This window comes from Aestuariivita sp. (assembly GCF_049276915.1).
Classification (GTDB): domain Bacteria; phylum Pseudomonadota; class Alphaproteobacteria; order Rhodobacterales; family Rhodobacteraceae; genus Aestuariivita.
This window is the reverse complement of the sequence record NZ_JBASXK010000001.1, coordinates 1-42,770: the sequence shown is the minus strand read 5'-3', so window position 1 is coordinate 42,770 and position 42,770 is coordinate 1. Positions and strand designations below refer to the sequence as shown.

Genomic DNA, 42,770 nt, shown 5'->3' with positions numbered 1-42,770 from the left:
GGAGGAGGACCTTCTGGGGGAACCACAGGAGGAGGACCTTCTGGCGGACCGGGAGGCGGACCGGCAGGCGGGCCGGGAGGCGGGCCTTGTGGCGGGCCGGCAGGCGGGCCGCTTACCTTGTCATCATAGACAGCCACATAGTCGATCTGGCCGTCGAAATATTTGATGAAGTTGTCGGCTCTCTGTGTCTCATCGACGTTTTCGCGCGCACCGAAGGTAAAGCTGGTGCCATCATTGTCGCCGATATCCATGTTCACACCCGCGGATGTGGCCACCTGGAAATTCGTCGCTTGGGTCAGGTTGTCGACGACGAACTGGCCGCCTTCGGTTTCCGACCATTCATAGGTCACGCGCACCGTATCGCCGACTTCGGTGAATCCGGCACCTGTGGTTTCAACGATGGTGTTGCCGTTCGAGATATGGGTTACCTGAACCGCACCGTCCCGGACCACCTGAATTTCAAAGTATCCCTCATCCGCGCTGTTGAAGAACTCGCCGCGGTTAACAATCGACTGGAACGCGCCAAAGTTGTTATCAGCCTGGGTAAACTCGGTGATGATCGTGCCCTGGGACAGGTCAAAGGCGCTTTCTTCGGCGTCTGTTTCGCTGATCACGTCAAAGCGGTCAGGATTGCCACCCAGAACGAGTTGTCCATCTACCGCCCGAGCGCCTTCGACAAAGTTGCCGTCCTGCTCGAGACCATCATCCGTTCCGGTATCGCGATTTTCTGCACCGGTCTGGAAATCCCACAAACCAATCAAATTCGCCGCAAAGGGATCATCAAAATTATTCGCCATCGTACTCTCCTTAACAGCATACCCAAGATGCCAACCGCACAGGGCGGACCACATTCTCAATTCAACAAAGCTGCGACCATCAGACAGAGACTGAAATACGTCTCGTTCCGAACCTGAGATGTCAGAGGAAGAGGCAATCGGAATGGTTCAAGGCCTAGGCCCTGTCCGTCACGATTTCGCTCGGCGCGTTTGGCAGCGCTGCGAACAGATCTCCCTCGCATCTCATGATGCAAGCTCTGCGATGGTCGCCCCCGTGACCAACACACTCGCCCCCCAGTGGGCAACTACAGAGATACCGGCGAGATTGCGGCAGACAAAGCGAAATGTGCCGAAATCAAAGCGAGCAAGCGGCTGAAAGTCTTTCTTGTGTTCAAAATCCGGCGAAAACCGCGCGGCCCTGCGCCCGGGTTGTTTCGGCTTTTGCATCAATCTTTGGAAAAATTCGTTAAAATATGGAGGCTGATCGCATCATGTCAAAGATTGTATCGCTTAGAGAGACAATCGACGCGTCGAGGGGCTGTGCCCGAATGATGGCATTCTTGTGCCGTAACGTCATCGCGTTCGTTTTGCTTTTGGAACCAATCAGATCAGGTCTGCGGGACTATCCACGATATCCGCAATTTTCTTTGATTCGCAGCCCTTGGATGTCCTTTTTGCGCCGCAATCGCCCATAGGCTGTATCTCGCCAGAATCCGGCTGAGAGCACAGCCAAATTCAGCGCATCAGCTGTCTGTCTTGTCGGGCGTGGCGGCGGTGTCAGGCTTCTTGATGCCCCATGGTTCGATCCCGATACGCAGAGCCGCGCGACCGATCATATGCGCCCCGATCGGCGCGGTCAGCACAAGAAACAGGATGACCAGAACCACTTTGAAAATCACCGAGGGTTCCTGAAAATATACAGCAACCGCCGCCAGGATCAGACCTGATCCCAGCGTGCCCACCTTGGTCGAGGCATGCATGCGGATGAAGACATCGGGCATGCGAAAGATGCCGATCCCGGCCACAAGGGTGAAGGCACCGCCCAGAATGAGAAGCACACCCGCGATAAAGGCGCTCATGGTTTCTTCTCCTTCTGTTCGCTGCGCAGGCGCTGGCGTTCGGCAAACCGTGCCAGTGCGACCGTCGCCAGAAAGCCGACAAGCGCCAGGGCAAGGGCCACGTCCAGGAATGCCGCATCCCCCGAGCGGATCGCCGCAAGGCCGCAAAAGGCCACGATCGCCACGGTCATCATATCCAGGGCCACAACACGGTCCGGCAGGCTGGGCCCCAACACGAGGCGCAGAAAGGCGAACCCCACGGTCAGAAACACCATTACAAAGCCAAAGCTGACCCCGGCATCCAACAGCCACTCTCCGCTCATGATCCCTCCACCGCGTCTATGACCCACTTTTCCATGCCCTCTTTCAATTGCCGAACGACCGCGTCGGGGTCATCGGCGAACATGGCATGTAGGCTCAGTGTCTTGCGATCCTCGGACACATCCAGGGACAAGGTGCCCGGCGTCAGAGAAATCAGGTTGGTCACCAGCAGGATACCCGCATCGCTTTTGACATCCAGTGGCATTTCGATGATGGCCGGGCGCGCGCGGTGGGTGGGTGTGATGATATCCCAGAAAACCGCGACACTGGAGACGACCAGTTCGTAATGAAACATCACAACCAGCTTGATCCAGTACCAGACCCGCATGAAATAGCCCGACGGCCCCCCGGTGAGCGGCTGCAGCAACCACAGAACCACATAGCCCAGCACCATGCCCGACAGCAGGATGAGCCAGCTGAACTCACCAAAGAACAGCGCCCAGGTAAAGGCAAAGAGCAGATTGACGACAAAGGTGTTCATGCGCCACCTCCCAACACGGCACCGATATAGGGCGTCGGATCCAGCAGTTGCCCTGCCGCCGTTGTGGCAAAGACCACGAAGGCTTCGGGGAAGAAGCCGATCACCAGCGTCATCGCCGCCAGCCCCGCGATGGGCAGCAACAGCGCTGCGCGCGTGCGCCCGTCAAGCTGGCTGAGAACGGGGTCCATCCCCTCGGGATGCGCCTTCCAGAAGGCCTCGGCCCAGATCTTGGTCATGGAGTAGATCGTGAGCAACCCGACCAGCAGCGCCACACTGGCAATCAGCCAGGCCTGAACCTCAAGTGCGGCGGCCACCAGGATGTATTTCGCCCAGAACCCCGACAGCGGCGGAAAGCCTGCCAGTGAAAACGCCGGGATCAGGAACAGCACGGCCAAAAGCGGTGCCGATTTGTAAAGCCCGCCGATCTTTGACAGGTCCGTCGAGCCGGTGATCTTCTCGGCCACGCCGGCGATCAGGAACAGGTTGGCCTTCACGATGATATGGTGGACCAGATAGAACACCGCCCCCGCCAGCGCGAAAGGCGTCAGCAATGCCAGTCCCAGGATCATATAGCCGATCTGGCTGATGATGTGGAACGACAGGATCTTGCGCATGTCGTTTTGCGCGGCAGCACCCAGGACGCCGGTGACCATGGTGAAGGCTGCCACCCACAGCAGGATCGTATGGGTGAAGGCCACGTCTCCATCAAAGACCAGCGTGAACATGCGGATCAGCGCATAGACCCCGACCTTGGTCAGCAGGCCGGCAAAGACCGCCGAAACCGAAAACGCGGGCGTGTGATACGAGGCGGGAAGCCAGAAGAACAGCGGGAACAGCGCGGCCTTGACACCGAAAGCGATCATGAACATGACCGCCACCACCGTCACCAGCCCCTGATTTTCAAGGGTCGGCACGGTCAGTGCCAGATCCGCCATGTTGAGCGTGCCGGTCATGCCATAGACCAGACCGATGCCCGACAGGAACAGGATGGTCGAGACAAGGTTGAGCGTGACATATTTGATGCCGCCGTCGATCTGTTCCTTGCTGCCGCCCAGCACAAGCAGGCCAAAGGACGAGATCAGCATCACCTCGAACCAGACATAGAGGTTGAACAGATCCCCCGTGAGGAACGCTCCAGTCACGCCGCCGATCAGCACGTTGAACAGAGCGTGATAGCCCAGGTATTCCTTGCGCTCATCGATATCGGCCAGGGCATAGATCGACACCGCCAGAGCCGTGATCGCGGTGATCACCACCATCACCGCGCCCAGATAATCGGCAACCAGAGTGATGCCGAACGGTGCCTGCCAGCCGCCCATCTGACCGGCCAGCACGCCCTGTTGAAGAACCTGCGCCATCAACAGGCCCGACAGGATCAGCAAGGCCAGATTGCCAAACACGCTGATCCAGCGCCCGGCGGATGACTGGCGAAACAGGAAGGCCGCAACGGCCGTCAGGAACGGAAGCGCCAGAGGGGCGGCAAGATACCAGCTCATCGCTCGTCCTCCGCACGCGGTTCGGCCACGCGCATTTCATCCGAGTAAAGCGTGCCCAGCGTCGTGTAGGCGCGGAACATCAGCACAAGCGCAAAGGCAAAGAGACCAAAGCCGATCACGATCGCCGTCAGTACCAGCGCCTGTGGCAGCGCATTGGCGACCACACCCACCGGGGCCAGATCGCCCTCGGAGATCAACGGCGGCGCACCTTCCGTCAGGCGCCCGGCGACAAAGATCGTGAGGTTGGCGGCATTCGAGATCAGCACAAGGCCGAAGATGAAGCGCAGCACATTGCGCGCCAGCATCAGATAGACCGACGCGGCCACAAGCACGCCGATGGCGATCGCGAGGAGTGCTTCCATGAGCTCAGATCTCCTCTTCCATGGCGAACACGAGGGTCAGAACCGAGCCGAACACCACCAGATACACGCCAATATCAAACACTAGAACGGTCGAGAGCGGCAGGCCCTTTTCCGTGTCGGTCGCTCCAATGAAAAGCCACTGGCCGGTAAACAGCGCGTCTCCGAACAGCGCCGCAAAGATGCCCGCCAGAAGGGCGATGGCCAGGCCCACCATGGCGATGCTTTGGGGCTGCACGCGCAGCGCGCGGCGCGCGTCTTCGGTGCCGCAGGCGATGGCGAACAGCACGAACCCGGTCGAGCCGATCAAACCGCCGATGAAGCCGCCGCCTGGTTCATTATGGCCGCGCAGCAGCATGTAAGCCGAAAAAATCAGCAGCAGACCTGCCAGATACCGCGTGCCTGCCCGCAGGATAACCGAGTTCATTTGCCCTGCCCCTTTGTGCCTTGTCCCTTGGCCGTTGTGCGCAACAGCGCATAGGCCGAAAGTGCTGCGATGACGACAACGGCGATCTCGCCAAAGGTGTCAAGCGCGCGGAAGTCTACGAGGATCACGTTGACGATGTTGCGCCCGAAGGCCTCGGGCCAGCTTGTGATCTCGAAGTAAGTGGTCAGGCGGCGATCCAGCGGTGTGGCCAGCACGGCCAGCAGGGTCAGCGTGACCACGGTGCCGACACCCAGGGCCAGAAGCGCATCCATGGGCCGCCAGGATCGGCCGCCGGAATCCAGGGTTGGGAGGCGCAGCAGCGCCACGGCCACCAGAACCACCACCAGGGTTTCCACCAGCAACTGCGTGATGGCCACATCCGGTGCCGAAAAGACGATGAAGATCATCGCAACCGCGATACCGACAACCCCAAGAGCCGCCATGGCCGCAATCCGCGATGAGGTCACGGTCGCCACGATCGCCCCTCCGACGATAAGAAGGGTCAGCGCCACATTCTGCCAAGAGGCATCCGACAGTTCGGGCATGGCCACACCGACATTGCGCGCGATCATGGTGCCGCCAAGTCCGACAAGGACGGTGGCAAATGTGGTGAACATGTATTTGCGCAAGACTCCGGTCTGGATCACGCGGGTCTGCCAGGCTGCAAAGGCCTTGAACCCCTCAAGAAAGCGATCCCAGCCATTGTCGAACGAGGGGGTCGCATCATCCGCGCGCGCCAGCGCCGAGCGCAAGGGGCGATGGAGCACGTAAAACAGCACACCCCCCGCCACGGTCACGATCGACAGGATCAGCGGCATGTTTACCCCGGCCCAGAGCTTGAGTTCCTTGGCCTCGGACACATCGCCCAGCAGGCTTGCCACGGTGGGCGTGACCAGCGCGCGTTGCAGCAGATCGGGATAAATGCCGAAGACCGTACCCAGAACGGCCAGGATGACCGGGCCGGCCAGCATCTGCCAGGGGGCCTCGTGCGGGGTTTTGGGAAGGCTACCGGCGGCCTTGTTCCAGAACGGGCGCAGGGCGACGATGCCTGCCACGGCGAACATCAGCGCATTGGCCAGAAGGATAGCCAACACCACGGGCCAGGGTTCGGAGGCAACGCCAAGCGCACCGGCATATTTCAGCTCTTTTCCGATAAAGCCCAGGAAGGGCGGAAAGCCGGCCATGGACATCGCCGCAAGGGCAGCGGCGAACGCCGTGAAGGGCATCACCCGCCCCAAGCCGCCCAGAATGTCGGCCTCGCGGGTTCCGGTGGAATGGTCGATGCAGCCCACTACCATGAACAGCGCCGCCTTGTACAGCGAATGCACCACAAGGAAGGTGGCGAAAGCGGTCATCGCATAGCCGGACTCCTGGCCCAGAAACAGCGTCAGCGTGCCAAGCGCCATCAGCGTGGTATAGGCCAGCGCCTGTTTGAGGTCGGTCTGACGCAGGGCGAATATACTGGCCGAGACGGCTGTGACCGCACCAAAGATCGTCAGCGTCCACATCCAGAAATCGGTGCCCGACAACCCCGGATGCAGGCGCGCCATCAGATAGACCCCCGCCTTGACCATGGTGGCCGAATGCAGGAAGGCCGAGACCGGCGTGGGCGCGGCCATCGCATTGGGCAGCCAGAAATGGAACGGGAACTGCGCGGATTTGGTGAAGGTTCCGGCAAGGATCAGGATCAGGATCGGCACGTAAAGCGCATGTTCCTTGAGCATATCGCCCTGCGCCAGGATGACCGACATCTCGAAGCTGCCCGCGGTCATGCCCAGCAGGATGAAGCCCGCCAGCAGCGCAAGCGCCCCTGCTCCGGTGACAAACAAGGCCTGCAGCGCCGAGCGGCGCCCCTTCTTGGTTTCATGACCGAACCCGATCAGCAGATAGGAGGTGATTGTCGTCAGCTCCCAAAACACGAAAATCGCGATCAGGTTGTCGGCCAGCACCAGTCCCAGCATCGCCAGCATGAAGCTGAACAGGAACAGCGCAAAACGAGTAAACTGCGGATGGCCCGCAAGGTAGGTGTTGGAATAGAGAAACACCAATGTCCCGATGCCCGATATCAGCAGCGCAAAGGTCAGCGACAACCCGTCAAGCAGGAATGACAAGGAGATGCCCAGAGAGGGCACCCAGTCGATCACATATCTCAGAGTCTGCCCGTCGGCGATCTGGGGCGCGAAGGTCAGGAACCACGCAAACAGAAGGGCCGACAGGGCGATGGGCAAGACCCCGACAAGGCCGTTGCCGCGCCGCGCGTCATGATGATCGGTCGCTGCATTCACGTTCATTGTTCCCCGTCTTCAAGCTGTACCGGCGAGACAAACCCTTCGGGCTTTATCGCCAGAACCGAGCAGCTTACCCGGTTCAGGATCGTTTCTGCCGTATTCCCGATGAAGAAACCGGAAATACCTGTGCGCCCCAGCGTCCCCATGACCAGCGTGTCTATTCCTTCGCTGTCTACATGTTCCGGGATCACATCGGCGGCAATGCCTTTGATGTGCAAAACACGCATTGAATCGCCAAATTCTCGGAACCCGGCCATCAAATGGGCAAGGCGCTGACTGCTTTTGGTCTGTTCACCCGAGATTATGGACTGAATTTCGTCCGCTGGCATTTTGATGAAGCTGTGGCGCAGGGTCGATTCCTCGTGCACATGCCATGCGTTCAACACGTCCAGCTTGGCCCCCTCCTGCTGCGCCAGTGATGTGGCCAGTTCCATCACGCGGTGGTTGAGAGCATCGCGCGCGCGGTCCTGCGGATCGGGATCGACCGTGGCCATGATGCGCCCGGATTTCGCGCGCGCCTCACCGTTCAGGATCCAGACCGGGCACGGACATTTGCGCAGCAGATGCAGATCGGGCGCGCGCAGGAACGGGCGATCGGGACCTTGATCGGCACCTTTGAGAACCAGATCATGACCCTCGGTCAGAACCTGACGAATGGCCTGGATGAAGCTGGTGCCATTGAGCACGCGGGTTGACACCTCGACACCGCTCTCGCGCAGGGTGCGGGCAAAACCTTCGAGGCGCTGGGCGTGAAAGGCCATTACCGCGTCCTGGATATCGCGGGCGCGCCGGCCCGGTAGGACGGCGAACATCCCTTCAAGATCGTCCGGCGAGGCGTCGATGATATCAAGCAGCGTGAGGCGCGCGTCATTGGACTGGGCAAGCCACTTGGCGCGGTCCAACACGGAGTCGGACATGCTCGCCTCATCGGCGATCACCAGGATGTTCTTGAACAGTTTCAACTCGCGCCCCTCTTGCGATCCTTGTCGAGATAGGGCGCGGTTTTTGATTGATCCAATCGAAACTTCACCCTATTTCGATAGAAATTATCTATCACAAAGCACGTGTATCATGCCCACGCTTCAACAACTGCGCTATCTGACGGCTCTGGCGGACACGCTGCATTTCCGCCGCGCAGCCGAGGCCTGCAATGTCACGCAGCCCACATTGAGCGCGCAGCTCAAAGAGCTGGAAGCGAAACTGGGAGCCGAACTGGTCGAGCGCAGCCGCTCGCGGGTGATCATCACGCCGCTTGGGCGCGATGTGGTCGAGCGCGCGCGCCGCGCATTGCGCGAGGTCGAAGAGATTCACGCGCTCGCGATCCAGAGCCACAGTCATTTGCGCAGCACCATCAAGATCGGCGTGGTGCAATCACTTGGGTCCTATCTGCTGCCGCTGATCGTGCCGGGACTGCATGAGAGCCATCCCGATCTCAAACTATACATGCGGGAAGGTTTGCCGGATTTCCTGCTGCAGAGCCTGTCGGACGGGAATCTCGATCTGTTGTTCTTTCCGCTGCCCGTCAGCCAGTCGGATTTCGAAAGCCTGTCGATCTTTCGCGAACCCATCGAAGTGGTGCTGCCCCACGATCATCCCTATGCAGCCCAAGCCGAGATTTCGCCCGAGATGCTGAGAGGGGAAACCATTCTGTCGCTTGAACCCGGGCACAAGCTTTACGAGCAGGTGCGCCGGATCTGCGAGCAATATGGCGCGGCCCTGTCGCGCGATTACGAGGGGACGTCACTGGATACGCTGCGCCAGATGGTGGCGATGGGCATGGGGCTGTCGCTGATGCCGGCGCTTTATGTGAAATCAGAAGTGGCACATCAGGATATCGTTGTTGCGCGGCGCTTTCGCGGCTCGCCGCCCTCACGGACCATCGGAATGATCTGGCGCAAGGGTACGGCGCGCGAGCCCGAATTTCGCGAACTGGCCGCCATGATCTGCGCGATCCTGAAGGAACGGGCCCATGAGGTGATCGTTCTGGGATAAGGCGCGAGTCGCGTTCTATTTTCCCAGTTTCTGAAGCTTGCGCGTATGCGCAAGCATCGGATGCCGCACCAGAGCCGCGGCCAGCGGTTTGCGGAAATTCTTGGAACACTGGTTGAGCTGTTGCACCAGTCGACGTGCCACAGGGTCCAGATCTTCGCGGGTTACAGCGGGATCTTGCATGGCCATCTGCACCAACTGCGCGGCAACACCGGCCAGGTCCCGCGAGAGCAGCTCGTACTTGAACAGAAGGTCACATTTGCTCATCAGGTATTTCAGAACGGCGTCGGGGTTGGCCTTGGCGATTTTCAGCAGATAGCCGGATTTGCGCACAACATCGCGCGCGTCCATATCGACCTCGGCCTCATTCCCGCTCCGCCTGGCCTCTTTGTTGAGACGCCCGATCAGCTTGCTGTCGATGCTGTTCATTTCCGCCGTCAACTGGGTGCGGGAGGGTGCCGGGGCGCGCCCTGCGATCTGGTCCGCGGCCTCCATCTGCTCCTGCCAGTGTCTGACTTTTTCCTCCAGCTCAGGTCCTTGCATGATCTTGCCCTTGACGCAGAGCTTGACCGTGCCCTTCAGATCATCCCAGTTCTTGAGTACCTCGCGCACCTCTTGCATGGTGATCACTTCCTTGTGGGGGTCATGACTGTTCATCACGCCCCCATCCTGGAGGAATTTCTCGATCGCCTTGTTCTTGACGATCTTATAGCTGGTCACGTCATCCATGTTGATGCCATCAAGGCAGTAATAGACCGGCTTGCCCTGTTCCTTTGCGGCCCAGAGACCGGCTTTGCAGGCAATGCCGCCCATGAACTTGCTGTTGTGAACACCGGTGATGTCGGACACGGCAATTGGCACGTCGGGATCCCAATTGCTCTGTTTGGGCAATACCTGGCCTTCGGTATCCTTTGCCACCCGGGCAAAGGTCCCGCGTGGAATTTCGCTGGCAAAGGAGCGCAGAAAGCCGTCGGCAGCGAGGACGAACTCTTTGATATAGGCGTCCTTTTTGTCCTGAACCGGCGCGTATTTGGCGTCTTTGGCGAATTGTTCCTCGATCTTCCTGACGCCCTTGAGGATCACCTCAGGTATCTTGGTGTTGGGGTTTTCGATCAATTCGGCATAATCGGCGGGTTGAAGCGCCTCTTCCACCGCTTCCCAGATCTCCATCATGCGAACGGGCTGTGCGCCCTGATCGGTTTCATGTGCTGCAAGAACATAGGGGCCGCGGATGTTTTCAAATCCCCAGATCGTGCCGGGATTGGCTTTGAATTCCGCGATCAGTTCCGAGCTCTGGACATCTTCCCAGCGCGTGAGGGTCGAGGCCGAACCCGACCGTTCGAGTGCTTCAAAGACGCGTTGCGCCCCTTGGATCCTGTTTGTCTTGATGGCGTCCCAACCAGAGGCCTCGGGTGTTCCCAGTTTGGCGATATCTGGCAAATGTTCCTGGATGATGTGCTGGAGAGGCAGGACAAAGCCACTATAGGTGCGTGCCTCGCCGCGTTGCGCCTGCGCGGCCATGGTTGTGTCCACGCCGATGTCAATGAGGCTGGCGATCTCGTCAAAGCCGCTCTGGTTCCACAGGTTCGCGCAGGTCCGCGCACCCAGCCCACGGTTGGGCTGCCCCAGGCCGCGATGGCTGTCATTCCAAGTGTCGGTGTCGATCTTGCCCGCGATCAGCGCGAAAACCTTCGGGTCGCGGGTCTTGCCACGGTCGATATCCGTGGCGCTGGGATCAAGACCGGCCTTGTTCAGCAGATTGTCGAGCGCGCGCAGAGCAATGTTCTCTGTCTGCCTGCCCATATCGCGGAAAAAGTCACTGTTTTCGAGCACCTCGGCCGTTGCATCGCTGAGCAGACGGGCGGTGAAATCCGGGTTGTCCAGAAGCGCGGTCTGCCCGCCGGTTTCGGTCAGCATCATGGCGCAGATCTCGGCGCGCGACTGCGCTGTGGCATCGGGATTGGCGTATTCGCTCTGAACAGCGGTCCAATCCGCGTCCCAATAGGCCTCCCGCGCCCGTTCCAGGCTGAGGCGGGTTTCTGGCGACGGTGCCGGATCAGGATCAGGATCAGGATCAGGGGCTGGATCGGTCACAGGGATGAGTTCGGCGTTGAATGCGCTCAGGAACGCATTGGCCTGCTGGATGCTTGGTTCATCCGTGTCTTCCTGCGGCGGTGTGATGATGATTTGCGGGTTTGTGGCGGTGTCCGTCATCAGCGCGCGCCCCCTGCCGAGGTCAATCGGGCCTCAAGCTCATCGAGGGCCGTCCCAAGCGTGGTTGCGATACTTACGGGCACGTTCCAGGGATTGCGATCTATCACCTGGACCCGCGCAACCGCATCCAGCCATGCGCGCGTCTCGGATAGCGCCTTGAGCGCGGCTTGGTGGTTTTTCGGATCGGACGGCGCGCTGTCGTAATTCATCAGTGCCGCCACAAGCTTGACCCGCACTGGCGCAAGCAGCGTTTCCACCTCCTGCGCCACAGCCTGCACCTGAGGCGTGCCGGATTTTCGCAATCTGTCAGAAAACCCGCGCAATTGGTCATCCACGGTGTCTTTTGCCGTTTGCCACAGGCCCGACAACGTTGGGCCGGGCGTGTCGGGTGCCGCCTCAAGACGCAGACCCAGATAGTTCTCAAGAAAACTCAGCTGAACCTGCGTCAGCGAATCCGTCATTTGAAACCTCTTTTCGCCCTGTAGATGTCGGTCAAGAAACCGGCACCCAAAGCCAACAACAAGGTTTTGGGCACCTCATCACTGAAAGATATCACAGCGCCACTATCCGAGCAAACCGATCGAACATGACTGCCGTACAGCGATCAATGCAGTGGGTTTCCAATTCATTTCAGAGGCTTGCCGGTCAGATTTAATCTTTCCGGGTCTGCGCCAGACCAGAGTAAATCTGGTACCCAAGGCCGGACTCGAACCGGCACGTCCGTTAGGACGGGGGATTTTGAATCCCCTGCGTCTACCATTCCGCCACTTGGGCCCGTGAAAGGGTGAGCGCGTTATTGCAGGAGTGTGCAAAAGCGGCAAGAGGGATTTGCGGGTTTGGCGCGCGGTGATCGGCGTGGCGCATGGGGCACGCGGTGCTTTTGGGGTATTTCAGACCAGAAAGATGCAGACCTTCGCATCACCACAGGCTGAGTTGATCGCCCTTGCGGGGCGGAACGGCAAAGAGATCGCAGCGCAGCGGTGGTGCCTTTTGATGCAGGCCGCGTTTTCGGGCGTGGACGTGGAAACGCTGGGCGATGAGTTCGGCGTGTTTGCCCTCGCCGCGCATGCGATGGCCCCAGCGCGCATCATAGTCACGCCCGCCATGCATCTCGCGCAGGCGCGCCATGATCTTGCCGGCGCGGTCGGGACAGTGTTCAGCCAGCCAGGCCTGCCAGAGCGGTGAGACTTCGCGCGGCAAGCGCAGCATGACCCAGCTGGCAGAGCTGGCGCCGGCTTGTGCACCGGCCTGCAGAAGTGCTTCGATTTCAGGATCGGTCAGGCCCGGAATGATGGGCGAGGTCATCAGGCGCACCGGAATCCCTGCCCCGCTGAGCGCGCGGATCGTGGCGAGGCGGCGCCCGGGCGCTGGCAAACGCGGCTCCATCCTGCGGGAGAGTTCGGGATCAAGTGTCGTCAGCGAGATGCCGACACGGGCCAGCCCCTGGGCGGCCATGGGGGCCAGGATGTCGATGTCGCGCTCGATCAGCGCCCCCTTTGTCACGATCGCGACCGGATGGCGGAAAGCGGCCAGTACCTTGAGACAGTTACGGGTGATTTCATGCTGGGATTCGCAGGGCTGGTAGGGATCGGTGTTGGTGCCGATGGCGATTGGCGCCACGCGGTAGCCCTTGCGGGACAGTTCACGTTCGAGCACATCCGGGGCCGTGGGGCGCGCGATCAGCCGGGTTTCGAAGTCGAGACCCGGCGAGAGGCCAAGATAGGCATGGCTGGGGCGGGCAAAGCAATAGATGCAGCCATGCTCACAGCCGCGATAGGGATTGATCGAGCGATCAAAGGGCAGATCCGGCGAGCGGTTGTAGGTAATCAGGCTGCGCGGGTGTTCCAAGGAGATTTCGGTGCGAAAGACCGGGCGATCTTCGGGAATATCCCAGCCGTCTGCCTCCTCTGTGCGCGCAAGATCGAAGCGGCCCGCATCATTGCCGAGCGCGCCACGCCCGGGGCGACGCCTGGCGTCGATGCAGGCGCTGGAAATGGCTGGCGGATCGGAATCGTGCATGATGGACCCAAATAGAACAATTCAAGAACATATGCAATAAACCCATAATACTCATGAGCAATTTTCACTACCAAATCGCACCAAAGCGCGGTAATGGTCGGAAGCAGTGCCGACCATGTCGCAATTGTAGCAGTCTCATTCGGACCGTCGGGCAAGAACAGCACACAGTCGACAGATCCGATCCGCGCATCGGCACACCACAAAGGAACTTGTACATGTCTGACGAAGAAGACGACATCATCCTCTCCGAGCTTGATGATGAAGAACTTGTTTCACAGATGTTCGACGATCTTTACGATGGTCTGAAAGAAGAAATCGAAGAAGGCGTGAACATCCTGCTGAGCCGCGGATGGGCCCCCTATCGCATTCTGACCGAAGCACTGGTCGGCGGCATGAAGATCGTTGGCGACGATTTCCGCGACGGCATCCTGTTCGTGCCCGAGGTGCTGCTGGCGGCCAATGCCATGAAGGGCGGGATGTTCATTCTCAAGCCGCTTCTGGCGGAAACCGGGGCACCGCGTGTTGGCAAGATGGTGATCGGCACGGTGAAGGGTGACATCCACGACATCGGCAAGAACCTCGTCGGCATGATGATGGAAGGTGCGGGTTTCGAAGTGGTGGACCTGGGAATCAACAACCCGGTGGAAAACTATCTGGAAGCGCTGGAGCGTGAAGACGCCGACATTCTGGGCATGTCTGCCCTGCTGACCACCACCATGCCCTATATGAAGGTCGTGATCGACACATTGGTCGAAAAGGGAATCCGGGACGATTACATCGTTCTTGTCGGCGGCGCGCCTCTGAACGAGGAATTCGGCAAGGCCATTGGCGCGGACGCCTATTGCCGCGACGCGGCCGTGGCGGTCGAGACGGCCAAGGATTACGTGGGACGCAAACACAACCAGATGAGCGCATAAGCCAGCGTTCATCGGTGCGAGACAGGCCCCCGCTGAACCGGCGGGGGCTTTTTCGTCGAGTGACCAGACAAAACGGGATGAACAGCCATGATCCCAAGTGACGAGACACTGACGCAAAGCGGTCTGAGCGCAGGCGGAACCGGGTCAGTTCTGCTGATTGCCTGCGGGGCGCTGGCGCGCGAGATCCTGGCGCTGAAGTCACGAAATGGCTGGGGTCATATGGATCTGACCTGCTTGCCCGCGATCCTTCACAATCATCCCGAACGCATCACCAAAGCGGTTGAAGATTCCATTCTAAAGCACCGGGATCATTATGAAAGTATCTTTGTGATCTATGCCGATTGTGGCACAGGGGGCCAGCTTGAGGCGGCCTGCGCGCGACTTGGGGTCGAGATGGTCGCGGGGCCGCATTGCTACAGCTTTTTCGAGGGCAATGCGGCTTTTGGTGCGCATGAGGACGAGATCACCGCCTTCTACCTCACCGATTTTCTGGCGCGTCAGTTCGAGGCCTTTGTCTGGAAACCGCTGGGATTGGATCGTCACCCTGAATTGCTCGACACTTATTTCGGGCATTATACCAAGCTGGTTTATCAGGCACAGATCGATGATCCCAAGCTGATCGAACTGGCCCGCTCGCATGCAGAACGGATGGGGCTGGCCTTTGAGTATCGCCCCACCGGCTATGGAGATCTGGAAACCACGCTGGCGGGCTGGGCGCGACAAAGCGCGCCATGACGGTTTAGCCCTTTGCGGCCGCTGCCACCTCGCGGATGCGTTCGATCATTGCGGTCAGGCCATTGGAGCGTTGCGCCGACAGGTGATCGTTCAACCCGATGCGTCCCATTTCGGCGCGCGCATCGACCTGAAGCACTTCTGCCAGGGTCAGTCCGTTGTAAAGCTTGCGCAACACGGCAATCAGGCCGTTGACGATCATCGCATCGCTTTCACCGTCAAACTGCAGGCGTCCGTCGCTGATGGTCGGGTGCAGCCAGACCTGACTGGCACAGCCGTTCACCTTGGTTGCGGGCACTTTGAGCGCGTCGTCCAGAGGCTCCATCGCCTTTCCCTGCTCGATCACAAAGCGATAGCGATCTTCCCAGTCCTCAAGGAATTCAAAATCCTCGACAATTTCTTCAAAGGCTGGCGTGGCCATGTCGCTGTCCTTTCGTCTGTCGCCAGTGACCTATGTCGGGGACAGAGCGCTGTCCAGTGTCCTCTTGGCGCTTTTCAAGCGCTCTGGGATACGTTAACCCGGTATCCAAATCTGAGCCGGGGCCGAGTAACATGATCAAGACCGTGATCGCCGCAAAACCTATTGTCGCGCTAACACTGACAGTTTTTCTTCTGGCAGGCTGCAGCACCCGATTGAACCCGTTCAACTGGTTCGGGGGCAGCGAGGAAGTTATCGATGTGGGGACCGGCGAGATCAACCCGCTGCTTCCCCAGGATAGTGGTGGTGGCATGTTCGACCGTCCCGAAGACGTGTACCCTGGCGTTCCGATCGACCAGATCACCGAGTTGCGGATTGATCGCACGCGTTCGGGTGCGATCATCCTGGTACAGGGGCTGGCCTCTCGGCAGGGCCCGTATGAGGTGCAGCTGACCCCGGCAAACCCAGACAACGAGCCTGTGGATGGCGTGCTGACCTATACGTTCGAGATCATCTATCCCTCGTTCAACACACCTGTCGGTCCCGAGGCAACGCGCCGTGTCACTGCCGCGAGCGCCATCAGCAACGAACAGCTTGCGGGCCTGAGCAGGGTGCGTGTCGTCGGGGCGCGCAATGCGTTGGAAACCAGCCGCCGGTAAAGGTGCCTCAGAGTTCGATGACCTTGACGGTTTGACCCTTGGCAGCAAGGGCCACGCGGCCTTCGCACAGGCGCAACGCGTCCGCTCCAAAGACTTCGCGCCGCCATCCGACCAGTGCGGGAACATCGCGCATACCCGCAGCGATCGCATCCAGATCGGAACTTGATGCGATCAACTTGGCGGCAACACCCGAAGATTCGGTCTTGGCTTTGAGCAGAACGCGTAGAAGTTCGGCAAGAGCAGGGTTCACCTGAACCTTGCCGCGCCCCTGATCGGCGACAGGCAGATCTTCCTGCGGGCATGCAAGCCCCTTTTCGACCGCCTCGACGATGCCATCCGCAATCGGCCCTTTGCGCGCTTCACGCAGCAACAGGCGCAATTGGCCCAGATCAGCATGGGTTTTCGGCTTGATCGTGGCCAGTTCAACCAGCGCATCATCCTTGAAGACGCGGTTGCGGGGAATATTGCGCGATTGCGCATAGGATTCCCGAAAGGCCGCCAGTTCGCGCACAATCGCCAGGAACCGTGGAGAGTTCGAACGGGTCTTGACGCGCCGCCATGACTCGTTCGGGTGGCTGTCATAGGTCTCGGGATTGGTCAGGATTTCCAGTTCTTCCTCGACCCAATGGGCCCGGTCCGAACCTTTCAGTTCGGCTGCAAGATACTCATAGATGTCACGCAAATGGGTGACATCGGCCAGTGCATAGGTCTTTTGCGCATCGCTCAGGGGACGGCGGGACCAGTCGGTAAATCGCGAGGATTTATCAAGCGGCTTGTGCACGATCTTTCGCACCAGCGTTTCATAGCCCACCTGCTCGCCAAAACCGCAGACCATGGCAGCAACCTGCGTGTCAAACAGAGGCTTGGGGAAGACGCCCGCGTCGAAATAGAAGATCTCAAGATCCTGGCGCGCCGCGTGGAACACCTTGACCACGTTTTCATTGCGAAACAATTCGTACAGCGGCTCGAGCGACAGTCCATCGACCAGCGGATCCAGCAACACGGCGGCATCCGCATCGTCAGACGGATAGGCCAATTGCACGAGGCACAGCTTGGAGTAATAGGTGCGCTCCCGCAAAAACTCGGTATCCAACGTGACATAGGGAAATTCGCGTGCTCGCTCGCAAAACTCGGCGAGTGCTTGTGTCGTTGTCAGTGTCTTCATTGGGCTCTTGTCTTTTTGTTCTTATGCGCTGTCAGCCCGGACCAAGCCGGACATCTGCCCCACCTGAAATCAGCTTAGGTGATATTCCAGAATTTGCACATCAAAATGCGTCTACTGGCTCTGCACACTGTTCGCAAGACCTCCCGAGGCGCTGGTCTCATCCAGCAGGACAGGCCTGCGATCCCCATCCGCAAAGCGGCGCAGCACCATCGGGTAAAGGCGATGCTCCAGTTTCAGAACCCGTGCGGCAAGGCTTTCGGCGTTGTCCTGCGGGTCAATCGCAAGACGCGCCTGCCCGAGTATCGGGCCGTCATCAAGGGCTGCGGTCACTTCATGGACCGAACACCCATGTTCAGCATCCCCAGCTGCAAGCGCGCGGGCATGGGTTTGCAGGCCCTTGTATTTGGGCAGCAACGAGGGATGTATGTTCAGCATCCGACCTTGCCACTGGCTGACAAAGCCTGCGGTCAGAACGCGCATGAAGCCGGCCAGACAGAGGATATCGGGCGCAGCGGCGCGCAACGGCTCCATCAGGGCGGCCTCAAAGGCGGGTCGGTCGCCCTTGAACGGACGGTGATCCACGGCGGCCACCGGAATACCCAAGTCCGCCGCCCGCTTCAGACCCGCGGCACCCGGATCATTCGACATCACCAGACAGGGGCGCGCAGGATGATCGCCTGTCATGCTGTCGACAAGCGCCAGCATATTCGAGCCGCCCCCGGAGATCAGTATGGCGACCCGTTTGCTCACAAGAGCTTCCCGGAATACTGCACCCCGTCGCCTGCCACGACATGGCCCAGCATGATGACCTCTTCGCCCGCAGCCGTGAACAGATCCCGCGCCGCATCGGCCCGATCGGCGGGAACCGCGACGACCATGCCGATACCCGCATTGAAGGTCTTGAGGAGTTCTGATTGCGCCAGACCGCCCTGCCCGGCAATCCAGGCAAACACCGCAGGCAAGCTCCAGGCATCCAGATCGATCTGCGCGCCCAGACCTTTGGGCAGCATGCGCGGCACGTTTTCGGTCAGACCACCGCCAGTGATATGGGCAAGCCCCTTCACATGACCCGCGCGCAGCGCCTCGAGGGCGGCGCGGACATACAGGCGCGTGGGCGTCAGCAAGACCTGACCCAAAGGCGTATCAGCTTGCCAGGGACAGGGGGCCTCCCATCCAAGGCCAGAAAGCTCGACCACACGGCGCACCAGTGAATAGCCGTTCGAATGCACCCCGTCAGAGGCGAGCCCCAGAAGGACATCCCCTTGGAATATGTCGCGCGGCAAATCGCTTCCCCGCTCAAGCGCACCAACGGCAAAGCCTGCCAGATCGAAATCACCATCCGGGTACATGCCGGGCATTTCGGCGGTCTCACCTCCGATCAGAGCACAGCCTGAGGCACGGCAGCCTGCCGCGATGCCCTCAACGATCCGTGCCGCCTGATCGACCGAAAGCTTGCCCGTGGCAAAGTAGTCCAGAAAGAATAGAGGCTCGGCACCCTGACAGATCAGGTCATTGACGCACATCGCCACCAGATCAATGCCAACGTGGTCTACATGGCCGGTATCTATGGCGATCCGCAACTTGGTTCCCACACCATCGGTGGCGGCAACCAGGATCGGATCACGATACCCGGCGGCCTTGAGATCGAACAATCCGCCAAACCCGCCAAGACCCGACATCACGCCGGATCGGGTCGTCGATTTGGCGGCAGGTTTGATGCGATCGACCAGAGCATTCCCGGCATCGATATCCACCCCCGCCTCGGCATAGGTCAGGCCATTCTTTCCATCGCTCATAAGCGGGATCCTCTCAGACTGCATCTGAAGGGCGGGTTAGACGATCTAACCGGTGCACGCAACGGGAAGGCTTGACGTGACAGCCTTTCGTGATACGCACAACTTCGGCGGGCCTGTAGCTCAATTGGTTAGAGCAGAGCGCTCATAACGCTTTGGTTGGGGGTTCAAGTCCCTCCGGGCCTACCAAATCGCCACGTCAGGCCAAGCTTGTTTGATCCTGCAAACCGAAGTTTGTGCATGCAAATTTCACGCCAGAGAGCGGCGGGCAACTTGTGTCCATCTGAGTTTGGCGACAGCAGACTTCTGCGGTGTTCAAGCGGGCAGCAGGCGCAGTCTGTTCGGCAGTAAAGCAAACAGCCCCAGCGGAATGTGACGCTGAGGGATCGGATCACACAGCCGCCTTCAGCGCGCGATCACGATATCCGCCTGCAGCCCGCCCAAACGGTCCGAGTGTCCAAGGCGCAATACCCCACCATGCGCGCGCGCGATGTCCGAGGCGATTGCAAGCCCAAGCCCGACGCCAGAACCCTGATTCTGATTACGCGCGGGATCCAGTCGGGCAAACGGCTTGACGGCTTCGCTGCGTTTGTCCTCGGCAATTCCGGGGCCATCGTCCTCGACACGGAAGCGCAGGGATTTTTCTGTCATCGCCATGGACACTTCGGCGTGTTTGCCATAGCGCACCGCATTGCCGATCAGGTTTTCCAAGGCCCGCCGTATCGGCACCACGCGCAGGGTGACATCCCCTTCGCCCTCGACCACATGCAGGCTGACGGCCTTTCCCGCGCGCCTGGCATCTTCGACCACACCGCGCAGCAGTTCGCCCGGATCGACCAGTTCCGGCTCGCCCTCGGCGGCACCTTTGGCAAAGTTCAGGAATTCATCCAGCAGCCGTTGCATGTCATCCACATCCCGCAAAAGCGGTTCGGCGTCTGCCTCATCCAATAGGCTCAGCCCCAGTTTCAGCCGCGTCAGGGGCGTGCGAAGATCATGGCTTACCCCGCTCAGCATCATGGTGCGCTGTTCGATCTGACGCTCGATACGGGCCCGCATGTCCAGAAACGCATGGCCCGCTGTGCGCACCTCAAGTGCACCGCGCGGGTTGTAGGGCACGTTACGCCCGCGCCCAAAGGCCTGTGCCGCATCTGCGAGGCGCGTGATGGGACGCAGCTGATTGCGCAGATAAATATAGGCGATCACCGTCATCAAAGCGCCGAAAAACACCATGGTGACCAAAAGCTGGTGCGGGTTGGAGGCGGACACGCGCCAACGCTCGAATGCGATGCTCAGCGGGCCAAGCGGAGTATTGGCAAACACCTCTACCCGATCATTGTCCGGCAACAGCACAGCCGAGATCGCCGGTTCATCGTCACGCATCGTCCGGATCACCACCCGGCCTGAAAAATCATACCAGCGGATCAGATCCTCTGCGGGTGGGTCCTCGAACTTGACCTTCAGTTCCAGTGTTTCGGTAAAGGGTGCCATCTGCGCCAGCGCCTCGTCGCGGCTCGCGGCAGTTTGGGTTGCCCCCAGCACCAGGTCGAGTTCGCGCAGCACAGTTTGCGTCATCTGGGTCGTGACATCTTCGAAATGACGCTGGATAAAGGCAATCGACACGACAAGTTGCAAGAACACAACCGGCAGGATCAGGATCAGCGCGGCCCGACCGTAAAGCCCTCGAGGCAGATAGTTTTTGAGCCAGCCAAATGACATGGCGTACAGCTTATCTGCCCGCGACACCAAGAGGAAGAGCATGCAAAACCCGCCCGACGATTTTGACCCCGAGATCGGGATCGCACACAGCCTGTCGCCGGGACTGCGCCGGATCGTGGCTCCGAACCCGTCCCCGATGACCTATCGCGGCACCAACACCTATCTTCTGGGCGAAAGCGATCTGGCGGTGATCGATCCCGGCCCGCAGTCCGAGGTGCATCTTGAGGCCATCCTCAAGGCGCTGACACCGGGTCAGCAGATCACCCATATCTTCGTCACCCATACCCATATCGATCACTCCCCCCTTGCCCGCCCGCTGGCGCAACGCACAGGCGCGCCGGTTCTGGCCTTTGGCGATGCCTACGCCGGGCGCAGTGCGGTCATGCAAGAGCTGGCGATGAACGGGTTGGCGGGTGGCGGCGAAGGCGTGGACACCGCGTTCATCCCCGACCAGAGGCTGAGCGATGGCCAGATCATCCGCGCAAGCGATTGGGAACTGGAGGTCATTCACACCCCCGGTCATATCGGCAACCATATCGCGCTGGCCTGGGGCGATATCTGCTTTACCGCCGATCATGTGATGGGCTGGGCCAGCTCTCTGGTCTCACCCCCCGATGGGGATCTGAGCGATTTCATGGCCTCCTGCGCGCGTCTGCAAGCGCGCGACTGGCGCATCTTTCACGCCGGTCACGGAGGCCCGATCGAAGACCCCGCAGGCCGGCTTGAATGGCTTGTCACCCACCGGCGTGCCCGCGAAGCCGCCATTCTGGATGCCCTCAGCGATGCCCCGCACACAGCGCGCGCCCTCGCCGAGCGGATCTATACCGAAACGCCCCCCGCCCTGATCGGTGCTGCCGAGCGTAACGTCTTTGCCCATCTCGTTGATCTATATGGACAAAACCGCGCCAAACCCCAAGGGCCCCTGTCCTCGCAAGCCACATTCAAGGCGCTGTAGAAGCTGTCGTTCCCCCGCAACCCGCCCAATCGAAAAAAATCCACGCATTTGGCCATGATCGCTATGGACCTGACAAAAAGACGTTGCTATATCGCCCAGACCGTTCCGGCGTAGCTCAGCGGTAGAGCAGTTGACTGTTAATCAATTGGTCGTAGGTTCGATCCCTACCGCCGGAGCCAAAAATTCCCAATTACTTTAATGACTTACCTCGTGTAGTAGGCGGGGTGCCTACGGGCATTTTTTCATCGTGTCAGCACCATGTCAGCGAGGCGCTTATTTCTCGCGGCGTTCCTGAAGTAATTTCTTCAGCATTTCAATTTCACGCTCTGATCGGCTGTCCATGTCGCTTCCCCCGCGGTTGTTGCCTGACGGGACGATTACACAAACGCAGGGGAATTTCAAATGTTCCGCCGATAGTGCGGCATCAATGAACCCTCCGCAATGGTGGCAGCGGCGGCAAGCCCTCGAGCCGTAGGCCGTCGCCGACCTGCGTTGCTTCCATTGATCTCGCGAAGGCTTTGATCCGAGCCGCGCCCATTTCGTTCAGGGCGTGGGCCAACCGCTCGATCAGCTGGTGTTTCCGCACCATGCTGGCGCAGGTGCTGGGATCACACGACGGCATCACCAGATCCTCAGGGCTGGCGCAGGGGGTGGCGAAGAACCCGGCAGGATCCGTGTCCAACATGTGCGCTGCGCCGTCGATACCCAGCTGCATGGTGCGTTCACCGGTCGGTCCGGCCAGCATGGCGATCACGAAATCCTCGCCCTCTGGCTGCGTGTGTGGCCGGAATTCCCAGTCGTCATGGCCGATCCGGACCAGCAGCCCGCCGCTGCCGCTGTTGCAGAGCGCATGCGACAACTCATGTGTGGCGATGCCCATCATTTGCGTGTGATCCCCTGCTTGGCTTCTTTCCGGCGGATCAGCAGTGCCTCGCGCTGCAGATCGAAGTCGCGCAAGACGGCATCGACCAGGGCCGGGCCACGCTCTGCCAGCAGCGCCGCGCGCGGCTGCGCGCCCGTCACCTGGACAGGGCGGCCTGCCTGCTTTGACGCCATGCGCGCGACATTCCCCATGAGGCACGTCTCGACATGCTCCGCAATCTGCGCGGCTGTATCGACCGCGCGGCGGGCATTCAGGCCGCGTTCGCTCAAGCCAGCCAACGCCCGCAGCATCATCTCGACGCGCATGCGCCCGAGGTCAGATGCGTCCGACGCTTCCCGCTCGAACGCGCTTGCCAGAAGATCGACCTGGCCTTTGGTGATGGTGCTCATTATTCCAACTCCTCTGCGATGATCCGGCGAATGGTTTGCGCGCCGATCACGCCCCTCAGTTCGTGCGCGTTAAGGCTCTTGCGCAGCGTTTCGTGGACATTGCTCAGGACATTCGTCGCCTCGCGGGCTGCATCTTCAGCAGCGTTCGTTGCGATCTTCTCGACCGCATCGATCCTGGTTTTGATCGGGGGCACGACGATGTCGGGTAATTGATTGACCGCGTTCCGGATCGCAGCGTTGAGCTGCTTTTCGGTCACGCCCTGAGCCAGCTTGGCATGCACCGCTTTGATCCCAGCGACCTCTTCGGACAGCTCTTCCAATGCGGGGCGGTGATCCACGTCGTGTGCACCAGCGTTCAGGCCTCTGACCAGCGCCGCCAACACATCGATGCGATCATGCATTTGCTTGAGTTGATCATCCATTTTCGCGGGCCCGTTCATGCTTTGCTTTTGCGATCTTCGCCTGCGCAGAGGCGCGCTTGCTGGTGACGTCAAATCGGTGCGCTGCCCGGCGAAGCACGCCCTGCTTGCTGGCCTCCATGGGCAGCTTAGCGAAGCTGCTCAGCTGCTCTGCCATCCGCTTCGAGTAGGCCACCGCCCATGCGGCGCGACGCCGGTTTGTCAGCGCGGCCTGGGTCTTGATCCGGCGCAGGCACGTCTGCCCGGCGTCAGTCAGGTCGGCGCTGAGGCTTCCCGAGAAACATGAAGGCCGAATGGCCGGAATCGGCATCGCGATGCCGGAAGACCAGGAAGAGCTCGCGCTTGGGCCGTCGGGAATGGCGGAACGATTTGAGGCAATCAACAAGGAAATCGAAGACGCAATGGGGGTAGAAGTATATGTTCAAAACGACATTACCGCTGCCGCCGCCGGCGAAAGCATGTTCGGAGCGGCGAAATCGCTCGACGATTACCTCTTCTTCTACATAGGCGCCCGGTTGCACCATCGTTTGGTCCTGAACCATCAGATTTTCCAGAGTCGGCAACCGGAGAGTCATCCTGTCGGCCTTCTCGACCTTCAAAGCCGGTTGGGGGAGCAAGGGATCGCATCAGAAGTTCTTTGGCAACGTGGGGCCGAATGGCCCGATTTCGGATCGGCGAAGAGGGATTGGCTGGCCGAATGTCTGGAGGTCCTCAATAAGGCCCTCGCCTCAGCATCCCAGTTCTTACCGATCGGAACCGTCATCGTCTCATCCTATGCGCCTTCGGATATCTGCAAAGAGATCGCTGCCGCTCTCGAGAAATCAAATCTTGGGATAGAGGCAAGGCCGGGTGAGTTGGGCATTTCCCCGAAGGCCTTGGGTGCCGCAAGCCTGCCGTTCAGCTCCAAATTCACGGTGGATTCATAGGATGCTACCGAATTTGGATCGCGCCATTTTTCGGGCGTCCTATTCTGTTCCCCAAGACACGCCCATTCTTTCCTCGGTGGTAAGCGGGCGTGTCGCAGGCCACTCCGTCAGGATATCCAACCTGGAAGATGCGGGACAGGTTGTGAATGTGCCTTCGCGCCCCGGCATCGGTGCGCAAGAAGGCGACCCTGCCGCGTAATGCAATGGCTGCCCCGGCGCTGGTACCGAACGCAAGGACACGAACGGCCCATGAAATGGCGGCGTTCCTGCATTCCGGGCGCATGATTTTCGGGGCACTTGCGGCAGCAAGGCTAAAATGACTTGTGTCGCGTTGCCCTTAAATCGGCTCTGCCTCACTTTGTGTGGCGCAACTATCCTGAAACTGGAAAATTCAGGAGTGATAGTTGTGAGTTCGAAGAAGCACTGGTCGCCTGGAGGCGAGGTTTCGGTTCAAAGCGTCGAGCGAAGTGATTCCGGCGGGTGGATTGTATCGGGCAGTCTGACGCCAAACGGGATCTGCCCAGACTGTGGATTGCATTCACGCCGACGTCACGGTTGGTGGCGTCGGCGGCTGCAGGATTATCCCGCGCATGGAGACGAGGTTACGGTTGATCTCGCGGTTTGCCGTTGGCGATGTGAGGCACCCGCTTGCCCACGCCGGACTTTCTCAGACCAGATCGCCTCGATTGCGCGTCCGTTTGCACGTCGCACCGCACGTGTCGGGGAGATTGTCAGCCATCTTGGGCATGCGACCGGCGGACGGCCTGCCGAGCGGTTGTTGCATCGTTTGGGCCTTGGGGTCAGCGATGACACGGTGCTCAGGCAGCTGAAGAAGTGTGCTCAAGGCACGGCCGAGGCGCCGACGGTCATCGGGATCGACGACTGGAGCTGGCGGAAGTCGCAAACCTACGGCACGATCATTGTGTATCTGGAGCGTCGCGTGGTCATCGATGTTCTCGAGGATCGAGATGTTGTCACCTGCACCAACTAGCTGAAGCGACACCCCGAGGTGGCAGTGATCAGCAGAGATCGGTGCGGTCTGTACGCCCAGGCTGCACGGCAAGGGGCACCGCAGGCGAAGCAGGTCGCTGACCGGTTCCATATCGTGCAAAACCTGCGGCAGGCCATCGAGGAGCAAATGAACCTTCACGGCCGTGCGACCGGCAGGGCGCTGCTGTCCGACGCCGACAACATCACCGCAGCCGGCAGCATTCTGAAGTCCCGCCTTGCGCACAGGACGTCTCGGGAAGAGATTTTCACCATCATCCACGCACTCCGAAATCAGGGGCTTTCCTGCAGCGAGATCGGGCGGCGAACAGGGTTCCCGCGTCGCAGCATCGCAAAATGGCTGCAGTTCGAGACACCACCGGACCGCAGGCGGGCAGCTTTGAAGCGGACTTCGCCGTGGTACTTTGAAGAGTTCCTGCGCCGAAGTTGGAAGGACGGCATTCGAACTGGAAGCGCCCTGTTCCATCTGATCCGAGAGCGTGGTTACAAGGGGAGTCAGACGCATTTGCAGCGGCTGCTGGCGGGCTGGCGCAAAGCCGAAAAGCAAACGAAGGGCCCCACCGTGGAGCACCAGGTTCTGGAGCCAGTCCGGGACCCGGAAACGGGGCACGCGATTTCCCCAGTCATCGCGGCCGCGCTGTGCATCAAACCCCGCGGCAAGCTCACCTCGGATCAGGCGCGTAAAGTCGACGCTCTCAAGACCGGCTCTCCCGCCTTCGCAACGATGCGCTGTCTCGCCATGCGGTTCAACGGTATCCTGCGTAGCCACGAAGCAGACCCGCTCCCAGCATGGATCGACGACGCGATCGAAACCGACCTGGCGCCCATCGTGCGCTTTGCCCGCACTTTGAACCGGGACTTCGATGCGGTCAAAAACGCCATCGAGATGCCCTGGAGCAACGGCCAAGCAGAAGGTCAGATCAATCGCCTGAAGACCCTCAAGCGCGCCATGTACGGCCGAGCCGGTCCAGAATTGTTGCGGGCGAGAATGCTACCATTCCGCCACACAGATTGAGGCAGAGCCCCGTGAAGGTAGACCATGCGACGCTCAATCGTTGGGTCACCAAGTACTCCCCATTGATCGCCGCAAATGCGCGTCGTAGAAGGGCTCCCGCAGATCGTTCCTGGCGCATGTACGAAACATACATCCGGGTGAAGGGTGAGTGGGTCTATCTCTACCGGGCCGTCGACAAGTTCGGTAAGACGCTAGACTTCATGCTCGCGAAGCGGCGCAACAAACCGGCGGCGACCAAGTTCTTTGTCCGGGCGCTCGAGGTCAACGGCCTGCCCCGCAAGATCGTTATCGACCGCAGCGGGGCCAACACTGCCGGGATGAACGCGGTCAACCGAATGCTGAAGTCCTTCGGCTGCCCGATCCCGATCGAGTTGGTTCGGATCAAGTACCTCAATAACATGGTCGAGCAGGACCACCGTACGATCAGGAAGCGCGTTCGACCAATGCTGGGCTTCAAGTCCTTCGACTCCGCTTCGGCAACGCTCGAAGGGATCGAAGTCGCGAACATGATCCGCAAGGGTCAGATGACGTCCGGACTCTGCCCGTTTGCCCAATTCGCTTCGCTGGCCGCATAAGTCAGTGTTTCCGGTGGCCTCCCGCATGCGACGCACCTCGTCGCGTTGTGCCGGGGGCAACTCAAGGCCAGGTTTTGAATGGTCATGAGATAATGGATTGACACAATGACTGTCAGACTGCTTTATTGAATAATCATTCAACGAATTCTTTGAGCTGGATGTTTTCGAAGGGTCAGAAACGTCCGAATCCGAAAGTTGGTGTGCCGCTCGTTGAAGGGTCTGGCTTGTACCGCAGGACAGTGCAATTCGATGCAACCGCTTATAGGGAGACCAAAATGGACGTACTTGACCAACTCGGGGCCGTGCGCGAAGGCAAGATGAGCCGCCGGGCATTCAACAGTTCTCTCTTCGCCGCCGGGGTAAGCACCGTCATGATGCCGGTCCTGCCGCGCAAGGCGATGGCCGCGCCAGAAGACCACGCGACGTGGTTCACCTGGGGCGGGTTCGATATCCCGGATTACTTCGATGAATATGTCGCCATGCACGGCGAATTGCCCAACTTCGCCACCTATGGCTCGACAGAGGAAGCGTTCAACAAGCTGCGGTCGGGATTCGTGGCCGATCTGGTGCTGCCCTGCCTGTCGGACGTGCCGCGCTGGTCCAGCTCCGGCCTGTTCCAGCCGATCGATACGTCACGGCTGTCGAACTGGTCCGACCAGATCACCGAACTGGGCGATGTGGAGTACAACAAGGCCGATGGCGGGCTGTGGATGGTGCCGTGGGAATGGGGGCAAACTTCCATTGCCTACCGCACGGACCTGTTCGACCTGGAGGGCGAGGAAAGCTGGGACATGCTTTGGGACGAACGCTATGCCGGCCGGCTGGGCATGCTGGGCGGCGGCGGCGATGTCTGGTGGTGCGCCGCGATCAAAGCCGGCGTGCCCTTCGAAGAGATCCACACCGACGAGGCATTCGAGAAAATCTCGGCGGTGCTCCGCGCCCAACGCCCGCTGATCCGCACCTATACCGATGACACGACCTCGCTCGATACCGCATTGGCAGCGGGCGAACTGATCGCGACGCTGGCCTGGAACTCGACGGCGGTGAACCTGTCCGCTGCCGGGGTGCCGGTACGTTTCGCGCAACCCAAGGAAGGTGCGCTGACCTGGGTCTGCGGCCTGATGCTGCATGCGCAAGCGCCGAAAATCGACAGCGCCTATGACGTGATCAATTCGATGCTGAGCGAAGCGGCCACCGTGGCGCTGATGCGCGGATCCGGCTATGGCGGGCCGAACCGCAAGGCGCTCGATCAGTTCTCGGACGAGGAACTGGCCGCCCTGGGCCTGACCCGCAACCCGCAGGAGCTGCTGCAGGCCGGGCATTTCGGCATTCCCCAGACAGCGGAATGGGATCAGCGCATGACCTCGACCTGGGAACAGATCAAGCTGGGCTTTTAGGCCATGGCCGCCGGGGCAGCAAGCGCGCGGGGGCAGGCATGACCGCCACGGATACCAGTGCGCGCCCGCTGGCCCGGCCCGGTGCGCTCGCGCGGTTTTTGCACCGTCACGAAGGCTGGCGCGGGCACATGTTGCTGGCACCCGCGATGATCCTGATGGCGGCGGCGATCCTGTTTCCGCTGGGCGTGACGCTGACCATGAGCACGTGGTCCCTGTCCGGCTACGACGTGGACCAGACGCCCGGCCTGGGCAATTACGCCGCCATGGTGGAAAACCCGATGTTCCGCGTCCTGATCTTGCGGACGCTGACGATTTCGCTGACCTGTACGTTCTTCACCGTGATCCTGGTCTATCCGATGGCCTATTTCGTGGCCTTCCACACCAACCGCAACAAGGCGCTCTGGCTGATCGTGCTGACCCTGCCGTTCTGGACGAGCTATCTTTTGCGCGTCTTTGCCTGGCGCGTGGTGCTGGGCTACGAAGGCGTGATCAATTCAGGGCTGATGTCGCTGGGGGTGATCTCCGAACCCATCGCGGCACTGCTTTACAGCCAGACAGCGGTGACCATCGTGCTTGCGCATTCCTGGGCCGCCTTCGCGATCCTGCCGATCTATGTGAGCCTGGAAAAGATCAACCGCACCTACCTGGAGGCTGCCGCCGATCTGGGCGATGGCCCGGCGCGCCGCTTCTGGCGCATCACCTTTCCGTTGTCGCTTCCCGGCGTGGTGGCGGCCTTCATATTGATGTTCGTGCCCACGATGGGCGAATACATCACGCCGATCCTCGTTGGCGGGCCCGACAGCATGATGGTCGGAAACCTGGTGCAATCCATGTTCGGCCCGATGAACAACTGGCCCGCCGGGGCCGCGCTGGCGGTGGTGATGATGATCACCATCGCCTTTGCGGGGGGTGTGTTCGTGCTTCTCAACAAACTGGTCCAGAGGTAGGCGATGGCGCGATACACAGGCTTTTATCGTCCCAACCGGCCCCTGGCCGTCTATGCGGCTGTGTTTGCTGTGCTGCTTTACCTGCCGATCCTGTTCATCCCGATCTTTTCGTTCAATTCGGGCGTCTATGTCCGGTTCCCGCTCGAAGAGTTCACGTTCTACTGGTACTGGGATCTGTTTCAGCGCGAACCCCTGATGCGCGCATTCTGGAACAGCATCAAGGTGGCGGCGGTCGTCAGCGTTCTGTCCACGATCATCGCCATCCCGGCGGCACTGGCCATCGCCCGATACCGGATGCCGGGCAAGGCACCGGCGGTCAGTTTCATCATGCTGCCGCTGGTGCTTCCCGGCCTGATCATGGGCGTGGCGCTTCTGACCCTGCTCAACCGGATGGGGGTGACGCTGTCGCTTGTCACCGTGGCCATCGGACATATGGTGATCTGCCTGCCCTACGCGATCTCGGTCCTGTTGCCGCGCTTCATCGGCTTCAACCGGTCGCTGGAAGAGGCCTCTGCCGATCTGGGTGAACCGCCCTTGCGCACCTTCCTGCGGGTGACACTGCCCTGCAACTTTCCGGGCATCCTGGCCTGTCTTCTGATGACCTTCACCATTTCGTTCGACGAGTTCTTCATGGCGTTTTTCCTCAGCGGGGCGCAGTCCACACTGCCCATGTATATCTGGGGACAGCTGCGGTTTCCGCAGGATTTCCCGTCGCTTCTGGCGCTGGCGACGCTGATCTTGCTGTTCAGCTTCGTTCTGGTGTTCGCAGCCCTCCGGCTGAGCCGGATCGGGCAGCCGGTCACAGTGGAAACGGGGGAAACGGGCCGATGATCTCGATCCGCAAGGTATCCAAGTCCTTCGGCACGGTTCGCGCCGTACAGGACGTGTCGCTCGAAATCGGCGCGGGCGAATTCTTTTCCCTGCTGGGCGCCTCCGGATCGGGCAAGACCACGCTGTTGCGGATGATCGCCGGGTTCGAAGCGGTGAGCGACGGCACGATCCTGATCGACGGTCAGGAAATGCAGGATGCGCCGCCGCATCTGCGCCCGATCAACATGGTGTTCCAGAACTACGCGATCTTTCCGCATCTGAACGTTCACGACAACATCGCCTACGGCCTTGCGCGCCAGAAACTCCCCCGGGCCGAATTGACTCGGCGGGTCGAGGCGATGCTCGAGATGATCGCCCTGCCCGGCTACGGCGCGCGCCGGGCCAGCCAGTTGTCCGGCGGACAGATGCAGCGCGTGGCGTTGGCCCGGGCGCTGATCATGCAGCCCAAGGTTCTCTTGCTCGACGAACCGCTCGGCGCTCTCGACAAGCAGTTGCGCGAACAGATGCAGCTGGAACTTCGCGGGTTGCAGCAACGGCTTGGCATCACCTTCATCCTCGTGACCCACGATCAGGAAGAAGCCCTGACCCTGTCCGACAGGGTGGCCGTGATGGCCAACGGCGCGGTGATCCAAGTCGACACCCCGTCGGGGCTGTATGACCGCCCGCACAGCCGCCAGGTCGCGTCTTTCGTGGGCACGATGAATTTCTTTGACGCCCGCATGCGCAACCACGGCGATGACCTGATCGCCGATGTCGACGGGCTCGGGGCCCAGCCACTGAACGGTCAGGCCATGGGGCGGTCCGACGGGCAAAAGGTGCTGGTGGCGATCCGGCCCGAGGCTATCGTGGTCTCGTCCGTCCCGCCTCCGGCAGGTCAGCCCTCGGTGGAAGGCACGGTGCGGGCGCGCCAGTATCTGGGCGGGCGGCAGATCCTGCATGTCGGCCTGACCGGACGCACGGAGCCTGTCGCGGTTGCCACATTCGCCCGGCGCGGCGTTGATGCCTGGGACCAGAGCGAAGGCCGCCCGGTCTGGTTGACCTGGGGGGATGACGCGCTCACCCTCCTCACACCGGACTGAACCGATGGACGCAACTGGAATACCCATGACCCGAAACGACACCGCCGCACCCCGAACCTCCCGTGCCACGGCCAAGGCCGAGCGGCGGCAATCCCTGATTGACGCCACGATCTCCTCCATCGCTCTGTACGGCCTCTCGGGCACGACCCTGGGCCGCGTGACAGAGATCGCGGGAACCTCGGTCGGGCTGGCGAATTTCTACTTCGACAGCAAGGAGGCGCTGTTCGAAGCGGTGCTGCAACAGCTTGCCGATGCCGAGCGCGCGCTGTGGCAACAGCAAAATTCCAATACCGCCCTGACACCGACAGAGCGGCTGGTCGCGCTGGCCGACGCGCGGTTCGATGCCCGCTGCTGTGACCGCCGGTCGCTTGCGGTGTGGTTCGCCTTCTGGGGCGATGCCGGCGCGCGGGAAATCTACCGCCGGGTGGTCGAGGACCGGGATGAAGAGCGGCTGCAAGCCACCGTCGCCATCATCGAGGCGCTGAATGCGCAAGGTGCAAGCGCGGGCGCTGGCCGAACCGGCAGGGACCCGCGCCAGATCGCACTGGGGCTGGAGGCGCTCTATGACGGGCTCTGGCTCAACCACCTGCTTTACCCCAGCGATTTCCGGCGGCTGCAATGCCGCGCCACGGCGCGCGATCATCTGGCGGCCCTTTTTTTCGACCCTGACGCCGGGGATCGGCCCAACGACCGAACGACACCCCAAGACACACCGCAGAAAGGGACCTGAGCCATGGCTCGCGAACCTCGCTATGATATCCTGTTCGAACCTGTCCGCATCGGGCCGGTGACAACCCGCAACCGGTTCTATCAGGTGCCCCATTGCACCGGCATGGGCTGGGTCCGGCCGCGCACGCTGGCCGAAATGCGGGGGGTCAAGGCCGAAGGCGGCTGGGGGGTGGTCAATACCGAATACTGTTCGATCCATCCCGCTTCGGACGATCAGTTGCATATCTCTGCCACCCTTTGGGAAGATACCGATATCCGCAACCACCGGCTGATGACCGACAAGGTCCACGCCCACGGCGCGCTTGCCGGGGCGGAACTGTGGTTCGGCGGGTCGCGCACCGCCAATATCGCCACCCGGCTGGTATCGATGGATGTGGCCAGCCGGCCCAATGGCGTCGGCCACCCGTTCCAATCCCGCGCGATGGACAAGGAGGATATCCGCAATCTGCGCCGCTGGCACCGCAACGCCGCGTTGCGCGCCAGGGCCGCCGAATTCGATCTGGTCTATGTCTATGCCACGCACGGCTATCTTCTGGCCAATTTCCTCAACCCCGAGACCAACACCCGCAGCGACGAATACGGCGGCAGCCTTGAAAACCGCACCCGCCTTGTGCGCGAGTTGATCGAAGAGACCAAGGAGGCCGTGGGCGATCGGTGCGGCGTTGTCGTCCGTTTTGCCGCCGATGCCGAGGCTGACGAGGACGGCAAGCCGATCTTTGGCGAACGGCAGGAGATGTTCGCCATGATGGCCGAGATGCCGGACCTGTGGGACATTAACATCGCGGACTATTCGCTTGAAATGGGGCCATCGCGATTTATCAAGGAAGGCGCGCTCGAACCCTACATGGCCTGGGTCCGGTCGGTCACGACCAAGCCCATAGTGACCGTCGGTCGCTTTACCTCGCCCGATACGATGGTGCGCTGGGTGAAATCGGGGCTGACCGATCTGATCGGGGCCGCGCGCCCCTCCATCGCCGATCCGTTCCTGCCCAAAAAGATCGAGGAAGGCCGCCCCGAGGACATCCGCGAATGCATCGGCTGCAACATCTGCTATTCCGGCGACAGCCTCTCGGTGCCGATCCGCTGCACCCAAAACCCTACCCTGGGCGAAGAATGGCGGCAAGGCTGGCATCCTGAGCGGGCGACGCCGCGGGGCAGTGATACACAGGTGCTGATCGTCGGTGCCGGGCCTGCCGGGCTGGAGGCCGCGCGCACGCTGGGCCTGCGCGGTTACCGCGTGGCGCTGGCGGAGGCCACCCGCGACCTGGGCGGTCGCGTGACCCGCGAAGCCGCCCTGCCGGGCATGCGCGAATACATCCGCGTGCGCGACTACCGCGAAGGCCAGATCGCCAAGATGCCCAATGTTGAGGTGTTTCGCGAAAGCCGTCTTGCGCCCGAAGATATCCTTGAATTCGGCGCCGATCATGTCTGCATCGCCACCGGTGCGCGCTGGCGGCGGGATCTGTTCACCGGCAAACGGTTCGAACCCATTGCCGAGGACGCCACCCCGGTTCTGACGCCCGATGACATCATGGACGGCACGCTGCCCACAGGGCCTGCGGTGATCTATGACGCCGATGGCTACTACATGGGCAGCGTGATGGCAGACAGGCTGCGCGAGGCGGGGATCGAGGTGACGCTGGTGACCCCCCATGACCGCGTGTCGCCCTGGGCCGAAAACACCGGCGAAGGCTGGCGCATTCCGGGCCATCTGATCGCGCAGGGCGTGCGGCTGGTCACGGCGCAGGAACTGACGTGGTTCGACGGGGCCAAGGTGACGCTCTCTTGCGCCCATAGCGGAGCTGAAACGACGCTTGCCGCCGAATGTCTGGTCGTGGTGGGCCAGCGCGCGCCGGTGGACGATCTCTATACCGCCCTGCGCTACGCCCCTGACGGGACGCATGCGGACCTGCCCTTCACCCTGACCCGGATCGGCGATTGCGAGGCCCCGGCGATCATCGCGGCAGCCACTTACGCCGGGCACCGCTATGCGCAGGATCTGGACCGCGCTGTCGATATCGACCTGCCGCTGCGCCATGACAAGGTGGATGTCGGCACGATGGACGAACCCGTGGGCATGGTGCGGGCGGCGGAATGAGTGTCGTGGTGCAGCGCAATATCATGATCGGAGCAGGACTGACCTTCGTCTTGGCCCTCGCCATTGCGCTCGCCGCGCTGGCGGACGACGTCACCTTGTCCCGGACGGCTGCGGCCACGCCCGATTATGCCTCTTGCAGCAGTTGCACCGCCCGCCATCAGAACCGCCACCCGCAGGCCCTGAATCTGCCGGGCACCGCCGCACAGGAGACGTCGCCATGACAGCCCGCACCCCGGCCAATCCGGTCACCGCCGCAGAACTGGACGCGGCCCTTGCGGATGTGCTGGCCGCCCCGCGCGCGGCGGGGGGCATTCGCATGCTCTGCGCCCGCCCCAAACCCAACAAGCGGGACTTTCCGGACCGGTTGACCCTGTCGCGCGACGGCGGCGTGACGGGCGATTTCGAAATGTCGCGCCCCTGGCTCGAACTGCCGGACGGCGGCCCGGATCCGCGTATCCAGGTCTCGGTCATGTCCGCCCGCGTGCTCGATCTGGTCTGGCGCGAGCGCGATTACATCGCCCATCCGGGCGATAACATCGTGGTGGATATGAACCTGACCGAAGAAAACCTGCCCACCGGCACGCTGCTGCAGGCGGGCACGGCGGTGTTGCGCGTCAGCGATGTCCCGAACGAGGGCTGCGCCAAGTGGAAGGTCCGCTGCGGCCGCGCCGCCTATGACTGGACCAGCCCGCCGGACCGGGCGCATCTGCGCCTGCGGGGCCTGTTCTGTTCCATCGAACAGGATGGCGTGGTGACTTTGGGCGACGCGCTGCGCCGTCTTTAATAATGGCCGCCTCTGACAACGAAAGGGTACCCAGATGAAGACCTACCGCGATATCGCCGCCGCCTTGGCCCTGCCCCGGGGCGCGCTGATCGATGGCGACTGGCTGGAGCCGGGGGCGGATACTTTCGCCTCGCTCGATCCGTTCACCGGGGCCGAAATCGCCCGCCTGCCCGCCTGTGGCCTGCCCGAGGTAGACCGCGCCGTGGCCGCCGCCCGGCGGTCGTTCGAGGCGGGCGTCTGGTCCGGTCTGCACCCGGCCGAACGCAAGGGCATCCTGTGCCGCCTTGCCGACCTGATCCTGCACCACGCCGAGGAACTGGCGGTGCTGGAGGCGCTCGATGCAGGCAAGCCGGTGGCCGATTGTCTGGGGATCGACGTGCCCGAAACCGCCAAGGCGATCCGCTGGCACGCCGAAGCGCAGGACAAGCTCTACGACCAGATCGCCCCCAGCGCGCCCAATGCGGTGGGCCTGATCGTGCGCGAACCCGTGGGCGTCGTCGCCGCTGTGCTGCCGTGGAATTTTCCGCTGATGATGCTGGCATGGAAGCTCGGTCCGGCGTTGGCCACCGGCAATTCGCTGGTCGTCAAGCCTGCGGAAAACACCAGCCTTTCCACCCTCCGGGTGGCCGAACTGGCGCTGGAAGCCGGGGTGCCGCCCGGCGTGTTCAGCGTGGTGACGGGGCTTGGCGGCGTGACCGGCGAAGCGCTGGCGCGGCATATGGATGTGGATGCGATTACCTTCACCGGATCGACCGCCGTGGGCCGCCGCATCCTTGAGGCCGCCGCCCAGACCAACCTCAAGGAAGTGTGCCTTGAAATGGGCGGCAAGAGTGCGGCTGTGGTGCTGTCGGATGCCGATCAGATCGAGCGGATTGCGGCCATTCAGGCCAATGCCATCTTCTGGAACATGGGCGAAAACTGCACCGCCAACAGCCGGATCATCGTCCACAAGGACCGCCATGACGATCTGGTCGCCGCCCTGGCGGCGCAAACGGCGGACTGGGCCCTGGGCGATCAGTTGGACGAAGGCACCCGCCTTGGCCCGCTGGTCAGCGACACGCATTTCAAGAAGGTCACCGGTCTGGTGGACCGTGGTAAGGCACAGGGCGCCCGCGTCGTCACTGGCGGGCAGGGGGCGGGCGGGCTGCTGTTCCAGCCCACGATCTTTGCCGATGTCTCGGCGGAGATGGATATCTTTCAACAGGAAATCTTCGGCCCCGTGGTGAGCGTCACCAAGGCCGACAGCGATGAAGAGGCGGTGGCCCTAGCCAACCAGTCCGACTACGGCCTGGCCGCCACGCTCTATACCCGCGACATCGGCAAGGCGCATCGCTATGCCCGCAAGCTGCGGGCCGGGACCGTGGGCGTGAACGCCTATTCCGAAGGCGAGATCTCGACCCCCTTCGGCGGCTTCAAGGCTTCGGGCTTTGGCGGGCGCGACAACGGCATCCACGCGCATGACCAGTACACCGAACTCAAGACGATCTGGATCGACCTCGACGGCTGAGGGGCCGCGAGGGCCCACCAGCCGGAATATCACCCCAATAACCCCCGGAGGATGACATGACACGCACCGCACTGACCCTGACTGCCCTCGCTGCGAGCGCCCTGCTGGTCGCTGTCCCCGCACAGGCCGAACGCATGTTCGTGACTGAACAGATGTTTCAGGACACCCATGTCGGTAGCTGCATCGTCTACACCGGCCCATCTGAAGGGCGGCAATGCTACGGCGCCGATGGAACGACGACCTATGACGATGTGGAATATGGCCAGGATACTGGCACTTATACCTTCATCGGCAACCGGATGTGCGTGACATACACCGAAAGCCCCGAGGAAAGCTGCGCCCCCTGGGCCCGCGACGGCGACGTGTACACCGATGGCGAATATAGCTGGACCATCGAATAGGCGACCCGCCCGCCAACGGGCCACACCGGTCCGCACTCGTACCCGGAGCGCCCATGACCCAGACCTCCACACCCGGCCCGCTTGCCGCCTGCCGGATTGACCCTGACGCAGCGCTGATCCCGCTCGATCTGGCGCCCGAGGATTTCCAGTCTGCCCTGCCCAGGCAGCACTATCACCTGATCTTCGAGGACGCGGCGATCGGCCTTGCCGTGGGCATCTGGGACACCACGACGATGCAGGAAGCCTTCGGCCCCTATCCGGGGGACGAATACATCACCGTTCTGGACGGCACCTTTGCCATCACCGACGGCCAGGGCGGGGCCGTGACAGGCAGGGCGGGTCAGGGCGCCACCTTTCGCAGCGGCATCCCGGTCAGCTGGAGACAGGAGGGCTACCTGCGCAAGGTATACCTGACCCTGCTGGCCCCCGAGAGCGAGCCACCTGCGCTGGCCTCTGCCGAAGGCGGGGTCCGAGTCATGGATCCGGGCCACCAGCCCGAGGGCCGCGAAGTGATCTTCTTCAATGATGCCGGATCCATGACGGTCACCGCCTGCCGCCACGACGCGGCCAATCTGCCACCGCAGCCCGCCGGGGCGCACGAGCTGTACCGGGTGTTTAGTGGCCGGATCAGCCTGATCACGGACAGCGGCACCGCCGAGGATTTCGGCCCCGATACGCATTTCTTCCTACCCGCAGGCACCGTTTGCGAGCGCAGGATCGCACCCGGCACAGTGGCCTGGCATGTGCATGTCGTCCCGCATCCCGCAGCCTGAAACAGGAGAACCGCCCCCGTGACGCTTCCCTCTCATGCCCGCATTGTCATCGTCGGCGGTGGCGTCATCGGCTGTTCCATCGCCTATCACTTGGGCAAGCTGGGCGTCCGTGACGTGGTTTTGCTGGAGCGCGACAAGCTTACTTCGGGAACCACATGGCATGCAGCGGGGCTGATCGCCTCGGGGGGCATGTCCACCGAAACGCTGATCTGGATCGAGCAATACACCCGCCAGCTTTACCTTGATCTTCCCGCCGAAACTGGCCTGTCCACGGGCTTTCGCCAATGCGGGCACATCCATCTGGCCTGTGATCCCGATCGCCGCGAAGTACTGCGCCGTGACGCCAATTTCGTCCGCACCCAAGGGGTCGAACGGTTCGAACTGTCACCCGCCGAGATCAGGGACAAGTTTCCCCTGATTGAAACGGCGGGCATCCTGTCGGGCTTCTGGACGCCCACCGATGGCCGCGCCAACCCGGTGGATGCCACCATGGCGCTGGCCGCAGGCGCGCGGGCGCGGGGCGCCTGGATCGTCGAGGGCGCGCCCGTGACCGATTTCGTCCGTAAGGGCAGCCGCGTCACCGGCGTCGTTACCCCGCAGGGCACTATCATGGTCGGACAGGTGGTGATCGCCACCGGCATGTGGTCGCGCCAGCTTGGGGCCCAACTTGGCATCCGGGTACCGCTTCAGGCCGCCGAACACTATTACCTTCTGACCGAACCGCTGGCGGGCGCGCATCCCGATATGCCCGTTGTCGAGGATCCCTCAACCTTTACCTATGTCCGCGAGGAAGGCGGCGGCCTGCTCTTTGGCCTGTTCGAACCCGAAGGGGCCACCTGGAACCTGAACGCCATCCCCCAGGACGCGAGCTTTTCCACCCTGCCGCCTGACTGGGACCGGATGACACCCTTCCTGGAGGCTGCGTTCGAACGTTACCCGGTAATGAAAACCGCCGGGATCAAGACCTTCTTCTGCGGCCCGGAAAGCTTTACCCCCGACGGGTCCTACCTGCTGGGCGCGGCGCCCGAGGTGGACGGCGTGTTTCTGGCGACCGGCCTCAATTCGCTGGGTATTTTGTCGGCTGGCGGCGTCGGCCTGCTGGCCGCCGAACTGCTGACTACGGGTGCCGCGTCGCAGGATATCACGGGCCTTGATATCGCCCGCACGCGGCCCCATCAGGCGACGCGGGCGTTTCTGGGCGCGCGTATCCCGAAATCGCTGGGCTATACCTTTACCTACGCCCCGCTGCCGCATTGGCACCACAAGACGGCGCGCGGCATGCGGCGGCTGGCCCTGCACGATCGATACGCCGCCATGGGGGCCTATTTCAACGAACTGTCGGGCTGGGAGATGCCCTACTGGTTTTCCCCCGACGCGCCGCCGCCAGCGGTCGATGATGCCTCTCATGCCCGCCAGCCGTGGCACGAACTTTCGGCACGCGAACACCATGCTACACGCACCGCAGCCGGGATTTTCGACAAGAGCTTCATGGGCAAGTTTCTGGTGCAGGGCCGGGACGCCCTGACCGTGCTGAACCGGGTGAGTGCGGCCAATATCGATGTGGCCGTGGGGCTGAACGTCTATACCCAATGGCTGAACCATCAGGGCGGGATCATCAGCGACCTGACGATCACCCGCACTGGCGAGGCGGAGTTCCTTCTGGTAACGGGCGATATCCTGCAATCGACGACCATCGCATGGCTTCGCCGCCAGACCCGGGCAGACGAGGACTGTACCGTCGCCGACCTGACCTCGGCCTACACGATCCTGTCGCTGCAAGGCCCCCGGTCGCGCGACATTCTGGCAGCCATGACGGGGGCGGACCTGTCCACCGCCAAGGTACCGTTCCGCGCCAGTTGCATGCTGGATATCGGCCCGGTGCCCGTGCGGGCGATCCGCGTCACCTATATGGGCGAACTGGGGTATGAGCTGTATATCCCGACGGAGTATTCCCACGCGGCCCACGATGCCCTGCTGGACGGCATGCGCGCGGCGGGGGTGGAACCGGTGCATTGCGGGATGATGGCGCTGGAGTCTCTGCGGCTGGAAAAGGGCTACCGCGATTTTGCTGTGGATATCGACAACACAGACACGCCGTTGCAAGCGGGTCTGGGTTTCGCGGTGAACTTCAGCAAAGCCGATTTCATTGGCCGCGACGCGCTTCTGGCGCAAAAGGCTGCGGGGCCGTTGACCCGTCGCATCGTGCAATTCCTGCTGGCGGACCCCGGCCCACTCCTCTTCGGCAACGAGCCCATCCTGTGCGACGGGCGCGATGTGGGGTACATCCGGGCGGGGGCCTTCGGGCCCACGCTGGGTGCTTCTGTCGGGCTTGGCGTGGTCGAGCATCCGGGCGGCGTCACCGCCGAGATGCTGCGCGCGCACCGCTGGGAGATCGAGGTGTGCGACGCGCGTATCCCGGCCACCCCGTCGCTGGCCCCCCTCTATGACCCGAAGAGTGAAAATGTCCGCCAGTAGCCCCCGCTCGCATGTCATCGTCATCGGCTCAGGGATGGCGGGCCTCGGGGCTGCCCGCGTGTTGCACGATGCGGGCCTGCGCGTCACCGTGATCGAGGCTCGCGACCGGATCGGCGGGCGCACCCACACCAGCCATCTCTGGCCCGACCTGCCGATGGACATGGGCGCAAGCTGGATCCACGGCACCAAGGGCAATCCGGTGACCGCGCTGGCAAAGGCGCAGGGCCTGACGATCACCCCCACCTCGTACAAGCGGGCCATCAGCTTTGATCAGGACGGTCATCCCTTCGATTTCGGCAAGGCCGTCAAGCGGGCGCTGACGCTGGTGGACGCCGCGCGCAAGCGGTTCTACGACGCCGATGCGGACCTGTCGGTGCAAGCCGCCGTCGAGGCCAGCCCCGCTTGGCAGGCCATCCCCCCCCGGGACCGCGCCGCCCTGCGTCTGGCGATCAACACCCGGATCGAGCACGAGTACTCCGGCGACTGGAGCCTGCTGTCGGCGTGGAATTTCGATCAAGACAAGGATTTCCCGGGCAAGGAGGCCGTAGTGACCCCCGGCTTTGGCGCGATCCTGTCCGATCTGGCCAAGGGGCTGGACCTGCATCTGGGCGAACCCGTCACCGCCATCGCCCCCGCAGGTGCGGGCGTTTCGGTCACCACGGCCAGGGGCACCCACACCGCCGATGCCGCCATCGTCACGCTGCCGCTGGGCGTTCTGCAATCGGGACAGGTCCGGTTTGACGAGGCTTTGGGCAAGCGGCGTCAGCGCGCCATCGACGCGCTGGGCATGGGATTGCTGAACAAATGCGTGCTGCGCTTTGACCGGGTCTTCTGGCCGCAGGACGTGGACTGGATCGACTACGTGAACCCGGTCGAAACCCTTTGGGGGGACTGGACGAGCTACCTGCGTGCCACAGGCCAACCGTTGCTTGCCGCCTTCAACGCCGCCCGCATGGCCGAAACCGTCGAGGCATGGGACGATGCCACAACCGCAGCCTCGGCGCTGGAAGCTTTGCGTGCGATGTACGGCGGCTCGGTTCCTGATCCGGTGGGCTATCAGATCACCCGCTGGAGGCGGGATCCCTTCGCCCTTGGTTCGTATTCGTTCAAGGCGGTGGGCAGCAGCCGCAAGGACCACAAAGCGCTGTTTGGTCCGGATTGGGATGGCCGACTCTGGTTTGCGGGCGAGGCCACCTCGACCAATTACCCGGCAACAGTTCACGGTGCCCTGATGACGGGTAGGCAGGTAGCAGACGCAATGCTTCTATCCGCAATTCGGGACCAACCATGAGAGGCGCTCTATCATTGAAGGGACTGTTGCGTTGTCCTTAAATCGGGAGTGGACAAAACATGGGGGTCATGCGACGCGTTTCTTGTTTGCGACGGTCAGCCGACCTTCGAGAACTGCGGCCCTTGTGGCGAGTGCCTGTCGCGTTGCCCTTAAATTCGGCACACGGCGCGTTGGGCGGGAGTGGGCAAAACTTGGTGGTCGTCGTGGTAGGGTAAGATTTCTGAACAAGGCGGGACCCACCATGGATGTGAGCATTTTTGTCGAGACGACGTTTGACGATGGAGAAACCAAGAGGCGCAATATCGGTCGACTTCGCCGTGCTCCGGACGAGTTTGGTTCCGAGAATTTGGGCCTTCTCCTCGACGAAGCAAAGACCTTGTTGAGGCGCTTGCAGGAAGCGATTGTGCAAGATCAGGTCGGTGAAGCAATAGAGGCTCACCGGAAATGCGATGGCTGTGCCAAACACCGCGCGATTCATGATGATCGAGGCCGTATTCTCGACACTCTTTTCGGGCGAATTCGGGTGAAGTGGCCAAGGCTTCGGCGCTGCTTGTGCCAACCGGCGGGGGTCGCGAAATCTGGGCCGCAATCACCACGTGCCGGGCTGTTCTCTGACCGAACGACTCCAGAACTTCGGCGCCTGCAGGCTGAATTGGGGGCCAGGCACTCCTTTCGGGAAGCCGCTCGATTGATCGAAATGTTCCTGCCCTGTTCGGCTCAGTCGAACACGACCGTTCGAAATCGCTTGGGTCGCATCGCCGACGAGCTAGGCCACGACGACGCAAGCCCAGGAGACACGGATACAATCGCGCCGCGCTCACCACTAACCGTTTTCCTGGATGGTGCGCACATACGATGTCGGCCTGAATACCAGAAACGCCACCTGGAAGTCGTGGTCGGTAAGGTTGAAAGCCTCAATATGAGCCGGCGGTTTGGCCTCGTGCAGCAAGCCGCCAGTTCTCCTGCAAAGCAACTCCGACATGACCTGATTGCGCAGGGCTGGGACGGTCAGAGCAAAGTGACCGTGATCTCAGATGGCGAACCTGCACTGCCAAATTTGGTAAGGCGTGCCGTTCGAGGTCGCGTCACCCACATATTGGACTGGTGGCATATCTCGATGCGGGTCAAGCACATTGAAAATGCGGTGCGGGGACTTCTTCAATTGAAGGGATTTTCAGGGTTGCCGCTACTCTTCGAACGACCTGCCGATACACTGCGTTGGTACCTTTGGCACGGCAAAGTGATGACCGCCGCGACAATCCTCAAAGTTCTTCAGATCGATTGCGATCGTCTGCACGCCGAAACCCGAGAATTACGAGAAGCGGCCAAGCGCGTCAGAGCGCGGTGCCAGGACCTGTATTCCTACCTTGCGAACAACTTCGACGCGCTCGTAGACTACGGCCATCGACACCGGAATGGCCTCGCAGTTTCGTCGTCTCGGGCGGAAGGCTGTGTTGATG

40 protein-coding genes, 3 tRNA genes and 3 pseudogenes are annotated in these 42,770 nt (G+C 61.6%); 24 read left to right on the top strand and 22 right to left on the bottom strand.

All coding sequences use genetic code 11. The features are described from left to right. The 9 genes and pseudogenes from WAO69_RS00230 to WAO69_RS00190 all read right to left on the bottom strand — a co-directional run. Positions 1 to 797, bottom strand: a pseudogene (locus tag WAO69_RS00230) (hypothetical protein); the annotation flags it as partial. A 722-nt stretch (positions 798 to 1,519) separates the two neighbouring features. Further along, on the bottom strand, positions 1,520 to 1,855 hold the full coding sequence (mnhG, locus tag WAO69_RS00225) for a monovalent cation/H(+) antiporter subunit G (RefSeq protein WP_422175522.1): 336 nt from the start codon (positions 1,853 to 1,855) through the stop codon (positions 1,520 to 1,522). Further along, positions 1,852 to 2,157: a monovalent cation/H+ antiporter complex subunit F gene (locus WAO69_RS00220; protein WP_422175520.1), complete on the bottom strand. Its 306-nt coding sequence runs from the start codon at positions 2,155 to 2,157 to the stop codon at positions 1,852 to 1,854. The genes mnhG and WAO69_RS00220 overlap by 4 nt, the downstream gene beginning before the upstream one ends. Then, entirely contained in the window at positions 2,154 to 2,636 is a 483-nt protein-coding gene (locus WAO69_RS00215; RefSeq protein WP_422175518.1) for a Na+/H+ antiporter subunit E, read from the bottom strand. The genes WAO69_RS00220 and WAO69_RS00215 overlap by 4 nt, the downstream gene beginning before the upstream one ends. Next, entirely contained in the window at positions 2,633 to 4,132 is a 1,500-nt protein-coding gene (locus WAO69_RS00210) for a Na+/H+ antiporter subunit D (RefSeq protein WP_422175516.1), read from the bottom strand. Before WAO69_RS00210 ends, WAO69_RS00215 begins: the two co-directional genes overlap by 4 nt. After that, positions 4,129 to 4,494 carry a Na+/H+ antiporter subunit C gene (locus tag WAO69_RS00205; protein ID WP_422175514.1) on the bottom strand — a complete coding sequence of 122 codons (366 nt, stop codon included), beginning with the start codon at positions 4,492 to 4,494 and terminating at the stop codon, positions 4,129 to 4,131. Before WAO69_RS00205 ends, WAO69_RS00210 begins: the two co-directional genes overlap by 4 nt. Positions 4,495 to 4,498: 4 nt before the next feature. Continuing rightward, entirely contained in the window at positions 4,499 to 4,918 is a 420-nt protein-coding gene (locus WAO69_RS00200) for a Na+/H+ antiporter subunit B (RefSeq protein WP_422175512.1), read from the bottom strand. Beyond that, complete coding sequence (locus WAO69_RS00195) at positions 4,915 to 7,209, bottom strand: putative monovalent cation/H+ antiporter subunit A (protein ID WP_422175510.1); 2,295 nt, start codon at positions 7,207 to 7,209, stop codon at positions 4,915 to 4,917. Before WAO69_RS00195 ends, WAO69_RS00200 begins: the two co-directional genes overlap by 4 nt. Beyond that, the gene (locus WAO69_RS00190) at positions 7,206 to 8,168 is read right to left on the bottom strand and encodes a universal stress protein (RefSeq protein WP_422175508.1); all 963 of its coding nucleotides are present in this window, start codon (positions 8,166 to 8,168) and stop codon (positions 7,206 to 7,208) included. Before WAO69_RS00190 ends, WAO69_RS00195 begins: the two co-directional genes overlap by 4 nt. Before the next feature lie 109 nt (positions 8,169 to 8,277). Here WAO69_RS00190 and WAO69_RS00185 point away from each other — a divergent pair, with 109 nt between their 5' ends. After that, complete coding sequence (locus WAO69_RS00185; RefSeq protein WP_422175506.1) at positions 8,278 to 9,198, top strand: hydrogen peroxide-inducible genes activator; 921 nt, start codon at positions 8,278 to 8,280, stop codon at positions 9,196 to 9,198. A 15-nt stretch (positions 9,199 to 9,213) separates the two neighbouring features. Here WAO69_RS00185 and WAO69_RS00180 read toward each other — a convergent pair whose 3' ends face one another. The 4 genes from WAO69_RS00180 to WAO69_RS00165 all read right to left on the bottom strand — a co-directional run bounded on the left by WAO69_RS00180 (position 9,214) and on the right by WAO69_RS00165 (position 13,428). Then, positions 9,214 to 11,409 (bottom strand): hypothetical protein, encoded by a 2,196-nt coding sequence (locus WAO69_RS00180; RefSeq protein ID WP_422175504.1) that lies wholly within the window; start codon positions 11,407 to 11,409, stop codon positions 9,214 to 9,216. Next, on the bottom strand, positions 11,409 to 11,870 hold the full coding sequence (locus tag WAO69_RS00175; protein WP_422175502.1) for a hypothetical protein: 462 nt from the start codon (positions 11,868 to 11,870) through the stop codon (positions 11,409 to 11,411). The genes WAO69_RS00180 and WAO69_RS00175 overlap by 1 nt, the downstream gene beginning before the upstream one ends. 227 nt (positions 11,871 to 12,097) lie before the next feature. Then, positions 12,098 to 12,183, bottom strand: a tRNA-Leu gene (locus WAO69_RS00170). Between the two features lie 144 nt (positions 12,184 to 12,327). Further along, positions 12,328 to 13,428, bottom strand: a complete 1,101-nt coding sequence (locus WAO69_RS00165; protein ID WP_422175500.1) for a PA0069 family radical SAM protein — start codon at positions 13,426 to 13,428, stop codon at positions 12,328 to 12,330. A 215-nt stretch (positions 13,429 to 13,643) separates the two neighbouring features. Between WAO69_RS00165 and WAO69_RS00160 the strand changes: the two genes are divergently transcribed. Together WAO69_RS00160 and WAO69_RS00155 are read left to right on the top strand one after the other, a co-directional pair. After that, positions 13,644 to 14,345 carry a corrinoid protein gene (locus WAO69_RS00160; protein ID WP_422175498.1) on the top strand — a complete coding sequence of 234 codons (702 nt, stop codon included), beginning with the start codon at positions 13,644 to 13,646 and terminating at the stop codon, positions 14,343 to 14,345. Positions 14,346 to 14,432: 87 nt separating this feature from the next. Beyond that, on the top strand, positions 14,433 to 15,080 hold the full coding sequence (locus WAO69_RS00155; RefSeq protein WP_422175495.1) for a DUF1638 domain-containing protein: 648 nt from the start codon (positions 14,433 to 14,435) through the stop codon (positions 15,078 to 15,080). 4 nt (positions 15,081 to 15,084) lie between these two features. On the opposite strand, the gene WAO69_RS00150 is transcribed toward WAO69_RS00155, so the two are convergent. Next, the gene (locus WAO69_RS00150) at positions 15,085 to 15,498 is read right to left on the bottom strand and encodes a SufE family protein (RefSeq protein WP_422175493.1); all 414 of its coding nucleotides are present in this window, start codon (positions 15,496 to 15,498) and stop codon (positions 15,085 to 15,087) included. Between the two features lie 131 nt (positions 15,499 to 15,629). Between WAO69_RS00150 and WAO69_RS00145 the strand changes: the two genes are divergently transcribed. After that, the gene (locus tag WAO69_RS00145; RefSeq protein WP_422175491.1) at positions 15,630 to 16,154 is read left to right on the top strand and encodes a hypothetical protein; all 525 of its coding nucleotides are present in this window, start codon (positions 15,630 to 15,632) and stop codon (positions 16,152 to 16,154) included. Between the two features lie 7 nt (positions 16,155 to 16,161). Here the strand turns inward: WAO69_RS00145 and rnd are convergent, their stop codons facing one another. The 3 genes from rnd to purM form a co-directional block, all read right to left on the bottom strand. Then, positions 16,162 to 17,319, bottom strand: coding sequence for a ribonuclease D (gene rnd, locus WAO69_RS00140; protein ID WP_422175489.1), 1,158 nt, complete (start codon positions 17,317 to 17,319; stop codon positions 16,162 to 16,164). A 111-nt stretch (positions 17,320 to 17,430) separates the two neighbouring features. Continuing rightward, positions 17,431 to 18,069: a phosphoribosylglycinamide formyltransferase gene (gene purN, locus WAO69_RS00135; protein WP_422175487.1), complete on the bottom strand. Its 639-nt coding sequence runs from the start codon at positions 18,067 to 18,069 to the stop codon at positions 17,431 to 17,433. Then, positions 18,066 to 19,115 (bottom strand): phosphoribosylformylglycinamidine cyclo-ligase, encoded by a 1,050-nt coding sequence (purM, locus tag WAO69_RS00130; protein ID WP_422175485.1) that lies wholly within the window; start codon positions 19,113 to 19,115, stop codon positions 18,066 to 18,068. The genes purN and purM overlap by 4 nt, the downstream gene beginning before the upstream one ends. Positions 19,116 to 19,224: 109 nt before the next feature. On the opposite strand from purM, the gene WAO69_RS00125 reads away from it, so the two are divergent. Then, positions 19,225 to 19,301: transfer RNA gene (locus WAO69_RS00125), tRNA-Ile, on the top strand. Positions 19,302 to 19,517: 216 nt separating this feature from the next. On the opposite strand, the gene WAO69_RS00120 is transcribed toward WAO69_RS00125, so the two are convergent. Beyond that, entirely contained in the window at positions 19,518 to 20,828 is a 1,311-nt protein-coding gene (locus WAO69_RS00120; RefSeq protein WP_422175524.1) for an ATP-binding protein, read from the bottom strand. A gap of 40 nt (positions 20,829 to 20,868) precedes the next feature. Between WAO69_RS00120 and WAO69_RS00115 the strand changes: the two genes are divergently transcribed. Both WAO69_RS00115 and WAO69_RS00110 read left to right on the top strand, forming a co-directional pair. Continuing rightward, complete coding sequence (locus WAO69_RS00115) at positions 20,869 to 21,783, top strand: MBL fold metallo-hydrolase (RefSeq protein WP_422175483.1); 915 nt, start codon at positions 20,869 to 20,871, stop codon at positions 21,781 to 21,783. Positions 21,784 to 21,887: 104 nt separating this feature from the next. Further along, positions 21,888 to 21,962, top strand: a tRNA-Asn gene (locus WAO69_RS00110). Positions 21,963 to 22,207: 245 nt separating this feature from the next. Here the strand turns inward: WAO69_RS00110 and WAO69_RS00105 are convergent. From WAO69_RS00105 to WAO69_RS00090, 4 genes are read right to left on the bottom strand one after another with little or no spacing between them, the layout of a single operon-like run. After that, the gene (locus WAO69_RS00105; protein WP_422175481.1) at positions 22,208 to 22,666 is read right to left on the bottom strand and encodes a hypothetical protein; all 459 of its coding nucleotides are present in this window, start codon (positions 22,664 to 22,666) and stop codon (positions 22,208 to 22,210) included. Next, on the bottom strand, positions 22,663 to 23,055 hold the full coding sequence (locus WAO69_RS00100) for a hypothetical protein (RefSeq protein WP_422175479.1): 393 nt from the start codon (positions 23,053 to 23,055) through the stop codon (positions 22,663 to 22,665). Before WAO69_RS00100 ends, WAO69_RS00105 begins: the two co-directional genes overlap by 4 nt. Further along, the gene (locus WAO69_RS00095) at positions 23,055 to 23,477 is read right to left on the bottom strand and encodes a hypothetical protein (RefSeq protein ID WP_422175477.1); all 423 of its coding nucleotides are present in this window, start codon (positions 23,475 to 23,477) and stop codon (positions 23,055 to 23,057) included. Before WAO69_RS00095 ends, WAO69_RS00100 begins: the two co-directional genes overlap by 1 nt. Further along, positions 23,470 to 23,784: a hypothetical protein gene (locus tag WAO69_RS00090; protein WP_422175475.1), complete on the bottom strand. Its 315-nt coding sequence runs from the start codon at positions 23,782 to 23,784 to the stop codon at positions 23,470 to 23,472. The genes WAO69_RS00095 and WAO69_RS00090 overlap by 8 nt, the downstream gene beginning before the upstream one ends. Between WAO69_RS00090 and WAO69_RS00085 the strand changes: the two genes are divergently transcribed. From WAO69_RS00085 to WAO69_RS00005, 17 genes and pseudogenes are all read left to right on the top strand, one after another. Then, complete coding sequence (locus WAO69_RS00085; RefSeq protein WP_422175473.1) at positions 23,768 to 24,400, top strand: ROK family protein; 633 nt, start codon at positions 23,768 to 23,770, stop codon at positions 24,398 to 24,400. The two genes, WAO69_RS00090 and WAO69_RS00085, sit on opposite strands and share 17 nt — an antisense overlap. 406 nt (positions 24,401 to 24,806) lie before the next feature. Further along, a pseudogene (locus tag WAO69_RS00080) lies at positions 24,807 to 26,423 on the top strand (ISL3 family transposase). Between the two features lie 11 nt (positions 26,424 to 26,434). Further along, a pseudogene (locus WAO69_RS00075) lies at positions 26,435 to 26,998 on the top strand (IS6 family transposase); the annotation flags it as partial. Positions 26,999 to 27,273: 275 nt separating this feature from the next. Further along, on the top strand, positions 27,274 to 28,395 hold the full coding sequence (locus WAO69_RS00070) for an ABC transporter substrate-binding protein (RefSeq protein ID WP_422175471.1): 1,122 nt from the start codon (positions 27,274 to 27,276) through the stop codon (positions 28,393 to 28,395). A gap of 38 nt (positions 28,396 to 28,433) precedes the next feature. After that, positions 28,434 to 29,342 carry an ABC transporter permease gene (locus WAO69_RS00065; protein WP_422175469.1) on the top strand — a complete coding sequence of 303 codons (909 nt, stop codon included), beginning with the start codon at positions 28,434 to 28,436 and terminating at the stop codon, positions 29,340 to 29,342. A gap of 3 nt (positions 29,343 to 29,345) precedes the next feature. Then, on the top strand, positions 29,346 to 30,173 hold the full coding sequence (locus tag WAO69_RS00060) for an ABC transporter permease (RefSeq protein ID WP_422175467.1): 828 nt from the start codon (positions 29,346 to 29,348) through the stop codon (positions 30,171 to 30,173). Next, positions 30,170 to 31,252 (top strand): ABC transporter ATP-binding protein, encoded by a 1,083-nt coding sequence (locus tag WAO69_RS00055; RefSeq protein ID WP_422175465.1) that lies wholly within the window; start codon positions 30,170 to 30,172, stop codon positions 31,250 to 31,252. Before WAO69_RS00060 ends, WAO69_RS00055 begins: the two co-directional genes overlap by 4 nt. 25 nt (positions 31,253 to 31,277) lie before the next feature. After that, a complete protein-coding gene (locus WAO69_RS00050; protein ID WP_422175463.1) occupies positions 31,278 to 31,982 on the top strand; it encodes a TetR family transcriptional regulator C-terminal domain-containing protein in 705 nt (234 codons plus the stop codon). 3 nt (positions 31,983 to 31,985) lie between these two features. Next, positions 31,986 to 34,079 (top strand): FAD-dependent oxidoreductase, encoded by a 2,094-nt coding sequence (locus tag WAO69_RS00045; RefSeq protein WP_422175461.1) that lies wholly within the window; start codon positions 31,986 to 31,988, stop codon positions 34,077 to 34,079. After that, positions 34,076 to 34,300, top strand: a complete 225-nt coding sequence (locus WAO69_RS00040) for a hypothetical protein (RefSeq protein ID WP_422175459.1) — start codon at positions 34,076 to 34,078, stop codon at positions 34,298 to 34,300. The genes WAO69_RS00045 and WAO69_RS00040 overlap by 4 nt, the downstream gene beginning before the upstream one ends. Continuing rightward, complete coding sequence (locus WAO69_RS00035; protein WP_422175457.1) at positions 34,297 to 34,863, top strand: MOSC domain-containing protein; 567 nt, start codon at positions 34,297 to 34,299, stop codon at positions 34,861 to 34,863. The genes WAO69_RS00040 and WAO69_RS00035 overlap by 4 nt, the downstream gene beginning before the upstream one ends. A gap of 34 nt (positions 34,864 to 34,897) precedes the next feature. Further along, the gene (locus WAO69_RS00030) at positions 34,898 to 36,370 is read left to right on the top strand and encodes an aldehyde dehydrogenase (RefSeq protein ID WP_422175455.1); all 1,473 of its coding nucleotides are present in this window, start codon (positions 34,898 to 34,900) and stop codon (positions 36,368 to 36,370) included. Between the two features lie 56 nt (positions 36,371 to 36,426). Continuing rightward, on the top strand, positions 36,427 to 36,771 hold the full coding sequence (locus tag WAO69_RS00025) for a hypothetical protein (protein ID WP_422175453.1): 345 nt from the start codon (positions 36,427 to 36,429) through the stop codon (positions 36,769 to 36,771). A 53-nt stretch (positions 36,772 to 36,824) separates the two neighbouring features. Continuing rightward, a complete protein-coding gene (locus WAO69_RS00020; protein WP_422175451.1) occupies positions 36,825 to 37,544 on the top strand; it encodes a hypothetical protein in 720 nt (239 codons plus the stop codon). A gap of 18 nt (positions 37,545 to 37,562) precedes the next feature. After that, positions 37,563 to 40,019 carry an FAD-dependent oxidoreductase gene (locus tag WAO69_RS00015; protein ID WP_422175449.1) on the top strand — a complete coding sequence of 819 codons (2,457 nt, stop codon included), beginning with the start codon at positions 37,563 to 37,565 and terminating at the stop codon, positions 40,017 to 40,019. Continuing rightward, complete coding sequence (locus WAO69_RS00010; protein WP_422175447.1) at positions 40,006 to 41,310, top strand: flavin monoamine oxidase family protein; 1,305 nt, start codon at positions 40,006 to 40,008, stop codon at positions 41,308 to 41,310. The genes WAO69_RS00015 and WAO69_RS00010 overlap by 14 nt, the downstream gene beginning before the upstream one ends. A 241-nt stretch (positions 41,311 to 41,551) precedes the next feature. Continuing rightward, positions 41,552 to 42,770, top strand: a 1,219-nt coding sequence (locus tag WAO69_RS00005) for an ISKra4 family transposase (protein WP_422175445.1), incomplete at its 3' end; no start/stop codon positions are given.

What these genes read in the sequence shown, in the direction of transcription:
- WAO69_RS00185 (WP_422175506.1), top strand. Translation starts at nt 8,278, where the DNA reads ATGCCCACGCTTCAACAACTGCGCTATCTGACGGCTCTGGCGGACACG.
- WAO69_RS00165 (WP_422175500.1), bottom strand. Translation starts at nt 13,428, where the DNA reads ATGCACGATTCCGATCCGCCAGCCATTTCCAGCGCCTGCATCGACGCC.
- mnhG (WP_422175522.1), bottom strand. Translation starts at nt 1,855, where the DNA reads ATGAGCGCCTTTATCGCGGGTGTGCTTCTCATTCTGGGCGGTGCCTTC.
- WAO69_RS00020 (WP_422175451.1), top strand. Translation starts at nt 36,825, where the DNA reads ATGACCCAGACCTCCACACCCGGCCCGCTTGCCGCCTGCCGGATTGAC.
- WAO69_RS00210 (WP_422175516.1), bottom strand. Translation starts at nt 4,132, where the DNA reads ATGAGCTGGTATCTTGCCGCCCCTCTGGCGCTTCCGTTCCTGACGGCC.
- WAO69_RS00030 (WP_422175455.1), top strand. Translation starts at nt 34,898, where the DNA reads ATGAAGACCTACCGCGATATCGCCGCCGCCTTGGCCCTGCCCCGGGGC.
- WAO69_RS00150 (WP_422175493.1), bottom strand. Translation starts at nt 15,498, where the DNA reads ATGGCCACGCCAGCCTTTGAAGAAATTGTCGAGGATTTTGAATTCCTT.
- WAO69_RS00145 (WP_422175491.1), top strand. Translation starts at nt 15,630, where the DNA reads ATGATCAAGACCGTGATCGCCGCAAAACCTATTGTCGCGCTAACACTG.
- WAO69_RS00095 (WP_422175477.1), bottom strand. Translation starts at nt 23,477, where the DNA reads ATGGATGATCAACTCAAGCAAATGCATGATCGCATCGATGTGTTGGCG.
- WAO69_RS00155 (WP_422175495.1), top strand. Translation starts at nt 14,433, where the DNA reads ATGATCCCAAGTGACGAGACACTGACGCAAAGCGGTCTGAGCGCAGGC.
- WAO69_RS00070 (WP_422175471.1), top strand. Translation starts at nt 27,274, where the DNA reads ATGGACGTACTTGACCAACTCGGGGCCGTGCGCGAAGGCAAGATGAGC.
- WAO69_RS00045 (WP_422175461.1), top strand. Translation starts at nt 31,986, where the DNA reads ATGGCTCGCGAACCTCGCTATGATATCCTGTTCGAACCTGTCCGCATC.
- WAO69_RS00205 (WP_422175514.1), bottom strand. Translation starts at nt 4,494, where the DNA reads ATGGAAGCACTCCTCGCGATCGCCATCGGCGTGCTTGTGGCCGCGTCG.
- WAO69_RS00200 (WP_422175512.1), bottom strand. Translation starts at nt 4,918, where the DNA reads ATGAACTCGGTTATCCTGCGGGCAGGCACGCGGTATCTGGCAGGTCTG.
- WAO69_RS00175 (WP_422175502.1), bottom strand. Translation starts at nt 11,870, where the DNA reads ATGACGGATTCGCTGACGCAGGTTCAGCTGAGTTTTCTTGAGAACTAT.
- WAO69_RS00025 (WP_422175453.1), top strand. Translation starts at nt 36,427, where the DNA reads ATGACACGCACCGCACTGACCCTGACTGCCCTCGCTGCGAGCGCCCTG.
- WAO69_RS00090 (WP_422175475.1), bottom strand. Translation starts at nt 23,784, where the DNA reads ATGCCGATTCCGGCCATTCGGCCTTCATGTTTCTCGGGAAGCCTCAGC.
- WAO69_RS00180 (WP_422175504.1), bottom strand. Translation starts at nt 11,409, where the DNA reads ATGACGGACACCGCCACAAACCCGCAAATCATCATCACACCGCCGCAG.
- WAO69_RS00220 (WP_422175520.1), bottom strand. Translation starts at nt 2,157, where the DNA reads ATGAGCGGAGAGTGGCTGTTGGATGCCGGGGTCAGCTTTGGCTTTGTA.
- WAO69_RS00050 (WP_422175463.1), top strand. Translation starts at nt 31,278, where the DNA reads ATGACCCGAAACGACACCGCCGCACCCCGAACCTCCCGTGCCACGGCC.
- WAO69_RS00100 (WP_422175479.1), bottom strand. Translation starts at nt 23,055, where the DNA reads ATGAGCACCATCACCAAAGGCCAGGTCGATCTTCTGGCAAGCGCGTTC.
- WAO69_RS00120 (WP_422175524.1), bottom strand. Translation starts at nt 20,828, where the DNA reads ATGTCATTTGGCTGGCTCAAAAACTATCTGCCTCGAGGGCTTTACGGT.
- WAO69_RS00215 (WP_422175518.1), bottom strand. Translation starts at nt 2,636, where the DNA reads ATGAACACCTTTGTCGTCAATCTGCTCTTTGCCTTTACCTGGGCGCTG.
- WAO69_RS00195 (WP_422175510.1), bottom strand. Translation starts at nt 7,209, where the DNA reads ATGAACGTGAATGCAGCGACCGATCATCATGACGCGCGGCGCGGCAAC.
- WAO69_RS00115 (WP_422175483.1), top strand. Translation starts at nt 20,869, where the DNA reads ATGCAAAACCCGCCCGACGATTTTGACCCCGAGATCGGGATCGCACAC.
- WAO69_RS00035 (WP_422175457.1), top strand. Translation starts at nt 34,297, where the DNA reads ATGACAGCCCGCACCCCGGCCAATCCGGTCACCGCCGCAGAACTGGAC.
- WAO69_RS00040 (WP_422175459.1), top strand. Translation starts at nt 34,076, where the DNA reads ATGAGTGTCGTGGTGCAGCGCAATATCATGATCGGAGCAGGACTGACC.
- WAO69_RS00065 (WP_422175469.1), top strand. Translation starts at nt 28,434, where the DNA reads ATGACCGCCACGGATACCAGTGCGCGCCCGCTGGCCCGGCCCGGTGCG.
- WAO69_RS00010 (WP_422175447.1), top strand. Translation starts at nt 40,006, where the DNA reads ATGTCCGCCAGTAGCCCCCGCTCGCATGTCATCGTCATCGGCTCAGGG.
- WAO69_RS00055 (WP_422175465.1), top strand. Translation starts at nt 30,170, where the DNA reads ATGATCTCGATCCGCAAGGTATCCAAGTCCTTCGGCACGGTTCGCGCC.
- WAO69_RS00105 (WP_422175481.1), bottom strand. Translation starts at nt 22,666, where the DNA reads ATGATGGGCATCGCCACACATGAGTTGTCGCATGCGCTCTGCAACAGC.
- rnd (WP_422175489.1), bottom strand. Translation starts at nt 17,319, where the DNA reads ATGAAGACACTGACAACGACACAAGCACTCGCCGAGTTTTGCGAGCGA.
- WAO69_RS00160 (WP_422175498.1), top strand. Translation starts at nt 13,644, where the DNA reads ATGTCTGACGAAGAAGACGACATCATCCTCTCCGAGCTTGATGATGAA.
- WAO69_RS00060 (WP_422175467.1), top strand. Translation starts at nt 29,346, where the DNA reads ATGGCGCGATACACAGGCTTTTATCGTCCCAACCGGCCCCTGGCCGTC.
- WAO69_RS00085 (WP_422175473.1), top strand. Translation starts at nt 23,768, where the DNA reads ATGGCCGGAATCGGCATCGCGATGCCGGAAGACCAGGAAGAGCTCGCG.
- purM (WP_422175485.1), bottom strand. Translation starts at nt 19,115, where the DNA reads ATGAGCGATGGAAAGAATGGCCTGACCTATGCCGAGGCGGGGGTGGAT.